The organism is Azohydromonas australica DSM 1124 (assembly GCF_000430725.1).
Taxonomy (GTDB): domain Bacteria; phylum Pseudomonadota; class Gammaproteobacteria; order Burkholderiales; family Burkholderiaceae_C; genus Azohydromonas; species Azohydromonas australica.
Map to the genome: position 1 here is coordinate 117,689 of NZ_KE387210.1, position 54,216 is coordinate 171,904.

At 70.2% G+C, this 54,216-nt stretch carries 51 protein-coding genes and 1 pseudogene; 27 read left to right on the forward strand and 25 right to left on the reverse strand.

Annotation, left to right across the window (positions count from 1 at the left end):
• From H537_RS46705 to H537_RS0132005, 4 genes and pseudogenes are all read left to right on the forward strand, one after another.
• Positions 1-498, forward strand: a pseudogene (locus tag H537_RS46705) (aromatic ring-hydroxylating dioxygenase subunit alpha); the annotation flags it as partial.
• On the forward strand, positions 499-942 hold the full coding sequence (gene ligA / locus H537_RS0131995) for a protocatechuate 4,5-dioxygenase subunit alpha (protein ID WP_029001138.1): 444 nt from the start codon (positions 499-501) through the stop codon (positions 940-942).
• 1 nt (position 943) lies between these two features.
• A complete protein-coding gene (locus H537_RS0132000) occupies positions 944-1,798 on the forward strand; it encodes a class III extradiol dioxygenase subunit beta (RefSeq protein WP_029001139.1) in 855 nt (284 codons plus the stop codon).
• Between the two features lie 40 nt (positions 1,799-1,838).
• Complete coding sequence (locus H537_RS0132005; RefSeq protein WP_029001140.1) at positions 1,839-2,549, forward strand: alpha/beta fold hydrolase; 711 nt, start codon at positions 1,839-1,841, stop codon at positions 2,547-2,549.
• A 16-nt stretch (positions 2,550-2,565) separates the two neighbouring features.
• Here H537_RS0132005 and H537_RS0132010 read toward each other — a convergent pair whose 3' ends face one another.
• From H537_RS0132010 to H537_RS0132025, 4 genes are all read right to left on the reverse strand, one after another.
• Positions 2,566-3,420, reverse strand: coding sequence for an amidohydrolase family protein (locus H537_RS0132010; protein ID WP_029001141.1), 855 nt, complete (start codon positions 3,418-3,420; stop codon positions 2,566-2,568).
• 1 nt (position 3,421) lies between these two features.
• Entirely contained in the window at positions 3,422-4,564 is a 1,143-nt protein-coding gene (ssuD, locus tag H537_RS0132015; RefSeq protein ID WP_029001142.1) for an FMNH2-dependent alkanesulfonate monooxygenase, read from the reverse strand.
• Positions 4,565-4,677: 113 nt separating this feature from the next.
• Positions 4,678-5,889 (reverse strand): acyl-CoA dehydrogenase family protein, encoded by a 1,212-nt coding sequence (locus H537_RS0132020; protein ID WP_043460965.1) that lies wholly within the window; start codon positions 5,887-5,889, stop codon positions 4,678-4,680.
• A gap of 384 nt (positions 5,890-6,273) precedes the next feature.
• Positions 6,274-7,341 carry a class I SAM-dependent methyltransferase gene (locus H537_RS0132025; protein ID WP_029001144.1) on the reverse strand — a complete coding sequence of 356 codons (1,068 nt, stop codon included), beginning with the start codon at positions 7,339-7,341 and terminating at the stop codon, positions 6,274-6,276.
• Between the two features lie 148 nt (positions 7,342-7,489).
• Between H537_RS0132025 and H537_RS0132030 the strand changes: the two genes are divergently transcribed.
• Positions 7,490-8,521, forward strand: coding sequence for a GlxA family transcriptional regulator (locus H537_RS0132030; protein ID WP_029001145.1), 1,032 nt, complete (start codon positions 7,490-7,492; stop codon positions 8,519-8,521).
• Here H537_RS0132030 and H537_RS46710 read toward each other — a convergent pair.
• On the reverse strand, positions 8,493-9,449 hold the full coding sequence (locus tag H537_RS46710) for a 4-hydroxy-tetrahydrodipicolinate synthase family protein (protein ID WP_051243895.1): 957 nt from the start codon (positions 9,447-9,449) through the stop codon (positions 8,493-8,495). The two genes, H537_RS0132030 and H537_RS46710, sit on opposite strands and share 29 nt — an antisense overlap.
• 228 nt (positions 9,450-9,677) lie before the next feature.
• On the reverse strand, positions 9,678-11,195 hold the full coding sequence (locus H537_RS0132040; protein WP_029001146.1) for a protein adenylyltransferase SelO: 1,518 nt from the start codon (positions 11,193-11,195) through the stop codon (positions 9,678-9,680).
• A 207-nt stretch (positions 11,196-11,402) separates the two neighbouring features.
• Here H537_RS0132040 and H537_RS46715 point away from each other — a divergent pair, with 207 nt between their 5' ends.
• Positions 11,403-13,301, forward strand: coding sequence for a PAS domain-containing hybrid sensor histidine kinase/response regulator (locus H537_RS46715; protein WP_043460967.1), 1,899 nt, complete (start codon positions 11,403-11,405; stop codon positions 13,299-13,301).
• A gap of 126 nt (positions 13,302-13,427) precedes the next feature.
• Here the strand turns inward: H537_RS46715 and H537_RS0132050 are convergent, their stop codons facing one another.
• From H537_RS0132050 to H537_RS0132075, 6 genes are all read right to left on the reverse strand, one after another.
• Positions 13,428-14,081, reverse strand: a complete 654-nt coding sequence (locus H537_RS0132050) for a methionine ABC transporter permease (RefSeq protein WP_029001147.1) — start codon at positions 14,079-14,081, stop codon at positions 13,428-13,430.
• Positions 14,062-15,231 (reverse strand): methionine ABC transporter ATP-binding protein, encoded by a 1,170-nt coding sequence (locus H537_RS0132055; protein ID WP_029001148.1) that lies wholly within the window; start codon positions 15,229-15,231, stop codon positions 14,062-14,064. Before H537_RS0132055 ends, H537_RS0132050 begins: the two co-directional genes overlap by 20 nt.
• 8 nt (positions 15,232-15,239) lie before the next feature.
• On the reverse strand, positions 15,240-16,049 hold the full coding sequence (locus H537_RS0132060; RefSeq protein WP_043460969.1) for a MetQ/NlpA family ABC transporter substrate-binding protein: 810 nt from the start codon (positions 16,047-16,049) through the stop codon (positions 15,240-15,242).
• 38 nt (positions 16,050-16,087) lie between these two features.
• Positions 16,088-17,446, reverse strand: coding sequence for an LLM class flavin-dependent oxidoreductase (locus H537_RS0132065; protein ID WP_029001150.1), 1,359 nt, complete (start codon positions 17,444-17,446; stop codon positions 16,088-16,090).
• Positions 17,447-17,479: 33 nt separating this feature from the next.
• The gene (locus H537_RS0132070; protein ID WP_029001151.1) at positions 17,480-18,763 is read right to left on the reverse strand and encodes an acyl-CoA dehydrogenase family protein; all 1,284 of its coding nucleotides are present in this window, start codon (positions 18,761-18,763) and stop codon (positions 17,480-17,482) included.
• Positions 18,764-18,836: 73 nt separating this feature from the next.
• The gene (locus tag H537_RS0132075; RefSeq protein ID WP_029001152.1) at positions 18,837-20,063 is read right to left on the reverse strand and encodes an acyl-CoA dehydrogenase family protein; all 1,227 of its coding nucleotides are present in this window, start codon (positions 20,061-20,063) and stop codon (positions 18,837-18,839) included.
• Between the two features lie 315 nt (positions 20,064-20,378).
• Here H537_RS0132075 and H537_RS46720 point away from each other — a divergent pair, with 315 nt between their 5' ends.
• The 4 genes from H537_RS46720 (at position 20,379) to H537_RS0132095 (ending at position 24,559) form a co-directional block, all read left to right on the forward strand.
• On the forward strand, positions 20,379-20,963 hold the full coding sequence (locus H537_RS46720) for a YidB family protein (protein WP_169517133.1): 585 nt from the start codon (positions 20,379-20,381) through the stop codon (positions 20,961-20,963).
• A gap of 158 nt (positions 20,964-21,121) precedes the next feature.
• Positions 21,122-22,951 carry a sialidase family protein gene (locus tag H537_RS0132085; RefSeq protein ID WP_029001153.1) on the forward strand — a complete coding sequence of 610 codons (1,830 nt, stop codon included), beginning with the start codon at positions 21,122-21,124 and terminating at the stop codon, positions 22,949-22,951.
• On the forward strand, positions 22,948-23,937 hold the full coding sequence (locus tag H537_RS56620; RefSeq protein WP_029001154.1) for an alpha/beta fold hydrolase: 990 nt from the start codon (positions 22,948-22,950) through the stop codon (positions 23,935-23,937). Before H537_RS0132085 ends, H537_RS56620 begins: the two co-directional genes overlap by 4 nt.
• Positions 23,924-24,559 (forward strand): hypothetical protein, encoded by a 636-nt coding sequence (locus H537_RS0132095; protein ID WP_029001155.1) that lies wholly within the window; start codon positions 23,924-23,926, stop codon positions 24,557-24,559. Before H537_RS56620 ends, H537_RS0132095 begins: the two co-directional genes overlap by 14 nt.
• Before the next feature lie 33 nt (positions 24,560-24,592).
• Here H537_RS0132095 and H537_RS0132100 read toward each other — a convergent pair whose 3' ends face one another.
• Positions 24,593-25,489, reverse strand: coding sequence for a LysR family transcriptional regulator (locus H537_RS0132100; protein ID WP_029001156.1), 897 nt, complete (start codon positions 25,487-25,489; stop codon positions 24,593-24,595).
• Positions 25,490-25,625: 136 nt separating this feature from the next.
• Here H537_RS0132100 and H537_RS0132105 point away from each other — a divergent pair, with 136 nt between their 5' ends.
• A complete protein-coding gene (locus H537_RS0132105; protein WP_029001157.1) occupies positions 25,626-26,078 on the forward strand; it encodes a DMT family transporter in 453 nt (150 codons plus the stop codon).
• A 135-nt stretch (positions 26,079-26,213) separates the two neighbouring features.
• On the opposite strand, the gene H537_RS0132110 is transcribed toward H537_RS0132105, so the two are convergent.
• From H537_RS0132110 to H537_RS0132120, 3 genes are all read right to left on the reverse strand, one after another.
• On the reverse strand, positions 26,214-27,689 hold the full coding sequence (locus H537_RS0132110) for an aldehyde dehydrogenase (NADP(+)) (protein ID WP_043460974.1): 1,476 nt from the start codon (positions 27,687-27,689) through the stop codon (positions 26,214-26,216).
• A gap of 157 nt (positions 27,690-27,846) precedes the next feature.
• Positions 27,847-28,380: a hypothetical protein gene (locus H537_RS0132115; protein WP_029001159.1), complete on the reverse strand. Its 534-nt coding sequence runs from the start codon at positions 28,378-28,380 to the stop codon at positions 27,847-27,849.
• A 155-nt stretch (positions 28,381-28,535) separates the two neighbouring features.
• Positions 28,536-29,153, reverse strand: a complete 618-nt coding sequence (locus H537_RS0132120) for a hypothetical protein (protein WP_029001160.1) — start codon at positions 29,151-29,153, stop codon at positions 28,536-28,538.
• Positions 29,154-29,570: 417 nt separating this feature from the next.
• On the opposite strand from H537_RS0132120, the gene H537_RS0132130 reads away from it, so the two are divergent.
• Genes H537_RS0132130 through H537_RS0132140 form a run of 3 tightly spaced genes read left to right on the forward strand, consistent with a single transcriptional unit; the run spans position 29,571 to position 31,995 of the window.
• The gene (locus tag H537_RS0132130) at positions 29,571-30,062 is read left to right on the forward strand and encodes a hypothetical protein (RefSeq protein WP_211235121.1); all 492 of its coding nucleotides are present in this window, start codon (positions 29,571-29,573) and stop codon (positions 30,060-30,062) included.
• Positions 30,059-31,000, forward strand: a complete 942-nt coding sequence (locus tag H537_RS0132135; RefSeq protein ID WP_029001162.1) for a thiamine pyrophosphate-dependent dehydrogenase E1 component subunit alpha — start codon at positions 30,059-30,061, stop codon at positions 30,998-31,000. Before H537_RS0132130 ends, H537_RS0132135 begins: the two co-directional genes overlap by 4 nt.
• Positions 31,001-31,011: 11 nt before the next feature.
• Positions 31,012-31,995 (forward strand): alpha-ketoacid dehydrogenase subunit beta, encoded by a 984-nt coding sequence (locus tag H537_RS0132140; RefSeq protein ID WP_029001163.1) that lies wholly within the window; start codon positions 31,012-31,014, stop codon positions 31,993-31,995.
• An 11-nt stretch (positions 31,996-32,006) separates the two neighbouring features.
• Here the strand turns inward: H537_RS0132140 and H537_RS0132145 are convergent, their stop codons facing one another.
• The 3 genes from H537_RS0132145 to H537_RS0132155 are packed head-to-tail and all read right to left on the reverse strand — an operon-like array spanning position 32,007 to position 34,613.
• On the reverse strand, positions 32,007-33,437 hold the full coding sequence (locus H537_RS0132145) for a GAF domain-containing protein (RefSeq protein WP_029001164.1): 1,431 nt from the start codon (positions 33,435-33,437) through the stop codon (positions 32,007-32,009).
• A complete protein-coding gene (locus H537_RS0132150; protein ID WP_029001165.1) occupies positions 33,434-33,925 on the reverse strand; it encodes a hypothetical protein in 492 nt (163 codons plus the stop codon). Before H537_RS0132150 ends, H537_RS0132145 begins: the two co-directional genes overlap by 4 nt.
• Positions 33,926-33,953: 28 nt before the next feature.
• A complete protein-coding gene (locus tag H537_RS0132155) occupies positions 33,954-34,613 on the reverse strand; it encodes a hypothetical protein (RefSeq protein ID WP_156902067.1) in 660 nt (219 codons plus the stop codon).
• A 292-nt stretch (positions 34,614-34,905) separates the two neighbouring features.
• Here H537_RS0132155 and H537_RS46730 point away from each other — a divergent pair, with 292 nt between their 5' ends.
• Entirely contained in the window at positions 34,906-35,658 is a 753-nt protein-coding gene (locus H537_RS46730; protein ID WP_051243901.1) for a phosphatase PAP2 family protein, read from the forward strand.
• A 108-nt stretch (positions 35,659-35,766) separates the two neighbouring features.
• Positions 35,767-36,630 carry an ester cyclase gene (locus tag H537_RS49910; protein ID WP_051243905.1) on the forward strand — a complete coding sequence of 288 codons (864 nt, stop codon included), beginning with the start codon at positions 35,767-35,769 and terminating at the stop codon, positions 36,628-36,630.
• Between the two features lie 23 nt (positions 36,631-36,653).
• Here H537_RS49910 and H537_RS46740 read toward each other — a convergent pair whose 3' ends face one another.
• Positions 36,654-37,583, reverse strand: coding sequence for a cation diffusion facilitator family transporter (locus H537_RS46740; protein WP_051243908.1), 930 nt, complete (start codon positions 37,581-37,583; stop codon positions 36,654-36,656).
• 264 nt (positions 37,584-37,847) lie between these two features.
• Here H537_RS46740 and H537_RS0132175 point away from each other — a divergent pair, with 264 nt between their 5' ends.
• The 6 genes from H537_RS0132175 to H537_RS0132200 all read left to right on the forward strand — a co-directional run bounded on the left by H537_RS0132175 (position 37,848) and on the right by H537_RS0132200 (position 45,915).
• Positions 37,848-39,224 (forward strand): OmpP1/FadL family transporter, encoded by a 1,377-nt coding sequence (locus H537_RS0132175; protein WP_051243911.1) that lies wholly within the window; start codon positions 37,848-37,850, stop codon positions 39,222-39,224.
• Between the two features lie 74 nt (positions 39,225-39,298).
• Positions 39,299-39,964, forward strand: a complete 666-nt coding sequence (locus H537_RS0132180; RefSeq protein ID WP_029001168.1) for a TetR/AcrR family transcriptional regulator — start codon at positions 39,299-39,301, stop codon at positions 39,962-39,964.
• 32 nt (positions 39,965-39,996) lie between these two features.
• Positions 39,997-41,781: an acyl-CoA dehydrogenase C-terminal domain-containing protein gene (locus H537_RS0132185; RefSeq protein WP_029001169.1), complete on the forward strand. Its 1,785-nt coding sequence runs from the start codon at positions 39,997-39,999 to the stop codon at positions 41,779-41,781.
• 8 nt (positions 41,782-41,789) lie between these two features.
• The gene (locus H537_RS0132190) at positions 41,790-42,233 is read left to right on the forward strand and encodes a DUF2147 domain-containing protein (protein ID WP_029001170.1); all 444 of its coding nucleotides are present in this window, start codon (positions 41,790-41,792) and stop codon (positions 42,231-42,233) included.
• A gap of 68 nt (positions 42,234-42,301) precedes the next feature.
• Complete coding sequence (locus tag H537_RS0132195; protein WP_029001171.1) at positions 42,302-44,692, forward strand: 3-hydroxyacyl-CoA dehydrogenase/enoyl-CoA hydratase family protein; 2,391 nt, start codon at positions 42,302-42,304, stop codon at positions 44,690-44,692.
• Between the two features lie 20 nt (positions 44,693-44,712).
• Entirely contained in the window at positions 44,713-45,915 is a 1,203-nt protein-coding gene (locus tag H537_RS0132200) for an acetyl-CoA C-acyltransferase (protein ID WP_029001172.1), read from the forward strand.
• A 39-nt stretch (positions 45,916-45,954) separates the two neighbouring features.
• Here the strand turns inward: H537_RS0132200 and H537_RS54660 are convergent, their stop codons facing one another.
• Both H537_RS54660 and H537_RS0132210 read right to left on the reverse strand, forming a co-directional pair.
• A complete protein-coding gene (locus H537_RS54660) occupies positions 45,955-46,119 on the reverse strand; it encodes a hypothetical protein (RefSeq protein ID WP_169517134.1) in 165 nt (54 codons plus the stop codon).
• Between the two features lie 82 nt (positions 46,120-46,201).
• The gene (locus H537_RS0132210; RefSeq protein WP_051243913.1) at positions 46,202-47,140 is read right to left on the reverse strand and encodes a LysR family transcriptional regulator; all 939 of its coding nucleotides are present in this window, start codon (positions 47,138-47,140) and stop codon (positions 46,202-46,204) included.
• A gap of 84 nt (positions 47,141-47,224) precedes the next feature.
• On the opposite strand from H537_RS0132210, the gene H537_RS0132215 reads away from it, so the two are divergent.
• The gene (locus H537_RS0132215) at positions 47,225-47,965 is read left to right on the forward strand and encodes a TSUP family transporter (protein ID WP_029001174.1); all 741 of its coding nucleotides are present in this window, start codon (positions 47,225-47,227) and stop codon (positions 47,963-47,965) included.
• Here the strand turns inward: H537_RS0132215 and H537_RS46745 are convergent.
• Entirely contained in the window at positions 47,933-48,730 is a 798-nt protein-coding gene (locus tag H537_RS46745) for a fatty acid desaturase (RefSeq protein WP_051243916.1), read from the reverse strand. The two genes, H537_RS0132215 and H537_RS46745, sit on opposite strands and share 33 nt — an antisense overlap.
• An 84-nt stretch (positions 48,731-48,814) precedes the next feature.
• On the opposite strand from H537_RS46745, the gene H537_RS0132225 reads away from it, so the two are divergent.
• Positions 48,815-50,134: a glycosyltransferase gene (locus H537_RS0132225; protein WP_029001175.1), complete on the forward strand. Its 1,320-nt coding sequence runs from the start codon at positions 48,815-48,817 to the stop codon at positions 50,132-50,134.
• A 55-nt stretch (positions 50,135-50,189) separates the two neighbouring features.
• On the opposite strand, the gene H537_RS49915 is transcribed toward H537_RS0132225, so the two are convergent.
• Positions 50,190-50,810, reverse strand: a complete 621-nt coding sequence (locus H537_RS49915; RefSeq protein ID WP_156902068.1) for a hypothetical protein — start codon at positions 50,808-50,810, stop codon at positions 50,190-50,192.
• Between H537_RS49915 and H537_RS0132235 the strand changes: the two genes are divergently transcribed.
• The 3 genes from H537_RS0132235 (at position 50,781) to H537_RS0132240 (ending at position 53,495) form a co-directional block, all read left to right on the forward strand.
• Positions 50,781-51,338 (forward strand): DedA family protein, encoded by a 558-nt coding sequence (locus H537_RS0132235; protein ID WP_029001176.1) that lies wholly within the window; start codon positions 50,781-50,783, stop codon positions 51,336-51,338. The genes H537_RS49915 and H537_RS0132235 overlap by 30 nt on opposite strands.
• Before the next feature lie 239 nt (positions 51,339-51,577).
• Positions 51,578-51,859, forward strand: coding sequence for a hypothetical protein (locus tag H537_RS53665; RefSeq protein ID WP_156902069.1), 282 nt, complete (start codon positions 51,578-51,580; stop codon positions 51,857-51,859).
• A gap of 208 nt (positions 51,860-52,067) precedes the next feature.
• Positions 52,068-53,495: a cobyric acid synthase gene (locus H537_RS0132240; RefSeq protein WP_043460980.1), complete on the forward strand. Its 1,428-nt coding sequence runs from the start codon at positions 52,068-52,070 to the stop codon at positions 53,493-53,495.
• A 79-nt stretch (positions 53,496-53,574) separates the two neighbouring features.
• Here the strand turns inward: H537_RS0132240 and H537_RS53670 are convergent, their stop codons facing one another.
• Positions 53,575-54,111, reverse strand: coding sequence for a hypothetical protein (locus H537_RS53670; protein WP_156902070.1), 537 nt, complete (start codon positions 54,109-54,111; stop codon positions 53,575-53,577).
• Positions 54,112-54,216: the final 105 nt, after the last annotated feature.

Consider the following 54,216-nt stretch of genomic DNA (forward strand, 5'->3'; position numbering starts at 1 on the left):
GAGGCGCCGCCGTTCTGGAAGATGGCGCTGCGCGGCCATGGCCTGCCCGATGACCAGCGCGTGGACCGCTGGCAGGTGTGCCACTTCACGCCGCCCACGCACGTGATGATCGAAGTCGGGGTGGCGCTGGCGGGGCAGGGCGGCAAGGACGCGCCGGCGGACAAGAAGGTCTACGCCATCGTGGTGGACTTCATCACGCCGGAAACCGAAACCTCGCACCACTACTTCTGGGGCATGGCACGTCACTTCAGGCCGCAAGACCCGGCGCTCACCCTTTCCATCCGCGAAGGGCAGAGCAAGGTGTTCGGGGAGGACCTGCAGATGCTGGAGCGCCAGCAGGCCAACATCTCGCTGTGGCCCGATCGCAAGCTGCTGATGCTCAACATCGATGCCGGCGGCATGCAGTCGCGCCGCGTCATCGAGCGTTTGCTGGCGCAGCAGACGGCGGCCAAGGCCGATGCCGGCAGCGCCGCCAGCGTGGGGGAGGCGGCGAAGTAAATGGCACTCGACAAGCCCTACAAGGACGTGCCCGGCACGACGATGTTCGATGCCGAGCAGTCGCGCAAAGGCTACTGGCTCAACCAGTTCTGCATGTCGCTGATGAAGGCCGGGAACCGCGAGAAGTTCAAGGCCGACGAGCGCGCCTACCTGGACCAGTGGCCGATGACGGAAGAGCAGAAGCAGGCCGTGCTGGCCCGCGACCTGAACCGCTGCATCGAGCTGGGCGGCAACATCTACTTCCTGGTCAAGATCGGCGCCACCGATGGCATCAGCGTGCAGAAGATGGTGGGCAGCATGACCGGCATGACGGAACAGGCCTACGCCCAGATGATGCTCTCCGGCGGCCGTTCGCCGGAAGGCAACCGCTACCTGCACGAGCAGCCGTCCCCGCAGCCCCAGCAACCCCAGCCGCCATCGCGGCAACCCGGGAAGGAGGGCTGACATGGCCCGCATCACCGCATCCGTCTACACCTCGCACGTCCCGGCCGTCGGTGCCGCGCTGGACCTGGGCAAGACCCAGGAGCCCTACTGGCAGCCGGTGTTCCACGGCTACGACTTCGCCAAGCAGTGGGAGAAGGAGAACCCTCCCGACGTGGTCTTCCTGGTCTACAACGACCACGCCACAGCTTTCAGCCTGGACATGATCCCGACCTTTGCCATCGGCACGGGCGCGGAGTTCATGCCCGCCGACGAGGGCTGGGGCCCGCGCCCGGTGCCCAAGGTCATCGGCCATCCGGAGCTGGCCGCGCACATCGCGCAGTCCGTGATCCAGGACGACTTCGACCTGACCATCGTCAACAGGATGGACGTGGACCATGGCCTGACGGTCCCGCTGTCGCTGATGTTCGGCCAGCCCGAGGCCTGGCCGTGCCCGGTGATCCCCTTCGCGGTCAACGTGGTGCAGTACCCGGTGCCCAGCGGCCGGCGCTGCTTCAACCTGGGCAAGGCCATCCGCAAGGCCGTGGAGAGCTATGACGAGCCGCTGAACGTGCAAATTTGGGGGACGGGCGGCATGAGCCACCAGCTGCAGGGGCAGCGCGCGGGGCTGATCAACCGCGAGTGGGACAACGCCTTCCTGGACAAGCTGATCGACGATCCGGAGGCCGCTGCCAGCATCCCGCACATCGACTACGTGCGCGAGGCCGGCAGCGAGGGCATCGAGCTGGTGATGTGGCTGATCGCGCGCGGTGCCATGAGCGACATCGGCGGCGGCCCGAAGCCGACGCTCAGGCACCGCTTCTATCACGTGCCCGCCTCGAACACGGCCGTGGGTCACCTGATTCTTGAGAACCACTGAAGAGGGAAACCGGGCGTGCGAGCGCCCAGGAGAGAAGAACATGACGCGACCGTGTGTGCTGTTGCTGCCGGGCCTGATGTGCGATGCCGCCGTGTGGACCGCGCAGTGCGAAGCGCTGAGCTTCGCGGACTGCGTGGTGCCGTCCTATGGCGAGCTGTCGTCCATCACCGGCATGGCACGCCATGTCCTGGAAATCGCGCCGGCGCAGCGCTTCTCGCTGGCCGGGCACTCGATGGGGGGCCGCGTGGCGCTCGAAGTGGTGCGCCTGGCGCCCGAGCGCGTGGAGCGGCTGGCACTGCTCGACACCGGCATGGACCCGCTGGCCGAGGGCAGTGCCGGCGAGCAGGAGCGCGCCAAGCGCATGGCGCTGCTGCAGCTGGCGCGGGAGAAGGGCATGCGCGAGATGGGCCGCGTGTGGGCGCGGGGCATGGTGCATCCGTCGCGCCTGGACTCGCCGCTGTTCGGGCAGATCCTGGACATGATCGAGCGCCAGACGCCGGCGATCTTCGAGGCCCAGATCAACGCGCTGCTGGGCCGGCCCGACGCGCGCGAGGTGCTGCGCGACCTGCGTTGCCCCACGCTGCTGGCCTGTGGACGCGAGGACGCCTGGAGCCCGCTGTCGCGGCATGAGCAGATGCACGCCATGGTGCCGCAGTCCCGCCTCGTGGTGATCGAGGACAGCGGCCACATGAGCACGATGGAGCAGCCCTTCGCCGTGTCCCGGGCGCTGGTGGAGTGGATGCACTGGTGACCTGGCGTGGCTGGCGTCAGCCGTCCAGCCCCAGCACCCGCCTCGCGTTGTCGTGGAAGAACTTCTCCAGCACGCCGTCCTTGAAACCCAGGCGCTGCGCGTCCTCGATGCTCTGGCGGATGGGACGGAAGGTGTAGGAGGAGCCGAACAGCACCTGGTCGGCCAGGAAACCATTTGCGGCCTGCACGACGACCTCGCTGCCCGGCAGGAACAGGTACATGTCGGGCACCAGGAACACGTTCTCGTACCTGAAGGCCACGCCCACGAGCTGCTGCGTGTTGGGCCAGTAGCCGTGGTAGGCCACGATGCGCAGCTTCGGGAAGGCCGCGGCCACGCGCGCCAGCGGGGCGGGGTCGTTGTAGCGCTGGTCCGGCGTGGTCGGGCCCGACATCAGGAACACCGGCACGCCAAGCGCCGAGAGCTGCTCGTAGATGGGGAAGTACACCGGGTCGTCCGGATGCCGTGCCGGCGTGCCGAAGCCCGGCTCCAGGTTGATGCCGGCCAGGCCGAGCTGCTTGATCGCGCGGTCGATCTCGCCCGGCGTGGCGGCGCCCAGCAGGTCCGGGTCCACCGAGCCGATGCCGACCAGCCGCGGGTCCGAGCGCACGATCGCGTGGATCTGGTCATTGGGCAGGTGCTGGCTGGGCGTGTGGCGTCCCACCACCACGGCCTTGCTCAGTCCCGCGTCCGTGATCTCGGCGAGAAAGCCCTCGTGCGTGCGAGAGCGCGCGTAGTGCTCCAGGTTGCCGCGCGTGCCCACGCGCTGGTTGAGCCAGCGCGCCACGTCGTTGGACGGGGTGTCGGGCGTGGCGCCGAAGAAGTCGTGCAGGTACGCCGGCCTGCAGCGCATGTCGATGACTTGCCGACTCATGTCAGGCCGCCTTCTTCTGCACCGCCTGCGTGGCGCGCACGTCGAAGGCGCCGCCGGTGAGCGCTTGGTCGCGCAGCGTCACAGGCTTCTTGCCCGGCAGCAGCGGGAACACCAGCTCGGCGAAGCGGATGGCTTCTTCCAGGTGCGGATAGCCCGAGAGCACGAAGCTGTCCACGCCCAGGTCCGCGTACTCCTTGAGCCGGGCGGCGACGGTTTCGGGGTCACCCACCAGCGCCGTGCCGGCGCCGCCGCGCACCAGGCCCACGCCGGCCCAGAGGTTGGGGCTGATCTCCAGCTTGTCGCGACGCCCGCCGTGCAGCGAGGTGATGCGCTGCTGGCCCACCGAGTCCATCCTGGCGAAGTTGGCCTGCGCAGCGCGGATGTCCTCGTCCGTGAGCTTGCTGATCAGGCTGTCGGCCGCGGCCCAGGCCTCGGCGTTGGTTTCGCGCACGATGATCTGCAGCCGCACGCCGAAGCGCACGCTGCGCCCGTGCTTGGCGGCACGCGCGCGCACGTCGGCGATCTTCTCTGCCACGGCCGCGGGCGGCTCGCCCCAGGTGAGGTAGGCGTCCACGTGCTTGGCTGCCAGCTCGTGCGCCGCCGGCGACGACCCGCCGAAGTACAGCGGCGGGTAGGGCTTGCTCTCGGGCTCGAAGTTGTTTTTCGCACCTTCGATCCTGAGGTGCTTGCCCTCGAAGTCCACCTTGTCCCCTTGCAGCAGCCGCTTCCAGACGGTGAGGAACTCGTCGGCCACCTCGTAGCGCTCGTCGTGCTTGAGGTACACGCCCTCGGCCGCCAGCTCGGCGGCGTCGCCGCCGGGCACCACGTTGAGCAGCAGACGGCCATGCAGCGCCTGGTCCAGCGACGCGGCTTGGCGCGCGCTGGCGGTGGGGCCGCTGATGGAGGTGCGCAGCGCCACCAGCAGCTTGATGCGCTGCGTCACCGGCACGAGGCTGGAGGCCACCACCCACGGGTCCAGGCAGGACGCGCCAGTGGGAATGAGCAGCCCGTCGTAGCCCAGCTGCTCGGCCGTGACGGCGATCTGCCGCATGTACTCGTTGCTCGCGGGACGGCCGAAGTCGGACTTGCCCAGGTAGCGCGTATCGCCCGAGGTGGGCAGGAACCAGAAGATGTCGAGGCTCATGGCGTTGTTCTCTTTCGTTATGGATGGGGCTGGAAACTCCCGTTCGGGCTGAGTCCTTCGACAGGGCTCTCCTGAGCTTGTCGAAGGGCTCAGGGCGAACGGAGCAAAGAAGCTCAGGAATAGGACGTGGGCTCGGGATAGCGGCCCAGCAGTGCATGGCGGCCGAGGTCGCGCAGCTTGTAGTCGAGCGGGTCGTGCAGCGTGTGCACGCGGGCGTTGCGCCAGAAACGGTCCAGCCCCAGGCGCGAGGCCGTCGCGCCCGCCCCCGTGAGCTCGAAGACCTGTGTGCTGACGTCGATGGCGGCGCGGTGCGCCACGGCCTTGGCCTGCGCCACCGCCACGGCCAGCTCGCCGCGGTCCGAGGCAGTGACGTCCTCGCCCAGTGCCAGCGCCTGGTCGAGCTTGTGCGCCGCCAGATCGGCCAGCACCTCGGCCGGCCGCACCAGCACCGACAGCTCGCCGTAGCGGTGCTGCACGTAGGGGTCGTCCACGGCGCGGGCCAGGCCCGAGGCGAAGAAGGGGCGCGAGGAGTCGCGCGTGTAGCGCAGACCCTGTGACAGCGCGCCCTGCGCGATGCCGGCGTAGAGGTTCACCAGCACCAGCTGTGCAATCTGCGAGCGCAGCGTGGCCCGCGGGCGCGGCACGGTGCCCGGGCGCACCAGCACCTGATGCGCTTGCACGCGCACCTGGTTGAAGGTGACGGTGCCGCTGTCGGTCTGCTTCTGGCCGAAGGCGTCCCAGTCGCCCTGGATGCTGATGCCCGGGTGGCGGCTGGGCAGCGCGGCGATGAGCAGGCTTTGCGAAGCCTCATGCCATGCCGAGAAGGTGAGCTGGTCCGAGCCCACCGAGCCGGAGCAGTAGCTCTTGGGACCGTGGACGATGAAGCCGTCGCCGTCATCGTGCGCCAGCGTGCGCTTGTCGTTGGGATTCAGCGCGTTGCCCCAGAACAGGCGTTCGCCCACCGTGGGACGCAGGAAGAACTCATGCTGCTCCGGCGTACCGTACAGCAGCACGGTGGCGACCTGCAGGTGATGGAAGGCGTACACGTGCGCCAGCGCGCTGTCCACCTGCGCCAAACGCCGCAAGCCCTGGAAGAAGAGCTGCCAGGAGTGGCCCCAGCCGCCGAAGGCGTGGGGGGTGGTCATGTCGAGCAGGCCGCTGCCGCGGATGAGCTCGCGCTCTTCATGGGCGTGGCCGCCGCGCTGGTCGCGTGCGACGGCGCTTTCCTCCAGCGCCCGGGCCAGCGCTTCGGTTGCAAGCTCGACTTCCGCCGGATCGGCCAGGCCGGCCGTTGCCGGGCCTGTAGGGGTGCGGTGCAGGGGCATGTTCCTCTGTTCTCATTCGACTGAATTCAGTCTAGGAGGGGCTCCTTGGCCGCGGCAACGACGCATTCCGAGCGTGCTTATGCGCGGAGGATCGATGGCACCGGCAGTTGAGTTGCGCATCCCGATAGCCGGAGCGCCGCGCTTTTTACTTCGTCATCCCCGCGCAGGCGGGGATCCAGACGGTCCTACGGCAGAGCGAAGCACAAGTGCGGCGAACTGAAGTACGAGAGCTGGCTGTGCGCTGCCTGATCGGCTTGCGGCTGACTTGGGGGCCGCCTGGATTCCCGCCTTCGCGGGAATGACGAAGCAAAGAGGAGGCCGTCTGTGCTTCGTCCTTCGTTGTTCAGCAGCTTTGCCAGCCAAGCGCCGACCAATTCCAAGCTCTCACCGCCTCACCTCAAGAATCAGGTTGAACGGCGTCTGCGCCGCGCGCCTGAAATGCGTGAAGCCGGCCTTGCGGAACACCTCGCGCAGCCGTGCCTCGCCGGCCTGCGCGCCCAGCACCAGCTTGCCGCCCTCGGAGATGGCGTGCGCGCAGCACAGGGTGGTCGAGGCCGAGTAGTAGAGCCGCGCCACGGTGTCGGGCTGGCCGTCGAAGCGGTCGGGGGCGAAGGGCTCCACCAGCAGCACCGTGCCGCCGGGCGCCAGTACCTCCGAGGCATATTGCGCCGCGGCCACCGGGTCGCCCATGTCGTGCAGGCAGTCGAAGAAGCACACCAGCCCGTAGTGCCGGTTCGGGTAGCCCACGGCCGACGCCACCTCGAAGCTCACGCGATCGGCCACGCCGGCCGTGGCCGCATTGCGCCGGGCCTCGGCAATCGAGCCCGCATGCACGTCGAAGCCGTGGACGCGCGAGTTGGGAAAGGCCTGCCCCATCAGAACTGCCGAGTGCCCGTGGCCGCAGCCCACGTCGGCCACGCTGATGCCGGCTTCGAGCTTCTCCACCACGCCTTCCAGCGCCGGCAGCCACTGCGGCACCAGGCAGGCCTTGTAGCCGTTGCGGTAGAAGGCCGCCACGCCGCAGTGCAGCCGCGCGTCGTGCTCGCCCCAAGACAAGCCCTTGCCGGTGCGGAAGGTTTCCAGCGTCTTGTCCTCGTCGAACCACATCGACGCCGGCACCTGCCAGGCGTTGGGGATGAACACCGGGCTGTCCTCGTCGGCCAGCACCAGCGCCTGCTCGGCCGCGAGCTCGAAGGTGCCGCTGGCGGCGTGGCAGTCCACGTAGCCGCCCGCGGCCTGCGCGTTGAGCCATTCGCGCACGTAGCGCTCGGCGCAGCCACTGCGAGCGGCCAGTTCCGCGGCACTGATCGGCCCGGCGCCGGCCATGGCCTTGTACAGCCCAAGGCGGTGGCCCAGGCTCACCATCACGCCGCCATAGGCGGAGGCGATGTCGCCGATGGCGCGCATGACGAAGGCGTCCAGCCGGGCTTGGTCGATCGTGGCCGTGCTCATGGGATGTTCTCCTTTGCTCTCGGTGCCCGACGCGGGCGCCGTGGCAGCCATGGTGGCGACGGCGCCACTTCGGACGAAGAGCCGAAATCGCCCAAAATCGGTCCGTTCGTGCCACGCCGGCGCTGCGGCGCCGAAGGAGATCGAGGCCATGACCGCAGCGGACACCCCTGTTGGAGCGGCACCGCGCCACGTCAGCTTGCTGGCGCTGCCCGAGGTTGCGGCCTCCACGCTGTTCGGCCTCTACGACGTCATGAACGCCTTCGCGCTGATGGGCCTCGCGGCGCCGGGCACGCCGGCGCCCTTCGTGGCCGAGATCGTGGGCGAAGCCGCCGGCCCGCTGACGCTGGCCAGCGGCGTGCCGGTGCAGGTGCAGCGCCGCTTCGACGACATTACCGGCACCGACATCGTGATCGTCCCTTCCGTCGTGCTGCAGCTGCAGGACTGGCGGCCGGGCCGCTATCCGCGCCTGCTGGAGTGGGTGCGCGCGATGCACGCGCGCGGCGCCCTGTTGTGCTCGGCCTGCTCGGGCGTCTTCCTGCTGGCCGAAACCGGGCTCTTCGACGGCCGCGACGTCACGGTGCACTTCGGCTACGCCCCTGCCTTCCGGGCGCTGTACCCGGCGGTGCCGGTGCATCCGGAGCAGGTGCTGGTGATCTCCGGGCTGCGCGAGGAGCTGATCACCTCGGGCGCCTCGAACACCTGGCACGACCTGGTGCTGTACCTGATCGCGCGCCACGCCGGCGCCACGACCGCGCAGGCCGTGGCGCGCAGCTTCGCGCTGCAGTGGCACCAGGACGGGCTGACACCCTTCATGGTGTTCGAGGGCCGCAGCGACCACGGGGACGCCGAGGTGCGGCAGGCGCAGCAGTGGTTGAGCACGCACTTTTCCGTGGCCAACCCGGTGGAGGAGGCGGTCAAGCGCTCGCGCCTGGCCGAGCGCACCTTCAAGCGCCGCTTTGCTGCCGCCACCGGGCTCACGCCCATCGCCTACGTGCAGCGGCTGCGCATCGAGGACGCCAAGCGCAGGCTGGAGCGCACCGATGCGTCGGTGGACGAGATCAGCTGGCGCGTGGGCTACGAGGACGCCGCCTTCTTTCGCCGCCTGTTCAAGCGCACCACCGGCATGGCGCCGGGCGCGTACCGGCGGCGCTTCAGCATTCCGGCGTTCGCGCGGACGTAGCGGCGGGCTGGTCTGACGGTGCCGCTTGCAGTGCCGGCACGGCGTCGAACAGCGCGCCCAGCCGCTGCTGCAGGGCGGCCGAGATGCCCGTCATCGGCGCGCGCACCTCGGCGCGGATCAGGCCCTGGCGCGCCAGCATCGCCTTGACCGGGCCGGGGTTGGGCTCGGCGAACAGCAGCTCGATCAGCGGCACCAGCGGCTGCCACTGCGCCCGGGCCGCTTCCAGGTCGGCGCGCGCCAGCGCCTTCAGGACCGCCACGAAGCGCTCGGTGTGCAAGTGCGCGCTGGCGGCGATGGCGCCCGCGCCGCCCTGTGCCACGTTGCCGAAGATCTGGATGTCCTCGCCGGCCAGCACGGCCAGCCGGCCGTCCGCGATCAGCGCCTGCGTCTTGCCGGCGTCGCCGCCGCAGTCCTTGACGGCGCGGATGTTGGGATGCGCCGCCAGCGCCAGCAGCGTCTCGCGTGCCAGCACGGCGCCGGTGCGGTAGGGAATGTCGTAGACGATGAGCGGCAGGCTGCTGGCGTCGGCCAGCGTCTCGAACCACAGCCGCAGGCCGGCCTGCGACGGGCGCACGTAGTGCGGTGCGGGCACCAGCAGGCCGCGCAGGCTGGGCACCCGTGCCGTGCCCAGTGCCGAGAGCCGCTCGACCCAGGCGCGCGTGTCGCCCAGGTGGTAGCCGCTCAGGCCCATCACCAGCGGCAAGCCTTGAGCGTTGCGGGCCACGGTGTCCAGGCAGGTAAGTTGTTCCTCCTCGCCGAGCGCGGGCGCCTCGCCGGTGGTGCCGCAGACCACGAAGCCGGCGATGCCGGTTGGCGCCAGGGCACGGGTCAGGGTTGCAAGGGCCTCGTGGTCCACGGCCTGGTCGCGGAAGGGCGTGACCAGGGGCACCCAGAGGCCGGAGAAAGCAGGGGGAGTTGGCGATGTCATGGCAGTCCTTTGAAGTTGACCGAGGGATCAACCGTCGAAGGACAGGCGAAGGGCGAGGCCAGTACCAGGGCTGTGGCGGTCCCGTCGCTCATCCGACGACGGAACCGCAGCTCCGGTCAGATGAGCTGGGCTTTCTCTTTTTTGGACGCGCATGCACCGACCCGCGGGTCGGAGAAGGCGAGGGCGTCCAGGCAAGGCATCGGGCCAGTATAGCCGGCCGCCCGCGGCTCAAGTCCCGCAGAAGGTCCGGTAGCCCGCCGTCACTTCGGTCGGCGCCGGCTCGGCATGGCGGGCGTTTTCCGCCGTCTCCTCGAAGGGATTGCGCAGCGCCTCCAGCATGCGGTTGAGCGGCCCCAGGTCGGCGTGGTCCGAAGCCGCGGCCAGCGCCTCCTCCACGAGGTGGTTGCGCGGGATGACGATCGGGTTGACGCGGCGCATGCGCTGCGCGCGTTGCGCGCCGGCCTCGTCCGCGCCGGCGTCCTCCGCGGCGCAGCGCTCGCGCCAGCGTGTGAGCCAGTCGTCGAGCTTGCGCGCCTGGCCGAAAAGCGCGCGCAGCGGCGCTTCGTTGCCTTCGGCTGCGTCGGCCAGGCGGCGCCAGGCGAGCGTGAAGTCCACGCTCAGGCCGTGCATCAGGTGCAGCAGGTCCTCGGCCAGCGCCGAGTCGGCCTCGTCCTCGCCGGCCTCGGCGCGCTGCAGGCCCAGCTTGGCGCGCTGGCCCTGCAGCAGTGCTGCCGCGTAGACGGCCGGGAAGTCGTCGATCACGGCCGTCGCCTGCTTCACGGCCTCGGCGGTGGCGGGCTCGGACTCGTCCGCAGCGATCAGCGGCAGCAGCGTCTCGCCCAGCCGCGCGAGGTTCCAGCGCGCGATCAGCGGCTGGTTCGAGTAGGCGTAGCGGCCATGGTGGTCGATGGAGCTGAACACCGCGGCCGGGTCGTAGGCCTCCATGAAGGCGCACGGGCCGTAGTCGATGGTTTCGCCGGAGATGGTCATGTTGTCGGTGTTCATCACGCCGTGGATGAAGCCCACGTTCATCCAGCGCGCCACCAGCGCCGCCTGCCGCTCGGCCACGCGGCGCAGCAGCGCCAGGTAGCGGTCGGGGGTGCCGGCCAGGTCCGGATCGTGGCGCGTGATGGCGTAGTCGGCGAGCTGGCGCAGCTTGTCCAGATCGCCGCGCGCCGCGAAGAACTGGAAGGTGCCCACGCGCAGGTGGCTCAGCGCCACGCGCGTGAGCACGGCACCGGGCAGCACGCGCTCGCGGAACACCGAGTCGCCCGTGGCCGCCACGGCCAGCGCGCGCGTGGTCGGGATGCCCAGCGCGTGCACGCCTTCGCCCACCAGCACCTCGCGCAGCATCGGCCCGATGGCGGCCTTGCCGTCGCCGCCGCGCGAGAAGGGCGTGCGCCCCGAGCCCTTGAAGGCGATGTCGCGGCGCCTGCCGTTGTGATCGATCACTTCGCCCAGCAGCAGCGCGCGCCCGTCGCCGAGCTGCGGCGAGAAGCCGCCGAACTGGTGCCCGGCGTAGGCCTGCGCCAGCGGTTCCGCGCCCTCGGGCACTTGGTTGCCGGCAAACAGCGCCGCGCCCTCCTCGCTGTCCAGCGCGGCGGCGTCCAGGCCCAGTTCCCCGGCCAGCTCGCGGTTGAGGAACAGCAGGCGCGGCGCCGTCACGGTGGCGGGCTTCCAGGGCACGTAGAAGCCCGGCAGGTCGCGGGCATAGGTGTTGTCGAAACGGAAGTTGAAGGCAGTCATGGGGAAGGCTGGCGCTCAAAACGCCAGTGTGACGGCCGCCACGATTCCGGGCTGGGCCAAGGTCTAGCGGCTCGTGGGCCGCCGCGCCTGCCAGCAGGCAGAACCCATGCCCCGGGCCGTGCCCGGGGTTGCCTGGGCATCCAACGCCAGGCGCGCGGCTTGCTGCTGCGCTTGATTGTTCCAAGCTGCGCAGCCCGCCGTTTTCCTGTGTCTTCCCAGCCTTTCTCCCGGTCGGATGACCGGTTCCGCCTGCTCGTTGACAGCGTGCAGGACTACGCCATCTTCATGCTCGACACCGCGGGTTGCGTGCAGACGTGGAACGCGGGCGCGCAGCGGCTCAAGGGCTACGAGGCCGACGAGATCATCGGCCGTTCCTTCGAGACCTTCTATCCCGCCGAGGCAGTCGAGCGCGGCTGGCCGCAGGAGGAGCTGCGGCGGGCCACGGCGCTGGGCCGCTTCGAGGACGAAGGCTGGCGCGTGCGAAAGGACGGCAGCACCTTCTGGGCCAGCGTCGTCATCACGGCGCTGCGCGACGCGCGCGGGCGGCTCGTGGGCTTCGGCAAGGTCACGCGCGACCTCACCGAGCGCAAGCGCCATGATGAGGCGCTGCGCCACAGCGAGGAGCAGTTCCGGCTGCTGATGGAGGCGGTCAAGGACTACGCCATCTTCATGCTCGACCCCGAGGGCCGCGTGCTGACCTGGAACGCGGGTGCGCGGGCCATCAAGGGCTACACGGCCGGCGAGGTGGTGGGGCGGCACTTCTCGATGTTCTTCACGGCGCAGGACGTGGCCGCGGGCGCACCCCAGCGCGAGCTGGACGGCGCCCGGTGCACCGGCGGGCTGGAAGCCGAGGGCTGGCGCGTGCGCAAGGACGGCACGCTGTTCTGGGCCAACGTCGTCATCACTCCCGTGCATGACGACGCCGGCGTGCTGCGCGGCTTCGCCAAGGTCACGCGCGACCTCACCGAGCAGCGGCGCATGCAGGAGCTGGAGCACTCCAGCCGCCGCATGCACGAGTTCCTGGCCATGCTCGCGCACGAGCTGCGCAACCCGCTGGCGCCCATCCGCAACGCCAACGAGATCATGCAGCGCATGCCCGAGCTGCCCGCGCCGCTGGTGCGGGTGCGCCAGATCATTGACCGCCAGCTGCGCCACCTCACGCGGCTGATCGACGACCTGCTGGACGTGGCCCGCATCGTCAACGGCAAGATCGTGCTCAAGACCGAGCCGCTCGACTACCGCGAGGTCGTCAACGCCAGCCTGGACGCGATCCGACCGGTGGTCGTCTCGCGCAACCAGCGGCTGGAGGTGGCGCTGCCGGACGCGCCGCTGGCGATGCGCGCCGATGCCACGCGCATCTCGCAGTCGCTGCAGAACCTGCTGAACAACGCCTCGCGCTACACGCCCGCGGGCGGCGCGATCCGCGTGGCCGTGCGCGTGGAGGGCAGCATGTGCGTGACCACGGTGGAGGACACCGGGCAAGGCATCGCGGCCGCTGCGCTGGAGCGCATCTTCGGCCTGTTCGAGCAGGAGGGCCCGCCGCATGGGCACGGCGACGGCGGGCTGGGCATCGGGCTGTCGCTGGCGCGCAAGCTCGTGGAGCTGCATGGCGGCGCGCTGTCCGCCTTCAGCGAGGGGCTGGGCCACGGCAGCCGGTTCACGATGCTGTTGTCGCTGGAAGTGTCCGCTCACCTGCCGAGGCCCCAGGCACTGGCTGAAGCCGCCGCCCCGGCCGCGAGCCGGCGCGTGCTGGTGGTGGACGACAACCGCGACTCGGCCGACTCCATGGTGGCGCTGCTGCAGCTGCTGGGCCACGAGGCGCATGCGGTGTACGGAGCGCGGGCCGCGGCCGAGGCGGCCCGGGGCTTCCGGCCCCAGGTGGTGCTGCTCGACCTCAACATGCCCGATGGCGACGGCTTCTCGGTGCTGCGGCAACTGCGAGAGGTCATGCCGGGGCCGCTGTTCGTGGCGGCCATGACCGGCTACGGCCTGGAGACGGACCGGCGCCGCACCGCGCTGGCGGGCTTCCAGGCCCATCTCACCAAGCCCGTGGGCATGGAGGAACTGGAGCGGGTACTGACGGAGGCCGCCGGCTTGTCGGCGTGAACCCCGCAATTTTTCTTGCAATGCGCGCCGGCTACGGGCGCCCGCGAGAAGCTGACCCGCCCAACGGGCCTACCGCTGCAGCAGCCTCGGCAAGCGCAGCGCCGAGTGCGGCGGGGGCAGCGGAGCTCAGCGCGCCTTCAGCCGTCGCACCCAGAAGTCGCCCGTGAACTGCACCAGGCTCACCAGCGCCACCAGCACGACGATGACGACGGCCATCACCGTGGTGTCGAAGCGCTGGTAGCCGTAGCGGATGGCGAGGTCGCCCAGGCCGCCGGCACCCACTGCGCCGGCCATGGCCGAGGCGCCGATCATCGACACCACCGTGATCGTGAAGCCGCCCACGATGCCCGGCAGCGCCTCGGGCAGCAGCACGTGCCACACGATGTGCCGGCGCCGGCAGCCCATGGCCTGGGCCGCCTCGATCAGCCCGGCGTCCACCTCGCGCAGGCTCACCTCGGCGATGCGCGCGAAGAAGGGCGTGGCGCTGATGGACAGCGGCACCACCGCAGCCCAGAGCCCGATGGTCGTGCCCGTGATCAGCCGCGTCAGCGGGATCAGCGCCACCAGCAGCACGATGAAGGGCGTGGCACGGAAGGCGTTGACCACCGAGCCGGCCACGCGGTTGAAGCGCGGCCACGGCAGCACGCCGCCCGGGGCCGTGAGCACCAGCAGCACCGCCAGCGGAATGCCGGCCAGCAGCGCGATCAGCGCCGAGGTGCCCACCATCAGCACCGTGTCCAGCAGCGCCTCGACGAGGCGGTCAATCATGATCGGCGACATGGCCCAGCTCCCTGGCGTGATGGCACAGCCGCAGCGTCTCCAGCGCCGCGGCAAGGGGTTGTCCATTGGCGGCGGCGACCACCAGCCGGCCGTGGCTGTGGCCCTGGATGCGGTCCACGCCGCCGTGCAGCAGCTGCACTGGCCCGCCCAGCGCGGCGGCCAGCCGCACCAGGTCGGGCTCGATGCCGCCTTCGCCCGTGTAGACCAGTTCCAGCACGCGCCGTGACGGCCGGTCCGCCGGCGGCTGCGCCAGCAGCCGCTGCTGCAGCTCCCGCGGCAGCGACTGCTCCAGCGGGCGCAGCAGCGCGCGCGTGGCGTCGTGCGCCGGCGCGCCGAACACCTTCCACACCAGCCCGGCCTCGGCGACGCGGCCTTTCTCCAGCACCAGCACCTCGTCGCAGACCTCGCGGATCACGCCCATCTCGTGCGTGATCAGCACGATGGTCAGGCCCAGCTGGCGGTTGATGTCGCGCAGCAGCGCCAGGATCGACTGCGTGGTCTCCGGGTCCAGCGCCGACGTGGCCTCGTCGCACAGCAGGATCTCCGGGTGGTGCACCAGCGCGCGCGCAATGCCCACGCGCTGCTTCTGCCCGCCCGAGAGCCGGCCGGGATACGCGTCGTGCTTGCCTTGCAAGCCCACCAGCGCCAGCAGCTCCGTCACCCGCCGGCGGATGTGCTCCGGCTTCGCCCCGGCCACGCGCAGCGGCAGGGCGACGTTCTCGAACACGGTCTTGGCCGAGAGCAGATTGAAGTGCTGGAAGATCATCCCGACCCGGCGGCGCAGTTGCACCAGGCCGTCCTCGTCCAGCGCGGCGAGGTCCTGGCCGTCCACCAGCACGCGCCCGCTGCTGGGCTGCTCCAGCCGGTTGACGGTGCGCAGCAGGCTGGACTTGCCCGCGCCGCTGCGGCCGATGATCCCGAAGATGCTGCCGGCGCGGATGTCCAGGCTGATGCCCTCCAGCGCCTGCACCGGCCCGGCGCTGGAGCGGTAGGTCTTGCCCACCTGCTCGAAGCGCACCGAGCCGGCTGCCGGGCGCCGCGGCGTATCCGTGGAGGCATCGGGGCAGGCGGAGGGCGCCTGCGATGGGCCCGGCGCTTGCGCCGGCACGAAAGAGCTTCTGGGCGCCAGGGCCCACGGGGTGGCTGACATGGCGCGGCTCACTGGTTCAGCCAGGGCAGGGAGTAGAGCTTGGCCTCGCCGCCGAAGAGCTTGTGCACCTCGTCGCGCACGGCCTTGGACTCCTGGAAGATCTTCACGAACTTCCTGACGCGCGGGTCGTTCACGTTGTCCTGCCGGGTCACGAAGCGGATGGCGAAGTACACGTCCGACACGCCGGTGTAGAGCAGCCCGGCGGTGGCCATCTGCGGCTTGCCGGCGCTGACGAAGTGCGCGGGGATGCCCTGCGCCAGGTCCACGTCGTCGATGGCGCGCACGAGCTGCGGGCCTTCCACCTCGGCGAACTTGAGCTTCTTCGGGTTGGACACGATGTCGTTGACGGTGCCGCGCACGCCCACGCCGTCCTTGAGCTTGATGAGCCCGGCCTTCTCCAGCAGCGCCAGGCCGCGGCCCTGGTTCACCGGGTCGCTGGCGACGGCCACCTTGGCGCCGTCCTTGAGTTCCTCGAATTTCTTGATGCGGTAGGAAAAGAGGCCGATGTTGGGCAGCACGCCGATGCCGGCCACGGCGAACTTGTAGCCGCGCTCCCTGATGGCGTTGTCCAGGAAGGCCTGGTGCTGGAAGTAGTTGATGTCCAGGTCGCCGGCCTGCAGCGCGGTGTTGGGCGTGGTCCAGTCGGTGAACTCAATCACCTTCACGTCCAGGCCCTGCTTGCGCGCCTCGCGCGCCGCGGCCTCCATGGTGTCGGCATGCACGCCGGCCGAGGCGCCGACCTTGAGCGTCTGCGCCTGCGCGGCGCTCCAGACGAGGAAGCTGGCGAGGAAGGTGGTGAGCAGTCGGGTGGTTTTCATGGTGATGCGTGTGTTTTCTGTGGGAAGCGGGGAAGGGGTCAGCGCAGCCGCCGGAACTGCGCCGCCACGTGGCGTTCAGGCAGGCGGTCGCCCTCGCCGAAGAGCTTGTGGCGCAGGCTGCCCGGCGTGTAGGCGCTCTTGTGCAGGCCGCGGTTCTGCAGCTCGGGCACCACGAGGTCCACGAAGTCCTCGAAGCTCTCGGGCACCACGGTGCGGGTGAGGTTGAAGCCGTCGATGCCGGTTTCCTCCACCCAGCTCTGCAGCTCGTCGGCCACCTGCGCCGCGTCTCCCACGATGGCCGGGTAGCGGCCGCCGAGCTTGAAGTGCTCCAGCAGCTTGCGCCGCGTGCCGCCGAGCTGCTGGATCGCCTTCGCGGCGGACTGGATGGCGTTGGTGGTGTCGAGCTGGATCGGGTCGTCCAGCCCGTAGCGCGCCAGGTCCACGCCCACGCTGGAAGCAAAGTGCGCCAGGCCCGCCTCGGGGTTGGCGTAACGCACGTACTCCGCGTGCTTGTCGCGCGCCTCGGCGGCGGTGGCGCCGGGCACCACGCTCACGCCCAGCACGATCTTCAGGTCCTCCGGCCGCCGCCCGGCCAGCGCCGCCGCCGTGCGCAGCGACTGCACCGTCTCGCGCACGGCCGGCTTGTGGATGCCGCCGACGAAGACGGCTTCCGCGTGCCGTGCCGCGAAGCGCTGCCCGCGTCCCGAGGTGCCGGCCTGGTACAGCACCGGCGTGCGCTGCGGTGAGGGCTCGCTCAGGTGCACGCCCTCCACGTCGTAGAAGCGGCCGTGGTGGCGCACCGCGTGCACGCGCGCCGGGTCGGCGAAGACGCGGTGCTCCCGGTCGCGGCGCACCGCGCCGTCCTCCCAGCTGCCTTCCAGCAGCTTGTAGAGCACCTCCAGGCACTCGTCGGCGCGCTCGTAGCGCTCGTCGTGCAGCAGCTGGTCGTCCTGCCCGATGGCGCGTGCGGCGCTGTCCAGGTAGCCGGTGACGACGTTCCAGCCGAAGCGCCCGCGCGTGAGGTGGTCCAGCGTGGAGAAGCGCCGCGCCAGCAGGTACGGGTGCTCCGACAGCGCGTTGACCGTGACGCCGAAGCCCAGGTGCGAGGTGGCCGCCGCCATGGCCGACACCAGCAGCGTCGGGTCGTTGATGGGCAACTGCACCGCCTCGCGCAGCGTCAGGTCCAGCCCGCCGTTGTAGACGTCGTAGACGCCCAGGATGTCGGCAATGAACAGCCCGTCGAACAGGCCGCGCTCCAGCGTGCAGGCCAGGCCGGTCCAGTATTCGAGGGTGTTGTAGTCGGTGCTGCGGTCGCGCGGGTGCGTCCACAGGCCGTGGTTGATGTGCCCCACGCAGTTTTCATTGAACGCGTTGAGGACGATGTGCTTGCGGGCCATGGCGATCCGTGGGTGGAAAAGGAAAATCGAAATTCAGGACACGGCGGCTTCCGCCACGCGTGCCGGCTGGGAAATTTCAGTTGCGGGCGTTGGAGGGACGGCACTTTCGGCCGGGCGTGGCGAATATCCAGCCTCGCGCCGCCCGCGCTGCGCCTGGATGGCCGATTGCGCCAGCGTGGAAATCACCATGTCGTTCTGCGGCGGGTTGTGGAGGCCGCACAGCACGTCGCGGAAATGGCGCTCCAGCGGCAAATCGCGCGACAAGCCATGCCCACCGGCAATGCCCATGGCCAGCTCCACCACGCGCACCGCGTTGCTGGTCACGGTGTATTTGGTGGCCCACACCTCGTTGTGCAGCCGGTGTTTCAAATCGTCGTGGCGCTCCCAGTGCGCGGCCAGGCCATACAGCTGGGTCTTGGCCGAGGCCAGCAGCAGCTCGATTTCGCCGATCTTCTGCTGCACCTGCGGCGCTTCCAGGATGCTGCCGCCCAGGCTGGCGCTGTACTGCCGGTCCGCAAAATCGAGAATGAAATTCCGGGCCGACACCGCGATACCCAGGTAGACCGCCGCGACCTGCAGCCCGAATACCCGGCTGCCGGTGGTGAAGCTGCTGGGCTGCCCCTTCACCACGTCGCTCAATCGGGCTTCGTGCGGCACCAGCACCGCGTCGAATTCCATGTCGTCGCTGCCGGTGCTGCGCATGCCCAAGCTGTTCCAGTGGCGGATCACGCGCACCCGGTCCGAACTCGGCACCAGGAATTCCGCCATGCGGTCTTCCTCCTCGATCCAGGCGTAAACGATCATTTGATTGAGCGCCGGCGCTGCCGAGCAGAACGCCTTGCGGCCGTTGATCACGTAGCCCTGTGCCGTGCGGCGCGCGATAGTGGACGCCTGGCCGCCGCGCAGCAGGTTGCCGGCGTCGCGCTCGGTGATCAATATGTTCACTAGGTCGCCGTCCTGCACCACGCCACGGCACAGTTTTTCAAAAGCTGGGCGCGGCCATTGCAAGTCGAAACTCAAATACGCAAACGCCATCAGGTGCCAGCCCAGCGACAGCGCGGTGGACGCGCTGCCCTGGGCCAGCCGCTCCTGGAACAGCAGCAATTCATACAGCGACAAGCCGCGGCCGCCCAATTCCTTGGGAATGGTGAGTTTCAGGGCGCCGCGCTCGCGCAGCAAATCAAAATGTTCGGAAGGAAAATCGCCGGCGTCGTCATAGAAACGCGCGGTCTTGGCGATTTCCGCGGCCAATTCAGCGGCGTAGGCGGCAAGGGCCTCGTCCGAGGAGTGGCGCAGCGTCACGTCGGCATGGGGCATGGTGGTGTGTGCGGTGCGGATAAAAGAAGCGCCGCCGCGCGCGGCGCTGCGCGGCTGGGGTGGCGCTGGGAAATCAGAACAACCCGGACAGCGGCGGCGGCGTGCCCTTGAGGTGCCAGGCGCCCACGACGGCGGCCTTCCAGTGCCGCGGGTTGTGGTTGGCCACCGTGCGGGCGTTGCGCCAGTGGCGGTCGAGGTTGTGTTTGCGGGCCGTGGTGGAGGCGCCGCCCACGTCGAATATCAATTCGGCGGCCTTCAACGCCGCCGCGGCGGCCACATATTGGGCTTGCGCGACTTCGATAGCCGCAGCGGCGATGGATTCCTCATTCAAGCCATCGGCCCAGGCTGCATCGATGCGCTCTGCCGCCCGCAGCACCACGGCCTCGGCCGCATAAGCCTGGGCTGAAATCTCGCCCACGCTGAATTCCACGTAAGGATCGTCCACCGAGCGGCTGGCAGGGCTGTGCTTGATGGGCCGTGCATGGTGGCGCGCGAAATTCACCGCGTCCGCCAGCGCATTGCGCGCTACCCCGGCTTCCACCGCGGCCAGGAAAAGCTGGGCGAAGGGCGTGACGATGCTGCGCCGGCTCTGGCCTTCGAGTTGCAGCGGCGAGGGAATGATTTCCTCGGGCAATACCTCCACGTCCACCAGGTTGGTGGTGCCGCTGGCCGTGAGGCGCTGGCCCATGGCGTCGAAGTCGTCCACCAGTTCCAGGCCCCTGCGGTGCACGGGCAGCATGAATCTCATCTCGTGCCCGTTCTCATCCAGTGCCGCGGCGCTGATCCAGTCCGCATACAGGCTGCCGGTGCTGTAGTACTTGCTGCCGGTGGCACGGTAACGCTCGCCGTCGCGCACGATGCGCGAGCTGATGGCGCCATTGGCCCCGCCGATTTCCCAGCCGGCATTGCCGAAAATATCGCCACGCAAACAGCGCGGCAGCCAGCGCCGGCGCAGCGTTTCGTCCCCATTGGCCAGCAGCCCTTCGACGAAAAGAAAGCTCGGCCGCAGTGCCTGGGCGATGTTGGAATCCACGGCCGCCACGTCGATGACGAATTGCACCGTGTCGCGCACCGATGCGCCCGGGCCGCCGTAAAGCCGGGGAATGCGCCAGGTCAGCAGCCGCTCGCTGCCGATGCGGCGAATGGGCTCATGCGGCAGCTGGCGCCGCAATTCCCTTTCTTCCGCGCCCTGGCGCAATCCGGGCAGCAGCGCGGCGGCGCGGCTTTTCAATTCGGCCACGCCAGGAATAGATTCCTCGCGTGCAGCGGCTTTGGGGTGGGCTATGGTCAGTTCGCTCATGTTGATAGGCAGCACGGCGGCGGGTTCGGAATTGGCCCTGGAGCTCGATGATGACGCTCCAGGGTTTTCCGATTCCGGCCGGGCGGTTCCCCTCCTGGAAATTGGATGGGGTGATCCTAGGCAGGCCGAGGGGTTTCCCGAACGAAGGGATTTGCATACGGGTATGAGCGTAATCAGGCCCGTTTCTTGTTCGATTTTCAGGCTTGGAAATTCGTGCCAAGCATGATTGAAGCCGGGCACGGCACCGCGTGCCGTGGCGAGCGGCACAAGGGTTGCCGGCTTCAGGCTTCATCAATGCAACACAGGAGCACGACCATGGGCTTGCTGGACCAGATCCTGGGAGGACTCGCCGGACGGGGCGGCGTCGGCGGCGGACTCGGTGGACCGGGCGGAATGGGCCAAGGGGGCGGCGTGCCCATGGGGCGGGCCCCGGGCGGGCGCGTCAATACGCAGGTGCTGATGGCGCTGCTGCCCATCGTGCTGAACCTGCTGGCCAACCGGCGCCGCGGTGGCTCGATGCCCGGCATGGGCGGCGGTATGGGTGGTCTTGGCGGGGTGCTGGGTGGGCTGGGCGGGAGAGGCGCCTCGGCCGGTGGCCTGGGCGGCTTGGCCGGGCTGCTGGGCCAGCTGGGGCAGCACGGCTATGGCCAGCAGGCGCAGTCCTGGGTCGGCACGGGCGAGAACGAGCCGCTGCCGCCCGAGGCGCTGTCGCACGTCTTCGACCAACAGCAGCTGTCCGAGATTGCCAGCGAGGCAGGCGTGAGCGAGGACGAGGCGCGGCTGGGGCTGTCGGAATTGCTGCCCGAAGTGGTGGACCGCTTCACGCCGCAAGGGCAGTTGCTGGGCGAGGACGAGCTGAACAACAGCATCGACGACTTCGTGCGGCAGCTGGGGGGCTGAACGACGCCAGCATCTGCGCCACGTCAACATCACCGCTGCTCTGAAAGAAAGGGGCGCAGGCGCCCCTTACAATGCCGGCTCTTTACAAAATGAAACGTGCCGGCGAATAGTTGGAAAAGGCAGGGAGCCTTGGCCCGTCGGGACTGAGGGAGCCTGTTTTGTTCACGAGCAAGCGTATTTTGGTGGTGGCTCTGTCGGCCGCTTTGGCCGCCTGCGGCGGCGGCAAGGCGTCACAGGGCGAAGTGGATGCCCTGAGTGCCCAAGTGGCGGCGCAGCAGAAAACCATCGACGGCCTCAACGCGTCCTCGACGCAGCAGCTCAAGGAAATGCAGGACAAGTTGGCGGCGCAACAGGCGACGCTGGACGACCTGCTGGCCAAAATGGCGGCCAATGCGGAAACGCAGCAAAGCCAATGGCAGGAAATCCTGGCGCTGCGGGCCACGATCGACGAACAGCAGAAATACATCAGGCAATTGCAGGCCGGCGCTGAAAAGGTGGATATGGCCGGGCCGGTGCTGAAGAATTTCACGGTGTCTAAAAGCGATGTCGTGATGCCCGACACGCTGGTGTTGAGCGTCGAGGCCCAGGACTCGGGCGCGGGCATGCTCAAGGTGGAGTTCTACGAGGCGGGCAGCAACGTGCCGGTCGCCATTGCCGCCAAGTCTGCCTATAGCTATCCCTACCCGCTGGACGTGCCGGGCAGCAGCACCTATTCCACCTACAGCGTGATCCTTCCGCTCGGCGTGCAGGACAACGGCACCCACTCGTATTACGTGCGGGCCTACGACATGGCCGTGACTGCAGCGGGCACCCTGGCTTCGAACGTCACGTCCAATGCCGACGCAGCGGTGCCCGTGAAGGTGGCGATTCCGGACAATGGCGTGGAGTTCGCTGGCAGTCTCAAGAGCGAATTTGGCGTGGAGCCCGTTGCGATTGCGAGCTTGAAGCCCGATCCCCACCACGCCGGCGTCTTCATGGCCGTGACCAACGAATGGTCTGTCAGCAATTTGTTGAAAGTGGACTATGGCAACAAGACGGCCAGCAAGCTGGCGTCAGGCTCGGACTCGGTAATCGATATTGCTTTCCATCCCAAGCAGGCCGACACGCTGTTCAGAAGCCTGGGTTACGAAATCCAGTCGAGCACGAATGGTGGCTCCACCTGGAGCACGGTGGCCCGCCGGGATGGTTACTACAGTGGCGTCGGCTATACGAGCTATGCCGCACGCTTCCTTGCCTTCACGCCCAGCGGTAACCGACTTTTTGCCTTCAATTATGGCAACGGGGATTACGGTTATTACGCTTATGGAGACGCCCTCAGTTACAGCGTGAACGGAGGTTCGACCTGGAAGGCGGCCACCACCGCGGCCTACTATGGCGAACCGATAGGCTCGGTGATGGTTGGTGGCGGCGACGAGCGAATCGTGTATGCCAGCACCACATCGCGCGTGCTGCGCTCCAGCGATGGAGGCAACAGCTTCAGTTTCGTTGGCAACCTGCCGTCCACGTTGTCGTTGTCTTCCTCGCAGCTCATGCTGTCTGCGGATCCCTTTGATGCCAACGTGGTGCTGGCCCTGGTGCAGACCTACACCTTTGACCAGGGGCAGCGGTCCAAGCTGTACCGCTCCACGGACGGCGGTGCAACGTGGTCGGCTGTCCAGATGCCCACGACGCCACTGGGCCAACTTCTGTTCGATGGGCAGGCCGGTGGTACGGCGGTGATGAGCGTGGTGCACAACGCATACGTCAAGGGCCTGGTCTACATGCCGGCCTTCGTGGGCCAGAACAGCGCCGCGGTGCTGCGCAGCAAGGACGGTGGTGCGACCTGGGACCTGCTGCCGTACTTCGACCCGGCCAGCAAGGGCTATGACAGCCGCAATTCGGCGAGCTGGCTGGTCACCACCAAGCCCGATGCCGACGGTGCCGTGCAACTGTTCCTGCCCAGCAGCAAGGGCTTCAACCGCTACCTGGACCGCACCGCGCTGAAGTGACGCGACCACGCCGCCTGGCCTGCACCGCGGGCCTGCTGCTGGGACTGAGCCTGGGCTTGGGTGGCTGCACCACGCTGCAGCGCCTGGCCCACGCCCTGGGCGACCGCGCACCGCAGCCGCTGGAGTTTCGCCACGAGGACGGCGTCTCCAGCACCTATTACGAGTTCTCCCTCGGCGCGAGCGCGCAGCCGGACACGGTGCTGTTCTTCTACGGCGGCAGCGGCTGTCCGAGCTGGAAGTACGTGATGCCGGACTACGTGCGCGGTCTGCCGGTCGATGCGCGGGTTTTCGTGCTCAACAAGCGCTTCGTGGCCGATCGCTCCACGGGGCTCTTCGGCTGCGGGCGCGAGTTTCACCTCGCGAACCATCCGGCGCAGTGGGCCAGCGACTACGCCCGCTTCATCGATGTACGGCTGCGCGCGCTGGCGTGGCAGCCGCGCCGGGTGGTGCTGGTGGGCGTGTCCGAGGGCGCGCTGGTGGCGGCGCGGGTAGCGCGCAGCGAGCCGCGGGTGACGCACCTGGCGCTCATCGGCGCGGGCGGCTATTCGCTGCGGCGCTCGCTGGAGGTGCTGCGCGAGCAGGGTGCCATCGCGTTCGACGTGGCGGCGGGCACCCGCGACATCGCCGCCGACCCGCGCAGCCTGGACAAGACCTGGTACGGCCAGCCCTACCGCTGGTGGAGCGAGGTGCTGGACCTGCGCCTGGGCGACGACCTGCTGGCGCTGGACGTCCCGGTGCTGCTGGGCATGGGCGAGGCGGACCGCAGCGTGCCGGTGGCATCGGCCCGCTCCCTGGCCGCGGAGTTCCAGGCCGCCGGCAAGCGCAACCTGAGGCTGGAGGTCTACCCGGGCGCCGATCACCGGCTGAGCGCGCCGGGCGTCGAGTACCGGGACGCCTTCTTCGGCACCCTGGGCGAGCTGCTGCGCGGGCCGGCGGAAGCCGACGCCGCGGCGAGCGGGTGGCCCTTGTCCGGTGGCGGCTCCTGAGGCGCTGCCCCGCGCCGCCTGGGCCCTCGGTGTGGACGCCGGGCCGGCTCCCGCGCGCCGGCGCCCGCGGCTGCCGGCGCTGCTGCTGGCGCTGGGGATGGCGGCGCTGCTGCCCGTCCTGCTGAGCCGCCCGCCGCCAATGGCCTCCCGCGCGGCAGCGCCGGCGCCGGCCGGCCTGGTGCTGGCGCTGTTGCCGCCGGCACCCAAGGAAAGCTCGCCTGCTCAGCGTCCGCGCGAGACGCGCAAGGCCGCGGCGGAGCCGGCAGCGCCCGGGGTGCCGCGGGCGGTGGCCGTGCCCGCACTCACCCCGCCAGGCCCGCTGTCCGCGCCCGTGGTGCATCCGGAAGAAGCCCCGCATGTCCGGCCCCCGGCCGAGCCCGCCAGCGCACCGCTGCGGCTGGACATCCAGGTGCTGCGGCGCGCCGCGCGGGACAGCGCGGGCTTGGCCCGGGCCGCGCAGGCGGCGGCCGGGGAGGATCGCGCGGCGTCATCGCCGCAGCAGGCGCTGGGCCAGTCCATCGAGCGGGCCGGCCGCCCCGACTGCATCGGCCCCAATGCCCAGGGCTCACTGCTGTCGCTGCCCAAGCTGGCGCTGGACGCGGTGACGGGGAAGTGCAGGTAGGCCTGCGCCATTTGAATAAGCCGCTTGGCTTTTTCAGCGGGCTGGCCCGATTTCCTGGACGAGTATGTCGGCCAGGCTTTGGCTGAGCAGGTTGGGCTGCAGCGGAAGAATGAGGGCGCAGGATGATTTTGCGTCCTCGTCGCTGAGCGGCACGAAACTGATGCCATGCCCGCCCAATGCCGTCATCCGTTCCGGAATGATGGCGATGCCACGCCCGGCCGCCACGAGCGCCAGCATGGAGGTCTTGGGGGAAATGATGCGTGCCGGGCTGGGCACGAAACCGCGTTTCAGGCACAGATCCATCACCACCCGGGCCAGGCCGCCGCGTTCGCGATAGACGGCCGACACGAATTTCTCGTTCTGCAGGCTGGCGACGGTGGTGCTGGGCTGCTTCGCGGACGGGTGATTTTCCGGAAAGGCCACCCACAAGCGCTCGGCGGCCAGTTCGAAGAATCCGACCCGCGCGTCGCGGTGCAATACCGGCAGGCGGATGACGCCCATATCCGCATGGCCGCTGGCCACCTCCGAAACCTGCTGTTCGGACGAGGCCCGGTCCAGCTCGATGCGGGCCTTGGGGCATTTTTCAGCGAAGCGGTCCAGTGCCGGCATCAGGCCGGCGAGCGGAATGGTGCTGGAGTGAAGCAGCCGCAGCACGCCGGCCTCGCCGCGGGCCAGCTGCCGCCCATCCTCGGCGGCGCCTGCCAGCGTGTGCGCGATGGAGCTCACCCGCTCCTGGTAGAGCACGCCGGCGGGCGTCAGCCGCACGCCCCGCGCCTGCCGCTCGAACAGCAGGAAACCCAATTCTTCCTCCAGCTGCGAGATCTGCCGGCTCAGTGCGGACTGGGCAATGAACAGCGCGGCGGCCGCCTGCGTGAAGCCGCCCAGCTCCGCCACGGTCAGGAAATACTGGACTTGCCGCAGGGTAGGCATGCTGAAACGAGATGGCTGCAGAGCAAATTTGGAATTTGTAGTGTATCGCGCACGCTTCCAAAATCACGCCATTCCTTGCTCAGCAGCCGCCTTGAATTCTCATGGGCGGGTATCTGCACGCATCTTTGGAGTTTCCATGTCGCCTGGTTTCCAAGTCTTTTCCTGCCTGCTGGCCGTCCTGGCCGGGATGAGCGTAGCGCTTCAGCAGGTGCTCAATGCCAACCTTCGTGCCCATTTGGGCTCACCGTGGTGGGCCGGCTCCGTGAGCTACTTGGTGGGTTTGGTGGTGATGTTGTCGGTGGCCTGGCTGGCACCGGGGCCGCGCTTCAGTGAATCCTTTGCCGGCGGTGCGCCCTGGATTTCATGGATCGGCGGATTGTTCGGCGCCATTTTCATCGCCATTGCGATCCTGATGGTGCCGCGCCTGGGCGCCGCCACCACGCTGGCCTTGATCGTGGTGGGCCAGATGATCGGCTCCCTGGTATTCGATCATTTCGGCCTGTTTGGAATGCAGCAGCAGCCGGCCAATATGGTTCGGCTGGCTGGGGCTGGGTTCCTGATTTTCGGGGTGGTTTTGGTGCGGGCTTGATGGAGGAATGGGCGGGCCGAGTACCAACGCGAACCGCACCCTGCACCGTCATTCCCGTGAAGGCGGAAAAGAAGCGTTGAACCGCAGCGGCGCCCCGACCCAGCGGGACGCCGCCGCGGCTGTCCGTCCCTCAGCTCAGCAGATCCGCCCCTCGCGCTCCATCAGCCACTCCGGCGCGTCCTGCAGCGCGACCGGGCGCAGGAAGCGGTCCAGCGCGGCGTAGCCCACTGAGGTGGTGAAAGGCTGCGTCGAGGACGGCCACGGGCCGCCGTGGTGCTGCGCCGCCGTCACCGCCACGCCCGTGGGCACGCCGGAGAACAGCACCCGGCCCGCCACCTGCATCGCCGCGCGCACGATGCGCTGCGCCTCCTCGCCTGCAGTCTCCGCGCCCCACACCGTCACCGTCAGGCTGCCGCCCACGGCCTTGAGCACCTGCACCGCCTCGTCGGCCGACTTCACCTGCACCACCACCGCGGCCGGGCCGAACACCTCCTCGCGCAGCGCGTGGCTGCCGATGAAGGTCTCGGCGCTCGTCTCCACCAGCAGCGGCGTCGGGGCGATGGTCGTGGAGGCGTGGTCCACCGCCACCAGCGTCTTCACGCCCTCGTGGCCGGCCAGCCGCGCCACGCCGGCGTCGAAGGCCTTGCGCATGCCGGGCGTGAGCATCGCGTGCGGCGTCTGCGTTGCCAGCGCCTCGGCAAAGGCCTTCACGAAACCCTGCGAGGCCGCGTCCTGTTGCACCACGATCACGCCCGGGCTGGTGCAGAACTGCCCGCAGCCCATGGCGATCGAGCCCGCCAGCGTCTTGGCCAGCTCCGCGCCCTTGTCCGCCAGCGCGGAGGGCAGGGCCACCACCGGGTTGATCGAGCCCAGCTCGCCGTAGAAAGGGATCGGCTGCGCCCGCGCGTTGCACTCGGCCTGCAGCGCGGCGCCGCCGCGGAAGGACCCGGTGAAGGCCACGGCCTGGATCAACGGATGCCGCACCAGCGCTACGCCCAGCTCGATCGAGCCGCCCTGCACCATCTGCAGCACGCCGGCGTCGAGCCCCTGCGCCGCGACCACGCCGCGCGCCAGCTCGAACACCTCGCGCGAGAGCTGCGGATGCGCCGGGTGCGCCTTCACCACCACCGGGCAGCCGGCGGCCAGCGCCGAGGCGGTGTCACCGCCCAGCACGGAGAAGGCGAAGGGGAAGTTGCTGGCGGAGAACATCGCCACCGGGCCCACCGGCACGCGCACGCGCGTCAGGCGCGGACGGCCCGCGGGCGGGGCACCGGCCACGGCCGGGTCGTCGGTGAAGGTGTAGGGCGCGCCGGCCTCCGCCTGGCTGGCGAAGCCGCGCAACTGGAACGCGGTGCGGTCGAGCTCGCCGTTGAGGCGCACGGGGCCCAGGCCCGTCTCGCGGTCGGCCAGCGTGACCAGCGCCTCGCGCCGGCCTTCCAGCGCATCGGCCAGGCCGCGCAGCAGCGCGGCGCGGGTGGCGGCGTCCGAGGCGGCCCAGCCGTCGGCGGCAGCGGCCGCGGCGGCCACGGCCGGGTTCATCGCTTCGACGGTGGTCTCGGCCAGCGGCTCGCCGAAGGCTTCGTGGGTGCGGGCGTCGATGGATTGCAGCATGCGGGGCTCCTCGTGATCGTGAATCCGTGGTCCGAAATGGCATCGGCCCGGACAGGCCGGGCCGTGCAAGGGAGAACCCGCCAGCTTAGCCCCCGGTCGCCAGGGCGGCAGGGACGCTGTTCCGCATGCTGGGCTGCAGAGGGGTCAAGGGCCGGGCTCAGCGCCAGACCACGAGCGAGGTGTCGCCGAGCCAGCCGCTGCCGCCGAAGACGGTGCTGGCCCAGACCTGGATGCGGTACGTGCCGGCGGGCAGTTGCACGCCGTTGGCATTGACGGTGTTCGTGCTCCAGCCGTCGTAGCCGGCCGTGCCGTTGGAGCTGCAGAAGGCATCGCTGCCGCCGGACGCGCCCGTCGGCGACAGCACCCGCACGGCGCCGGTGTTGACGTTGATGGCGCGGATCTCCAGCGACACCCAGCTTTCATAGCCGGCGGCGTCGTTGGCGCACTCGGCGCTGTAGCTGACGATGAAACGCCCGCCGGCGGGCACGTTGAAGGTGGGCGTCAGGGTGGTTCCGTTCGGCGTCAGCGGCACCGCCGTGCCGGCGGCACCGAAGCCGAAGAAGTTGCCCTGGCGCGACATGGTCACCAGGATCTCGGCCTGCGCGGGTACTACCGCGGCCAGGGCGGCCGCGCCGATCAGGCCGGCCAGCAGGGAACGGGTGGCGGCAGGGAAGCGGGTGAGCTTGGACATGAGAGTCTCCTTGGCCGGGCAGGGGAGGACAGCCGCCGCGCGCATGCCCGGCCGGGCGCGGTGCTGCGGAAAAAGGAAGGGACAGCCCGGCCCGCGCCGCGCGCGTCATGCGCGGCGGCGGGTCGGTTCAGGTCGGGTCGAGGAGCGGGGCGCCGCTACCGCTGGTGCTGCTGCGGGTCCAGCGCGGCGTTCTGCTGGTAGAGCTGCTCGATGCCGTCGAGCTGCTCGCGCGCCTTGGCTTGCAGCGCGGTGTAGGGGATGCGCAGCACGGCCTGCAGCCCGGTGCGCAGCGCGTCGAGGTCGCCCGATTGCGCCTCGATGTAGTTCTCGAAGGCCAGCAAGCGCACGCGCTCGGAGGGGTCCTGCGCCATGAGCTGCATCAGCTGGGTATCGGGCAGCGGCGCGCCCTCGGAGCGGGCCTGCACCAGCGCGTCGTAGCGCTGCTGCTCGCTGCCGGTGCGCAGCGCGCGCGCCAGGCGCTCGGCCGGCGCTTCGTCCCGTGGGGGCTGCGCCGGTGCCGCGATGGTGGCGGCAGCGGCGTCCTTGCCGGCACAGCCGGCCTGCCCGGCGCGCACGGGCCGCGCCGCCGCGGCAGGCTCCTCGGCCGGCTGCGGCCAGGACAGCACCGACAGGCGCGATGAAGACGCCTCGGCCGGCGCGGCGGCAGTGGTGGCGGCGGGCTCGGGCGGCGCATCCGGTTCATGCAGCATCCAGCCCACGCCGCCCGATACCAGCGCCAGTGTCAGCGCGCCCAGTCCATGTACAGCGTTCATGCCGTCTCCTTGCTGCGGTTGCTGCCCGCGCGCCGGGCGGCGGGGCCTGGCGCATCGTCATTGCGTCACTGGGTTGCAGCCACCGGCGCAGCGGTTCAAGAGAATTCGCGCCGTGCCGCGCGGCCCGCGTGGCGCGCATGAATCCAAGGTAGGCGAGCGCCCGCAGCGCCGCCACCTCCATGCGGTGCAGCTCCTCGCCCCCTCTGCCGAGGCGGGGGCCTGGCGCCTTTGGGGCGGCGTGCTCGTCCGGCGGAGGGAGCCGCGGCCGTCCGGCGATACCCCCCGTGGAGGGGTTAAGAAATCTTGAGGATTTGTTGAGCCAGCATTTAAGAAACGGCCCCGGCGCGCCTTCCTACAGTCCGCTCCGTCGTGAACCCGCCCGCTGTCCGGGCAGCCGATGTGAGAAGGAGAAAGACGATGTCGATCGCCACGCCCGCCGCGCGTCCCGCCGTTCCCATGGACGTCCACGCGCCCCCTTCGCCGGCCGCAGTGCCGGCGCGCCGCTGGTCGGCACTGAGCCTGGACGAGCGCCTGCTGCGCCTGGCCGTCCTCTACGCGCTGCTGGGCATCGGCATGGGCCTGGCCATGGCCATGTCGCACGACTTCACCAACAAGGGCGTGCACGTGCACGTGAACATGCTGGGCTGGGTATCGATGGCGCTCATGTCCATGGGCTACCGGCAGTTCCCGCGCATGGCGCGCAGCCCGCTGGCACGGGCTCACTTCTGGCTGCACGCCCTGGGCCTGCCGGTGATGGCGGCGGGCATCTGGATGGTGCTGCACCAGCTGCCCAACGCCGAGCCGGTGGTCGGCAGCGGCTCGCTGGCGGTGGCCGCGGCCTTCGCCTGTTTCGCGCTCAACGTCTGGATCAACGCCGTCAACCCCGTGACCGCCAAGGAGTCCGCATGAACGCCGTCGAACTGCTGGAGCGGATGCTGCTCATCCGCGCCTACGAGGAGCGGGTGGCCGAGCTGCAGAAGCAGGGGCCCTTTCCCTCGACCTGCTCCTCGCAGGGCCAGGAGGCCAGCGCGGTGGGCCTGATGGCGGCATTGCGCCCGCAGGACCGCATCCTCACCAACCACCGCAGCACGGGCCACCTGCTGGCGCGCGGCGCCGACCCCGGGCGCGTCCTCGCCGAGGTGATGGGCAAGGCCGCGGGCTACTGCCAGGGCAAGAGCGGCTCGCTGCACATCTCGGCCAGGGAGCTGGGCGTGGTGCTGACATCCACCATCGTGGGCGGCGAGCTGTCCATGGCGCCCGGCGTGGCGCTGGCGATGAAGATGCGCCGCGAACCCGGCGTGGTGGCCTGCATCTTCGGCGACGGCGCGGCCTGCGAGGGCATCTTCCACGAGGCGCTGAACCTGGCTTCGGTGTGGCAGCTGCCCATCCTGTTCGTGTGCGAGAACAACCAGTGGCAGGCCTTCGTGCGCCGCAAGGAGACCATGCGGACCGAGCACGTCAGCGACTGGGCCAAGGGCTACCCCATGCCCGCGCGCACGGTGGACGGCAACGACGTGGGCGCGGTGCTGGACGCGGCGCAGGCCGCCGTGGCGAGCATCGAGGCCGGCGAGGGCCCCTACCTGCTGGAAACCTGGACCTGGCGCCAGCGCGGCCACTACTCGGGCGACGACGAGGCCCACATCACGGCCGAGGAGCGCGCGCCCTGGCTGGAGCGCGACCCGATCCAGCGCCTGCGCCAGCACCTGCTGCACGAGGGCCTGCTGGACGCGGCCGGCGCCGACGCGCTGCAGGCCCGGGCCCGCGCGCGCATCGACGCGGCCGTGGCCTTCGCGCAGGAAGCGCCGTACCCGCGGCCCGAAGCGCTGCTCACCGACGTCTACGCCTGAAGGAGAGGCCCATGAAAAGCTTGACCGCACAGCAGGCGCTGCACGAGGCGCTGCGCGAGGAGATGGCACGCGACGACGGCGTGCTGCTGATGGGCGAGGGCATGGCGACGCTGCGCCCGGACCTGGTGGAAGCCTTCGGCGCGGAGCGCGTGCGCAACACGCCGCTGTCGGAAGCCGCCATCGCCGGCTGCGCCGTGGGCGCCGCGGCCATGGGGCTGCGCCCGGTGATCGACCTCCTCTACGCGCCCTTCTTCACCTACGCCATGGACGCGCTGGTCAACAGCGCGGGCAAGCTGCGCTACATGTCCGGCGGGCAGTTCAACTTTCCGCTGGTGGCGCTGGCGCAGACCGGCGCGGGCTGGGGCGTGGGCGCGCAGCACAGCCACAACCTGGAAGCGTGGTTCGTGCACAGCCCGGGGCTGAAGGTGGTGATGCCTTCCACGCCGGGGGACGTGAAGGGGCTGCTCAAGAGCGCCATCCGCGACGACAACCCGGTGGTGTTCCTGCTCGACATGACGCTGGGCTTCACGCCCGGCGAGGTGGCCGAGGAGCCGGAAGCCGCGCTGGTGCCGCTGGGCCTGGCCGCCGTGCGCCGCGCGGGGTGTGACGTGACGCTGGTGTCCTACTCCAAGAGCGTGGGCACCTGCCTGCAGGCGGCCGAGACGCTGGCGGGCGAGGGCGTGGAGGCCGAGGTGATCGACCTGCGCACGCTCAAGCCGCTGGACATGGACACGGTGCTGCGCTCCGTGCGCCGCACCGGCCGTTTGGTGGTGGTGCACGAGGCCGGACCGCTGTGCGGCGTGGGCGCCGAGGTGGCCTGCGCGGTGGCGGAACAGGCTTTCCAAGCGCTGAAGGCCCCCGTGCGGCGCGTCACCAGCGCCGACGTGCCAACGCCGGCGAGCTTCGCGCTGGAGCAGGCGTTCGTGCCGCAGGCGGGGCAGGTGGCGGCGGTGGTGCGGGAGCTGATGGGTACGGCGGCGCTGGCGGCGGCTTGAGGCCGGTGGCCTCACTCCACCAGCACCAGCCGCAGCGGCCGCTCCACCTCCAGCGCGAAGCGGCCGCGCCCGGTCTTGCGCATGCGCATGCAGTCGCTGCGCTCGGCCAGGCGGCGCTGCAGCAGCACCAGGCGCGCCTCCAGGTTGTCCGCGACCTCAGCCAATGCCAGTTGCGGGTCCAGCCGCAGCTCGCGGTTGCTGAACTGGTCGCGCCCCTCGCGCTGCAGCGCCTGCACCAGCCGCCACAGGATCGCGCCGGCCAGGCCCTTGATGAGGTAGTCCTCGTCCAGGAACACGCTGTGGTCCGCCCGGAAATACCGCACCTGCAGCGGCCGGGCCGCGGCGGGCGTGGGTGCAGCCATCCCGGCCTCGGCCGCAGCGGGCCGTTCCGGGGCCGAAGCGGCTTCGGCCACAGGCGCCGAAGCGGCGGGTGGCAGCGCTGCCGCCGCCTCCGCGCCCGGCTCGCACACCGCCTCTGCCGCGAAGCTGCGTGCCATCCAGCCGAACTGCTGCGCCAGCACCTGCAGCAGGTCCTCGTCGTCGTAGCTGAAGCGCAGGTCCAGCGGGCTTTCGACGTAGAGCACGCCGTAGAGCGCCTGCCCGGCCAGGATCGGCACCGCCATCTGGCTGCGGCATTCGGCCAGGCCGGGCATGGGGATGGCGGTCTCCAGCTGGTGGTGCAGCCCCTGCGCGGCGGCGCTGTCGCGCACGGCCTTGCCGTAGGCGTACTCGCTGGTCATGTGCGAGATGCGGATGGGCGTGCGCTCGCGCGCGGCCACGCCGATCACGCCATGCCCCATCGGGATCTCCGAGCCCACGCCCGAGGTCGCGTAGCCGCGGCTGGCCACGGTGAAGAGGCGCTCGCCGCACTCGTCGAGCTTGAGGATCATCTGGTGCTCGATGCCGCACTCGGCTTGCAGCGCGGTGAGCGTGTTGTCCAGCAGCTCGTCGAGGTCGCGGCTGGCGTCGAGCAGCGCGCAGGCGCGGCGCAGCCGCGGCAGGTGGTCCGCGGACGCGGGCACCGGCGCGGGCACCGGGCTGGGCACGGCGTCCACCTGCAGCACCTCGTAGACGTCCGCGCCCAGCAGTCTGAACACCTCGGCCATGCCGGTGTGCGAGGCGATGCCCGCGAGCTTGGCCTTCATGCTCTCGAACAGGGCGCCGCTGGTCTCGGTGCGCAGGTAGCGCACGCGCAGCCGCCAGGAGTGGCCGCTGAAGGGATCGGCCACCTTCAGCACGGCCCAGGGGTTGGCCAGGATGTTGCGGCGGGTCTTGTTGAAGAACTGGAAGGTCAGCGCCACGTGGCGCTCGTCCACGTACTGCACCTGCGAGAGGTACGTGACGTTGGGCACGCCGTCGGGCGAGCAGGTGGCAAGCACGCTGGGCACGGCGCCTTCGAAGCAGTTGCGCAGCGGAGTGAGGCACACGGCGGCGTCCTTCATGCGGCCGACTCCTCCTTGTGCCGCCCGGCCTGCGGCCCGGGCGTCTGGTCGAACACCGCTTCGACCGTGAAGCTGAGCGCCACCATCTGTGCCGGGTCGATCGCCATGTAGGCCTCGGCGAACGCGCGCTCGAAGCCCAGCCGCGTGACGCCCTCGACGAAGCTCGCGCAGTACGTGCGCACCTGGGCGATCTCCTCGGCCGTCGCCGCCGCGATGCCGACGTGGCGGCCCTTGACCTGGATCGACACCTCGGTCTCGGGCAGGCAGAACACCACCGCGAGCTGGTCCATCGCCACCACGTCCTGCAGCAGCGGCAAGGCCTCGGGGCGGCGCACGAAGATGGTCAGCCGCTGCCGGTCCGGCCCCACGCGGCACGCGAAGCCGCGGCAGGTGCTGGGACGCTGCTGCGCGTCGCACGCGCCCAGGTCGATGGCGACCTCGCGCTCGATGAAGGCGACGGTGGCGTCGCCAAGCTGGACGGGGGTCATGCGCGCTTTTCCTTCCTCACCACCGCCATCACTGCGGCACCGCCCCATTGTTGCGGTACGCGGCCTCCAGCTCGTCGAGCTGCTCGCGCGCCCGTGTCTGCAGCATCGCGTCGGGGATGCGCAGCACGGCCTGCAGCGCGGTGCGCATCTCGGCCGTGGTGCCGGAATGCCGCTCGATGTAGCTGTCGAAGGCTTCCATGCGCACCTGCACCGACGGGTCCGAGGCCATCAGCGCCTGCAGCGTGCTTTCGGGCAGCATCTGCCCTTCGTCGCGGGCCTGCATCAGCGCCAGCAGCCGGGCCTGCTCGTCCGGGCTCTTCAGGCGGCTGAGCGTCTGCGCCGCGCCGGAGGTGGGTGCCGCCGCGACGGGCGCGGTGCCGGATCCGCAGCCCGCCAGCCCGCGCGCACCCTGGCGGCACAGCTCGGCCAGCACCCAGGACGGCGCCCGCTGGCGCACCTGGATGCTCGCGCTGCCGTCGGGATGCAGCTCCACCCGGTCGGCGTCGGCATCGGCGTTCGGTGCCGCGGGGAAGGCCAGCAGCGAGGCGCGCGCCGCCAGGTCGGCCGGCACCGGTGCCGGCACGGCGGCCGGCGGCGCCGCCGGCTGCATCAACCCGTGCAGCATCCAGCCGGCCGTGCCCGACAGCGCGACCAGCGCCAGTGTTCCCATTCGAGTTGCCCAGCCCATGTCCCTCGCTCCTTCCGCCGCGGCTTCTCCCGCCGCGGTGAAGGCTTAGCCCCGGCGCCGGCCCCTGTCCAGCGCCGCCGCCGTTGCCATTGGCACAGGAGGTAACGCCGCCGCGGCAGTGGCCCGGTGCCGGCCCGGCGCATGCCGGGGAACGGCCGCGCGGCCGAGGAGTCATCTTCCTGGCGCCGTGCGCGGGCCGGCCGTGGAGCGCGGGCACGATGCACGCCAGGTGTGCGCGTTGCAGGGCCCCACCCGTGCCGCGCACCGCAACCCCTCATGCACTGGGAGAGCAATGAACCTGAGACAACTTTGGCAGCGGCGTCCCGTGCCGCACGTGCTGGCGGCGCTGATCGCGGCGGCGGCCGGGCTGTGGGCCTTCATCGCGCTGAGCGACGAGGTCCGCGAGGGCGGGCTGCACACGCTGGACCGGACGATCCTGCTGGCCATGCGCAACCCGGCCGACCCCAGCGACCCGCTGGGCCCGCGCTGGTTCGAGGAGTTCATGCGCGATCTCACCGGCCTCGGCGGCCATGGCGTGCTGGGGCTGCTGCTGCTGGCGGTGGCGAGCTTCCTGGTGCTGGCCGGGCTGCGGCGCACGGCGGGCTCGGTGCTGGCGGCCTGCCTCAGCGGCGCGGTGCTGTCCGCTCTGCTCAAGGACCTCTTCGCGCGTCCGCGCCCGGACCTGGTGCCGCATGGCGCCTACGTGCTCTCGCCCAGCTTTCCCAGCGGCCACGCGCTGCTGTCGGCGCTGGTGTACCTGACGCTGGCGGCGCTCGTGTCCAGGCATCTCGGGCAGCGGCGGCTGAAGCTGCACGTCATCACGGTGGCGGTGCTGCTGACGATGCTGGTGGGCATCAGCCGCGTGTACCTGGGCGTGCACTGGCCCAGCGACGTGTTGGCCGGCTGGGCCATCGGCGCGGCCTGGGCGCTGGGCTGGTGGGGCATCGCGCAGATGCTGGCGACGCGGCCCGGGGCGCGGCCGGCGGAGACGGAAGCGGCGGCGGAAGAAGCCCTCGGTCCGCGCAGCCCCGGCCAGCGAGGCTGAGCGCCGGGCGCGTGGCAGCGCCGTCACCGCGCTTGCACCTGCTCACCCCGGGGCGGCACGGGCGCGCTATGCCTGCCTGGCGGGCTGGTCCCGCCAGGAGGATGGACGATGGATGCGATCGCGCTGTGCCACCGCTATTTCGAAGCCTGGATGCGCCGCGATGCCGGCGCGGTGCTGGAGACGCTGGCCCCCGGCGGCAGCTACCAGGACCCGACCACGCCGGGCCCGCTCGGCGGCGAGGCCTTCCGCGGCTACATGCAGTCCCTGTGGGCGGCTTTCCCCGACCTCGGCTTCGAGCTCGGACCGGTGCATCAGGTGGCCGAGGGGCAGGTGCACGGGCAGTGGACCATGGTGGGCACCAACACCGGCTCGATGCACGGGCTGCCGCCCACCGGGCGCGCGGTGCGCCTGCCGGGCATCGACGTGATCGACTGCGGCGGGGACGGCATCCGCCGCGTCGTGGGCTACTTCGACTCGGCGCTGGTGCCGCGCCAGCTCGGCCTGGACGTGATCGTGCAGCCTCGGGAGATCGGCCCCTTCGCCTTCGGCACCGGGGTGGCGGTGCGCACGGGGCGCCCGGTGGAGCCGGTAGCCATCGGCGTGACCGAGCTGCTCGCGCGCGACGACACGACCGTGCAGGAGGTGCGGGAGCTGTCGCGCCAAGTCGTTGCGGAAGACCTGGAGCAGCCGGGCTTCCTGCAGTTCACCGGCCTGATCGCCGGGCGGCGCGCGACGACGGTGTCGATGTGGGATTCGCCGGCGTCGCTGCACGCGGCCATGGCGCAGGGCGTGCACCGCGAGGCCGTGCGCCGCTTCGCGGAGCTGGCGGATGCCGGCGTCACCAGTGTCTGGACGCGCGCGCCGGGCGGCGTGTTCCTGCAGCGTTGCGCCGCCTGCGGGCGCATGAACCGGAACAAGGAACGCGTCGGGCACTGCGCCGGGTGCGGGGCGGGGCTGGTGAATCCGCTGTAGGGCGCTTGCGGCTGCCGGCCCGCTCAGCCCGGCGCCGCCGTTTGGGCCGCGTCCACCGTCTCCACCGGCTGCACGCTCATGCGCCGGATCACCGGGTAGCGCTCGCGCACCTCGCGCTCCAGCGCCTGGATGCGCTGCGCCGCGGCGTCCACCGGCAGCCCCGGCTCGAAATCCACCTCCAGCGTCAGCAGCACCTCGTCGCGGCCGATGTACATCGACAGCGGCCAGCCCACGCCGCGCACGCCCGGCTGCGCCAACGCCAGCGCGCGGATGTCGCGCGCGGTGCTCTCGCGGATGCCCTCGCCGATGAGCAGCCCGCGCGCCTCGCGCACCAGCAGCACCGCCACGCCGGCCAGCAGCAGCCCGATGACGATGGAGGCCGCGCCGTCCAGCGCCGGCGCGTCGAGCGCGTGGCCGGCCACGATGCCCGTCGCCGCCACCACCAGCCCCAGCAGCGCGGCGGCGTCCTCGGCCATCACGGTGTAGGTGGTGGGGTCCTTGCTGGAGCGCAGCGCCTGCCAGAAGGGCCGGCCGGCGCTCTCGCGCCGGAACTGGCGCAGCGCGATCGTGAAGCTCGCGCCCTCGAACAGCATCGCCGCGCCCAGCACGATCAGGTTCCAGTGGATGTCCACCTGCGGCACCGGCTGGCGGATGTGCGCCACGCCCTCGTAGAAGGACACGCCGCCGCCGATGCCGAAGATCAGCACCGCCACGATCAGGCTCCAGAAGTACAGCTCCTTGCCGTGGCCGAAAGGGTGCTGCGGGCTGGGCGGGCGCTCGCTGAGCTTCGTGCCCACCAGCAGCAGCACGCCGTTGCCCGTATCCACGGCAGAGTGAATGCCCTCGGAGAGCATGGCCGAGCTGCCGGTGATGCCCGCGACCACGAACTTCGTGACGGCGATGGCCACGTTGGCGGCGATGGCGCCGTAGATCGCTGCCCGGCTCTCGGCCATGGAAGTCCTTTCGCTGCCCGGCTCCCATGCCGGCACGGCCGGCTTCGGCAAGGCCCGTTCCGTGCCCTGACCCGGCCCGCACGGGCCCGGGATCCGCCCGGGCGATGCACGCTCCAACCGCCGTTGTCCCGGCGCCACAAGCTGGCGTTGTTACGGACTGAAACCTGGACGCTTCAGGATCATCCTGGGCTCGTTGCCGGCGAAACCGGCCGCTCGCGCGGCCCGCTGCCGGCGGCCTCCCTTTTTGTTCTGAGGAGACAACGCATGACAAGCCTTCCCGCCGCAACGCAGATCCGTGTTCTCCGTCTCCAGCCGCGGTTGCGAACCCTGCCCGCGGCGCTGCTGGGCCTGCTGGGCTGCTCGCTGGCCCAGGCTGCGGGCTTCCAGCTGCTGGAGCAGAACGCCAGCGGCATCGGCAACGCCTACGCCGGCTCTGCCGCCGTCGCCGACAACGCCAGCACCATCTTCTTCAACCCCGCGGGCATGACCGAGCTGCGCGACCGCGAGATCTCGCTGGGCGGCTCGCTGGTGGACCTGAGCGCTGACTTCACGAACCGGGGATCCTCGACCCAGACCCTGTCAGGCGCCGGCAACGGCGGCGACGCCGGCTCGCGCGCCCTGGTGCCCAACACCTACCTCAGCTGGAAGCTGGGCGAGCGGCTGTGGGGCGGACTGGGCATCAGCGTGCCTTTCGGGCTGCGCACCGAGTACGACAACCCGTGGGTCGGCAGCGCGCACGCGCTGCACTTCGACGTCCGCACCATCAACATCAACCCGTCGCTGGCCTTCAAGGTCAACGAGACGCTGTCGCTGGGTGCGGGTCTCAACTACCAGAAGCTGCGCGCCGACTACCTGCGCACCATCTCCACGGTGCCCGTGGCGGGCCTGCCGCTGAACGCCTCCACGGTGCTGTTCAAGGCCGACGACTGGTCCTGGGGCTGGAACGTGGGCGCGCTGTACAAGCCCACGCCCGACACCCGGCTGGGCATCTCCTACCGCTCCGCCATCAAGCACACGGTCAGCGGCAACCTGAGCACCAGCGCGCCCACCGGCGCCGGGCCCACCGTGGCCGCCATCGCCAACAGCGATGCGTACACGCGCATCAAGCTGCCCGAGACGCTGATCATCTCCGCAGCGCAGCGCGTGAATCCGCAGTGGGAAGCGCTGGCGGACCTGTCTTGGACCCGCTGGAGCAGCATCCAGGACGTGAACATCGTGCGCAGCACGCCCACGGCCGCCGCTGCCGCCGGCTCGCCGCTGGCGGGAGCCACCGGCCAGGCCGGCGCCACGGCGCAGACGCTGGAGGCCCGGTTCCGCAACTCCTGGCGTGTCGCCCTGGGCGCCAACTTCCGCTGGAACGACGCCTGGACCTTCAAGGGCGGCCTGGCCTACGACCGCACCCCCGTGCGCGGCCCGGCCACCACGCTGGTGTCGCTGCCCGACGCCGACCGCACCTGGCTCACGCTGGGCGCGCAGTGGCGCCCCACCAATGACGACCGCATCGACTTCGGCCTGGCGCGCATCTTCATCAAGGACGCGGACATCGACAACGACCAGACCGCCGCCGGCCGCGGCCGCGTCACCGGCACCTACGAAAGCAAGCTCTGGCTCCTCGGCGTGCAGTACTCGCGCGCCTTCTGAGGTGAAACCCCCGGTTGATCCGGGGGATGAAGGCTTCCTAAAATAGAACGAACGTTCGTTTCCAGTGAGCCTTCATGACGCCGACGCCCAGGACGCCCGATGACGCTGCCACCCGGCCTTCCCCCAAGGGCCGGGTGACGCGGGCGGCGATCCTGGACGTGGCGCTGACGCAGGCGCTGCACTGCGGGCTGGAGGGCCTGTCCATCGGGCTGCTGGCCGAGCAGGCGCACATGAGCAAGTCGGGCGTGTTCGCCCACTTCGGCTCGCGCGAGGAGTTGCAGATCGCCGTCATCCGCGAGTACCACCGCCGCTTCTCGGCCGAGGTGTTCGGTCCTGCGCTGCGCCAGCCGCGCGGGCTGCCGCGGCTGCGCGCGCTGTTCGAGAACTGGCTGCAGCGCGTGTCGGCGGAGCTGGCCTCGGGCTGCATCTACATCAGCGGCGCGGTGGAGTTCGACGACCGGCCCGGCGCGGTGCGCGACGCGCTGGTGGCGATGGTGGACGACTGGCACGCGGCGCTGGAGCGCGCCATCGGCCTGGCCGTGAGCGAGGGCCACCTGCGTGCCGACGCCGACCCGGCGCAGCTGCGCTTCGAGATCCACGGGCTGATCCTGGCCGTGCACCACGACGCGCGGCTGCTGCGCCGCGGCGACGCGCCGCGGCGCGCGCGCACCGGTTTCAACTGCATCGTCGAGCGCTGGGCCACCGCGGCCCCGGCCGACCCCGCCGCTGCTCGCGGCTGAACGACTTCACCCAAAACCCCCAAGGAGTAGCCATGCCCCAGTACACGCCCCCGCTGCGCGACATGCAGTTCGTGCTGCACGAGATGCTCCAGGTCAGCGAGGTGTTCAAGGCCATGCCGCGGCACGCGGAGGTGGACGTGGACACCATCAACGCCGTGCTGGAGGAGGCCGGCAAGTTCGCCGCCGGGGTGGTGGCGCCGCTCAACCCCGTGGGCGACCGCGAAGGTTGCAAGCTCGACAAGGACACGCACGAGGTGCGCACGCCCACGGGCTTCAAGGCGGCGTATGAGCAGTTCGTGGCGGGCGGCTGGGGCGCGCTGTCCTGCGACCCCGAGCATGGCGGCCAGGGCCTGCCCATCGTGCTCAACCAGTGCCTGTACGAGATGCTGAACTCGGCCAGCCAGGCCTGGACCATGTACCCCGGCCTCTCGCATGGCGCCTACGAGTGCCTGCACGCGCACGGCACCGAGGAGCAGAAGGCGCTGTACCTGCCCAAGCTCACCAGCGGCGAGTGGAGCGGCACCATGTGCCTGACCGAGCCGCACTGCGGCACCGACCTGGGCCTGCTGCGCACCAAGGCCGAGCCGCAGCCCGATGGCAGCTACCGGCTCACCGGCCAGAAGATCTTCATCTCCGCCGGCGAGCACGACCTGGCCGGGAACATCGTGCACCTGGTGCTGGCACGGCTGCCCGATGCGCCGCCGGGCAGCAAGGGCATCTCGCTGTTCGTGGTGCCCAAGTTCCTGCCCCAGGCCGACGGCGGCCTGGGTGAGCGCAACGGCATCTTCTGCTCGGGGCTGGAGCACAAGATGGGCATCCACGGCAACGCCACGGCGCAGATGGTGCTCGAAGGCGCGCATGGCACCCTGGTGGGCGAGCCCAACCAGGGCCTGCAGGCGATGTTCGTGATGATGAACGCGGCGCGGCTGGGCGTCGGGATGCAGTCGCTGGGCCTGACCGAGGTGGCCTACCAGAACGCCGTGGCCTATGCGAAGGACCGGCTGCAGATGCGCTCGCTCTCCGGCCCCAAGGCGCCGGACAAGCCGGCCGATCCGATCATCGTGCACCCCGACGTGCGCCGCATGCTGCTGACCGCGCGCGCCTACGCCGAGGGCGGCCGGGCGCTGGCCATGTACAGCGCGCTGCTGCTGGACCAGGCGCACGCCTCGGAGGACGAGGAGGAGCGCCAGGAAGCCGCCGAGCTGCTGGCGCTGCTCACGCCCATCGTGAAGGCCTTCCTCACGGATAACGGCTGGATCGCCACCTCCGAGTGCCTAGGCGTGTTCGGCGGCCACGGCTACATCGCCGAGTGGGGTATGGAGCAGTTCGTGCGCGACGCGCGCATCAACATGATCTACGAGGGCACCAACACCATCCAGGCGCTGGACCTGCTGGGGCGCAAGGTGCTGGGCGACAACGGCGCGCGCATGAAGCGCTTCGGCGCCAAGGTGCGCGAGCTGATCGAGGACGAAGGCGTCAACGAGCCGATGCAGGAGTTCGTCAACCCGCTGGCGGACCTGGGCGACAAGGTGGTCAAGCTCACCACGGAGCTGGGCTTCAAAGCCTTCCAGAACCGCGACGAGGTGGGCGCCGCCGCCGTGGACTACCTGCGCGTGTGCGGGCACCTAGTGTTCGCCTACCTGTTCACGCTGCAGGCGCGCATCGCGCTGAAGAAGCAGGACGACGCCTTCTACCGCGCCAAGCTCGCCACCATCCGCTTCTACTTCGCCAAGCTGCTGCCGGAGACGGCCATGCTCATCCGGCGTGCGCGCAGCGGCGCGCAGCCGCTGATGGCCATGGACGAGGCGCTGTTCTGAGCCGGCGCATGAACCCGCGATCGCTCCTCGTGGCCGCGGCGCTGCTGGCCGGCGCGTTGCCCGCGGCCTGGGCCCAGGCCTCGCCGGTGGGCCTGTGGCGCACCATCGACGACGCCACCGGGCAAGCGAAATCGCTGGTGCGCATCACCGAGTCCGGCGGCGTGCTCTCGGGCCGGGTGGAGCAGGTGCTCGACCCGGCCAAGGCCGACATGCGCTGTGAGGCCTGCACCGACGAGCGCAAGGACCAGCCGGTGCTGGGCATGACCGTCCTGCGCAACGTGCGCCAGGAGGAGCCGGGCCAGTGGGGCGGCGGGGACATCCTCGACCCGGCCCGGGGCAAGCTCTACAAGGTGCGGCTGCGCCCCGAGGAGGGCGGCAGCCGCCTGGTGGTGCGCGGCTACATCGGGCTGCCGGCGCTGGGGCGTAACCAGACCTGGCAACGCGTCGAATAGGCCAATGAACTGAAGGCACGGGCCCACACGGTCCCTGCAGATCACTTTTCCCTCAAGGAGATCGGACCATGAGTCGATTCCAGGTGCGCAAGGCCGCCGTGCTCGGCGCCGGCGTGATGGGCGCGCAGATCGCGGCCAACTTCATCAACGTCCGCGTGCCGGTGGTGCTGTTCGACCTCCCGGCCAAGGAAGGGCCGAAGAACGCCATCGTCACCAAGGCGGTGGACAACCTGAAGAAGCTCAAGCCCGCGCCGCTGGGGCTGGCGGAGGAGGCGGGGCTGATCCGCCAGGCCAACTATGAGCAGGACCTGGCGCTGCTGGCCGAGTGCGACCTCGTCATCGAGGCCATCGCCGAACGCATGGACTGGAAGCAGCAGCTCTACGCGCAGATCGCGCCGCACGTGGCGCCGCATGCCATCGTCGCCTCCAACACCTCGGGGCTGTCGATCACGCAACTGTCGCAGGCATTGCCGGAGGAACTGCGCCCGCGCTTCTGCGGCATCCACTTCTTCAACCCGCCGCGCTACATGCAGCTGGTGGAGCTGATCCCCGCGCCGCAGACGGCGCCGGAGATCCTGGACCAGCTCGAAACCTTCGTCACCACGGGCCTGGGCAAGGGCGTGGTGCGCGCCAAGGACACGCCCAACTTCGTCGCCAACCGCGTGGGCGTGATGAACATGCTCGCCACCATGGTCGAGGCCGAGCGCTTCAAGCTCTCCTATGACGTGGTGGACGACCTCACCGGCAAGAAGCTCGGCCGCGCGAGCTCCGGCACCTTCCGCACTGCGGACGTGGTGGGCCTGGACACGCTGGCGCACGTGGTGCGCACCATGCAGGAGCAGCTGCCGGACGACCCGTTCAAGGCGCACTTCGCCACGCCGCCGGTGCTGGCGGGGCTCATCGCGCAGGGCGCGCTGGGGCAGAAGGCCGGCGCGGGCTTCTACCGCAAGGTGGGCAAGGACATCCTGCGGCTCGACCCCGAGAAGCGCGACTACGTGCCCTCGGGCGCCAAGGCCGACGAGATCGTCGGCCGCATGCTCAAGAAGCCGCCCGCCGAGCGGCTGAAGCTGCTGCGCGAATCCTCCAACCCGCAGGCGCAGTTCCTGTGGGCCATCCTGCGCGACGGCTTCCACTATGCCGCGGTGCACCTGGCCGACATTGCCGACTCCGCGCGCGAGGTGGACCTGGCCCTGCGCTGGGGCTTCGGCATGGCGCAGGGGCCCTTCGAGCTGTGGCAGTCCGCGGGCTGGACGCAGGTGGCGCAGTGGATCAAGGAGGATATCGACGCCGGCAAGGCCCTGAGCAGCGCGCCGCTGCCGGCCTGGGTGTTCGAAGGCCCGGTGGCCGAGCGCGGCGGCGTGCACACGGCCGAGGGCTCGTGGAGCGCGGCGCAAGGCAGCTTCGTTCCCCCGCGCGAGCTGCCGGTGTACGAAAGGCAACTCTTCCCCGAGAGCGTGGCCGGCCTGGGCCGCGACGCGCTGAAGTCCGGCACCGAGCTGTTCAAGGGCCCGGAGCTGCGCGTGTGGACGCTCGATGGCGAGGTGCTGATCGCCAGCATCACCTCCAAGCTGCACCTCATCAGCCCGGACGTGACCGCCGGGCTGACCAAGGCGGTGGAGCTGGCCGAGCAGCAGTTCAAGGCGCTGGTGATCTGGTCGCCCGACGAGATGTTCTCCGCCGGCGCGAACCTGGAGGCGCTGATGCCGGTGTTCATGGCCAAGGGCCCGGCCGGCATCGGGCCCGAGGAACAGAAGATGCAGCAGCTGATGCTGCGCGTGCGCTACGCGGGCGTGCCGGTGGTGGCCGCCATGCGCGGCATCGCGCTGGGCGGCGGCTGCGAGCTGGCGGTGCACTGCGCCCGGCGCGTGGCGGCGATGGAGACCTACGTCGGCCTGGTGGAGGTCGGCGTGGGCCTGCTGCCCGGCGCCGGCGGCCTGACCTACATCGCTCGCCGCGCCGCGGAGAAGGGTGCCGCTGCACCCAACACGGACCTGCTGGCCTTCCTCAAGGACGGCTACATGGCTGCCGCCACGGCCACCGTGGGCACCAGCGCGCTGGAGTCGCGCAAGCTCGGCTACCTGCTGGAGAGCGACGTGATCGTGCCGCACAAGGACGAGCTGCTCTACGTCGCGCTCAACGAGGCGAAGGCCCTGGCGGACTCGGGCTACCGGCCGCCGCTCAAGCGCAGCTTCCCGGTGGCCGGGCGCTCCGGCATCGCCACCATCGAGGCGCAGCTGGTGGGCATGCGCGACGGCGGCTTCATCAGCGCGCACGACTACCGCATCGGCCGGCTGATCGCCGAGGTGGTGTGCGGCGGCGAGTTGGACGCCGGCACGCTGGTGACGGAGGAGTACCTGATGGCGCTGGAGCGCAAGCACTTCTGCGGCCTGCTGGGCCATCCCAAGACCCAGGAACGCATCATGGGCATGCTGCAGACCGGCAAGCCCGTGCGCAACTGAACCCGTTTCGAGGACATCACATGAGCACGGTGCAAGTTCAGGACGCCTACATCGTCGCGGCCACGCGCACGCCCATCGGCAAGTCCGGGCGCGGCGTCTTCCGCAACACCCGGCCCGACGACCTGCTGGTGGCCGCCCTGCGCGGCGCCTTGAAGCAGGTGCCCACGCTGGACCCGGCGGCCATCGAGGACGCCATCGTCGGCTGCTCCTTCCCGGAAGGCGAGCAGGGCATGAACGTGGCGCGCATGGCGGTGCTGCTGGCCGGGCTGCCGCCCTCGGTGGGCGGCGCCACGGTCAACCGCTTCTGCGCCTCGGGGCTGACGGCGCTGGCGATGGCGGCGGACCGCATCCGCGTCGGCGAGGCCGACGTGCTGATCGCCGGCGGCGTCGAATCCATGAGCCTGGTGCCCATGGGCGGCAACAAGCCGTCCTTCAACCCGGAGATGTTCACGCGTGACGAGAACGTGGGCATCGCCTACGGCATGGGCCTGACGGCGGAGAAGGTGGCGGCGCAGTGGAAGGTGAGCCGCCAGGCGCAGGACGAGTTCGCGCTGGCCTCGCACCAGAAGGCCGTGGCGGCCATCCAGAGCGGCGAGTTCAGGGACGAGATCACGCCGGTGGAGGTCATCGAGCGCCGCCCGGACCTGGAGACCGGTGAAGTCGTCAAGACCCCGCGCGTGGTCGACACCGACGAAGGCCCCCGCCCCGAAACCACCCTGGAGGCGCTGGCCAAGCTGAAACCCGTGTTCGCCGCCAAGGGCAGCGTGACGGCGGGCAACAGCTCGCAGACCAGCGACGGCGCCGGGGCGCTGATCGTCGCCAGCGAGGCGGCCGTCAAGCGCTTCAACCTGCAGCCGCTGGCGCGCTTCGTGAGCTTTTCCGTGAAGGGCGTGCCGCCGGAGATCATGGGCATCGGGCCGATCGATGCCATTCCCGCGGCGCTCAAGCGCGCCGGCATCCAGCTGTCGGACCTGGACTGGATCGAGCTGAACGAAGCCTTCGCGGCGCAGGCGCTGGCGGTGGTGGACAGCGTGGGCATCGACCGCGCGAAGCTGAACCCGCTGGGCGGCGCCATCGCGCTGGGCCACCCGCTGGGCGCCACCGGGGCGCTGCGCGCGGCCACCGTGGTGCACGGCCTGCGCCGCCGCGGCGGGCGCTACGGGATGCTCACCATGTGCGTGGGCACGGGGCAGGGCGCGGCGGGGATCTTCGAGCGGGTGTGAACGGGAGGCGGCGGCCCGGCCGGGCCGCCGGCCCCGCCGTCAGCAGCGGCCCTTCTTGGCCTGTCCGGGCGGGCAGAAGCCGCCGCCACCGCCGCCCTGGCTGCCGGCGCTGCCCGGATCGACGACGACCGAGCCCGAGGGCGTGTAGACGGCACAGCCATACAGGCTCGACAGGACCAGGCTCAGGGCAAGCAGGAGTCGCATAGGGGAACAACGCAGTCGGATGAAAGGGCGCGCATCGTAGTACGGCGCCGCACCGTCTCCGGGCGCGGCTGAGGCCGGTGCTTCAGCGCCCGCCGTCCTCTTCAGGCGCGTTTCCTGACTCCATCAGCGCATCCCGCAGCAAGCGGACCGCGGGCATGTCCTCGGCCATCGCGCCGGTGCAGATGAGCAATCGCCGCCGCGCCCAGGCGTCGGCCAGCGGCACGATGCGCACGCCGGCGTCCTGCCGGCGCCGGGCGGCGCTCAGCGGCATCACGGCCACGCCGACGCCGGCCGCCACGATGGGCAGCATCGCGTCGAAGTTGCCCACGCGCACGCGGTGCTGCGGCACCCGCCCGGCGCGGCTGGCCTGCTGCAGCAGGAAGCGGCTGAGCCCGCTGTCCCGCGGCAGGCCGACGAAAGGTTGCTCCAGCAACTCGACGTAGCGCACGGCCGCGACCGGCTGCTCCCCAAGGCGAGCCGGCATCAGCGCCACCAGCTGGTCGGCCAGCCAGGGCCGCGCGTCCAGGCCGGCGGGGTCCACGTGGTCCGCGGCGATGCCCAGGTCCGCCACCCCGCGCCGCAGCGCGTCCAGCACGGCGTCGCTGGAGGCCTCCTGCAGCTCGATGTCGATGTCCGGGTGCGCGGCGAGGAAGCGCCCCAGCCGCGGCGGCAGCGCTTCCGACAGGGCCGCGGTGTTGCACAGCACTCGCACGGTGCCGCGCAGGCCGCCGGCAAAGCCGGCCATCTCCACGTGCAGCGACTCCAGCTCCACCAGCACACGCTGCGCGTGCCGCGCCAGCGCCCGGCCCGCCGCGGTGGGGACCGCGCCGCTCTTGGAGCGCTCCAGCAGCCGCGTGCCGACCAGCGTCTCCAGCGCCTTGAGCCGCACGCTGGCCGCGGCCAGCGACAGGCTCATGGCCTCGGCGGCGGCGGTGATGGTGCCGAGCTCCAGCACGGCGGCGAAGAGGCGCAGGTCGAACGGTTCGATGCGGTAGTCCGACACGCGGCGTGCTGCGGGCATGGGTGCTTCCTTCGGCGATGCCGAAGGATATGCGGCGCATTCACAGATGGACGCCGCACGGCCCGCGCCGCGAGCATGCCGGGCATGGATGGCATCGATCTCTCCCAAGTGTTGGCCGTGGGCCTGGTGTTCGTGGTGGCCGGCGCGGTCAAGGGCATCACCGGCATGGGGCTGCCCACGGTGGCGGTGAGCCTGCTGGGGCTGTGGATGGCGCCCGGCGAGGCGGCCGCGCTGCTCGTAGTGCCGGCGCTGGCGACCAACGTCGCGCAATGCCGCGGGCCCTACCTGCGCCGCCTGGCCGCGAGGCTGTGGCCGGCCTGGGCAGCGCTGGCGCTGGTGACGGTCGCGATGCCCGTGCCCGCCGCCGGCCCGGCGGGGCTGAATGCGCATGCGCTGCTGGGCGGCGCGCTGGTGCTCTATGGCCTGTGGGGGCTGTGGCGTCCGAGCCTGCCGGAACTGCCGCCCCGGGCGCACTGGCTGGCGCCGGTGGCGGGTGCGGCCACCGGCGCGGTGACCGCCGCCACGGCGGTATTCGTCATTCCGCTGGTGCCCTGGCTGCAGTGCCTGCGGCTGGGCAAGGAGGAGATGGTGCAGGCGCTGGGACTGTCCTTCACCGTGGCCACGCTGGCGCTGGCCGTGCGCCTGGGCGCGTCCGGCGGCGGCAGCCTGTGGTCCACCGAGGTGGCGCTGGCGCTGCTGGCCGCCTTCGCCGGCCTGGGGCTGGGCGCCCGGGTACGCACGCGCATCAGCGGCGCGGCGTTCCAGCGGGCGCTGTTCCTGGTGTTCGTGGGTTTAGGAGTCGCCAACCTGCTGCGCGGCGCCTGATTCGGGCCAGCGCGCCTTCGCCGCCGGCAGCCGCCACCACGGCAGTTGCGGCCACAGGTGGTGCTCGTGGTGGCGCCCGAAGTGGTAGCAGGCCAGCAGCGACAGCAGCCACGGCCAGTGCAGCGAGCGCGTGCGGTGGCGGTCGGCAAAGGCGTTGGCGCCATGGCGGTGTGGCAGCCAGGTGCCCACGGTGAAGAGCTGCAGCGCGGACAGGATCGCCGGCAGGCCCCAGAAGGCGATCAGGTTCGAGGCCCGCGCGCCCAGCGCCAGGTACAGCGCCAGCACGGCGGTGACGGTGGCGAACTCGGCCCAGCCGAAATGGCGCAGGAAGAAGGCGCGCAGCCAGGCGGCGAAAGCGCGCGGGGCGGCGGCGTGGAAGTCCGGGTCCTCCGCCGTGCCGGGCGCGTCGTGGTGGCGCTGGTGCGAGGCCGCCAGCCGCCGGAAGCGGAAGCCCGCATACAGGCCCACGCACAGTTGCCCGATGGCCGCGTTGAGCCGGGGCCGGTGCGGCGCCAGCGAGCCGTGGATGGCGTCGTGCGCCACGATGAAGAGCCCCGTGGACAGCCACGTCTGCAGCGCGATGAGGAGCGGCACCCGCACCCAGTCGATGGCGCTCCAGCGGTGGAAGAACACGCCCCACAGGTGCAGCGCGAGCCAGCCGCCGATGATCAAGGTCGCCAGCGCGACGCCCACCAGGCGCTGGCGCGCGGGCGGGATGGAGGCGGCCGGCAAGGCCGGCGTGTGCAGGGGCTGGGACGAAGGCATGGCGGCCGAGTTTGCGGCAGCCGGCGTGCCGCGGCCGGGCCAGGGCCAAGCCGCTCCTGCCCGCCGCTGGCAGACTCCCCCGCCATGGCCCGCCTCCTCGTCGCTACCGTTCCCATGACCGGCCACGTGCGGCCGATGGCCGCATTGGTGCGCGCCCTGGCGCAGCGGGGCCACGCCATCGCCTGGCAAACGGGACGCAAGTTCGAGCCGCTGGTGCGGGACAGCGGCGCGGCCTTCAGGCCCATGGCGCCGGACACCGACTGGGACGACGCCGACATCGAGGCGGCATTTCCGGGGCTGCGCCGCCGGCGCGGCATCGCCCGCCTCAAGGCACAGCTCGACGCCGCCTTCATCGCCCCGGCGCCGCGCCAGATGCGCGACCTGGAAGCCGCCTGCGACGCCTTCGCGCCCGACGCTGTGCTCGCCGACCAGGCGCACCTGGGCGCGGCGCTGCTGCACGAGAGGCACGGCGTGCCCTGGGCCGGACTGGGCGTGAGCGCGCTGGGCGTGCCCAGCGTGGACACGGCGCCCTTCGGGTCGGCGCTGCCGCCGGCACGCAACGACGGCGACCGCTCGCGCAACCGGCTGCTCAATGCGCTGATCCTGCGCGGGCTATTTGCCGGCACCAACCGGGCTTGGCGGCGCGCCCGGGCGGCGGCGGGGCTGCCGCCGGGCGAGGGCACGTATTTCGACGTGCTCTCGCCGCAGCTCTACCTGCAGCCCACCGTGCCGGGCTTCGAGTACGTGCGCAGCGACCTGCCGCCGCAAGTGCACTTCATCGGCCCGCTGTGGCTGCGCGAAGGGCCCCGGCCGCCGGCGCTGCCTGCCTGGTGGGCCGAGGTCGAGGGGGCGCACCGTGCCGGCCGGCCGCTGGTGCTGGTGACGCAGGGCACGCTCGCCACCGACGTGCGCGAGCTGATCGTCCCAGCCCTGCGCGCGCTGGCGCGGGAGGACATGCTGGTTGTCGCCACCGCGGCGCCCGAAGCCGTGGCGGCGGCGCTGGACGGCGCGCCGCCGGCCAATGCCCGGCTGGCGCCCTTCGTGCCGTACCCCGCGCTGCTGCCGTTGCTGTCGGCGGTGGTGACCAACGGCGGCTACGGTGGCGTGCAGCAGGCGCTGGCCCACGGGCTGCCGCTGGTGGTGGCCGGCGGCAGCGAGGAGAAGCCGGAGATCGCCGCGCGCGTGGCCTGGAGCGGCGCCGGCCTGGACCTGCGTACCGGCCGCCCCTCGCCACGCGCGCTGCTCCAGGCCGTGCGCCGCGTGCTGGACGAGCCCGCCTTCAAAACCCGGGCCCGGGCGCTGGCGGCCGAGATGGCAGCCTTCGACGCACCGGCGCTGGGCGCCGCCCTGGTGGAGCGGCTGGCGGCCACGCGGGCACCGGTGTTGCGTTCGGCTGGAGGTTAAGCGCGGCGAATGGCAGCCGAACCTTCAAAATGCCAAGCTCGAACATCTTTTGAATCTATTTCCTGGAGCTTGCCGGTCGGGCATCCGATGTCTGTGATTCTTGCTGATTCAATTCCGTCAGGAGATCGTTCCAGGCTTTCTTGTCCGATGCCTTGAGATCCTTCAACTGCTCCAGCAGCTGTTCCCGGCACTGCTGCTGGCTCTCCGCCTTTATCTTTTCGACGTCTTCGAACAATTTTCTGAATTTGGCGGTCGTGTCGTTGGCGATGCCGGCATGGTCCAGCAGCAGCTTCACCACGTCCATGAGCTGCCCGATCTGGCGTCCATAACTGTTCTTGCCCAGTATCGCCTGTTCCACACCGGGTGCGGTCGAATTGTTGTGGTTGACGATGTAGTTGCCGAAACTCCAGCCGGGATTGATGGCCTGCCGTAGGTTGTCGGGCGAGAGCTGGAGGGTGACGAGCGGTCCAAACGGCCAGAAGGCTTGGGAATGTCTTTCAGATGAAATGCTGTTTGACATAATCGTTCCTGTGGTTCCGGTGTTGGAAAGAAACGTTTCCGCAAGTGAAGGCGCTGCGTGGGCGCATTTGCCGCGGCGCGTGCTTTGCTCCGGGGCTGATGGCCGTCGAAGCCTACGACGAAAAGCATGGACCTGATCGCGCTCATCGAAACCCATGGCTACTGGATGCTGGCCCTGGGCTGCCTGCTCGAAGGCGAAAGCCTGCTGGTGCTGGCCGGCTTCGCCGCGCACGAGGGGCATCTGAGCCCCGCCGGCGTGCTGGCAGTGGCCACCGTGATGGCGATGGTGGGCGACCAGATCTATTTCTGGATCGGCCGCTGGCGCGGGCCGCAGCTGCTGGCGCGCCATCCCAAGCTGGCGGCCAAGGCCGAGCGGGTGCACCGGCTGCTCGACCGCTGGCACGCGCCGCTGATCATCGGGTTGCGCTTCGCCTACGGGCTGCGCATCGCAGGGCCGATCTTCATCGGTGCCTCGCCGCTGCCGGCGTGGCGCTTCGCGCTCTACAACGGCATCGGCGCCGTGATCTGGGCGGTGCTGGTGGGCGGCATCGGCTGGGCCTTCGGCGCGGCGGCGCAGGCACTGCTGGGCGAGCTGCAGCGCTACCAGATGGGCCTGATGGGCGCGCTGCTCGGGGCGGCGCTGCTGGTGTGGATGTGGCGCCGGCTGCGGCGGCCGCAGCGCTGAACACGGGCCGGCGTGAAATATTGAAGCCGTGCGGGGAAGCGTCAGGCGCGAACCGGCTGCCCGCCGGAAACCGTGCCGGTGTGCAGTTGTCTTGAAAAGAAGGTTGTTCAAAGACTGGGCGCTGCAACTATTTTAAGTATATGACGCAGCAATAGGGGGTTCAGGGAAATGTTGAATGGCCCGATCTCGTCAGAATATTTTGGCCTGGGGGTGATGGAGCAAATCTAGGAGGATGCGAAGTGGCCGCCCGGTTCCCCGGCGTTCCGGCTGCTGCGGATGCCAAGGCGACGCCGCCCGGTGCTGACATGGAGGTTGGAGACACGGCTGCCTTGGCTGAGCCACCGGTGGGTTTTAAAGCTCCGGGTGGCTGTCGGTCTGTTCAATTTTGTTATTCATTCTCCTGGGAATGGTTTGGTTCGTTTGGCTGGAAAACGCTTTTCCTTGGCGTTGACCTCGACCCCGGCGCCCCGGAAATTTGGCTTGCTATCGTGGGCGACGACGGCAGCAAGGAATGGCGGTGATTCCTAAAGCCGTGGAACTCGCAGATGCGTCATCGACGACATCCGGAATTTCGACAATGCCGTCTGGAGTCTTGCCCAAATCAAGCCGGCCGCGCAGCCCGACGACTTCGTGTCCTGAGTCCCCGGGCCGGTACGACGGCGCGGCGCGCCGGCTCGTGTCCAATCGCGGCTTCCACACACGGGAGGACGAACATTGGGACAAGCCGTGATGGTGCTGGGCACCACCAGCGGGGCGGGCAAGAGCTGGCTCGCCACCGCGTTGTGCCGCTGGTATGCGCGCCGAGGGCTGAAAGTCGCGCCCTTCAAGGCGCAGAACATGAGCAACAACGCCCGCGTGGTGCCGGGCCCGGGTGGCGGCGTGGGTGAGATCGGCAGCGCGCAGTACTTCCAGGCCCTGGCCGCGGGCGTGGTGCCCGACGTGCGCATGAATCCCGTGCTGCTGAAGCCCGAGCGCGACACGGCCAGCCAGGTGATCGTGCTGGGCCAAGTGCGGCCGGACCTGATGGCCGTGCCCTGGCGCTCGCGCAGCGAGCAGCTGTGGCCGCCGGCGCGCCAGGCGCTCCACGAGCTGCTGGACAGTCACGACGTGGTAGTGATCGAGGGCGCGGGCTCGCCGGCCGAGATCAACCTGCACGCCAGCGACTACGTGAACATGCGCACCGCGCTGGCAGCGCGCGCCGCGTGCCTGCTGGTCACGGACATCGACCGCGGCGGCGCCTTCGCCCACCTCTACGGCACGCATGCGCTGCTGCCGGCCGAGGAGCGGGCGCTGATCCGCGGCTTCGTGCTCAACCGCTTCCGCGGCGACGCCGCGCTGCTGGCGCCGGGCCCGCAGCAGCTGCAGGCGCTCACCGGCGTGCCCACGGTGGCGGTGCTGCCGATGTGGCGCGAGCACGGCCTGCCGGAGGAAGACGGGCTGTACGACGAGGCGCCCCGCGGCGAGGGCATCCACGTGGCGGTGGTGGCCTACCCGCGCATCTCCAACCTGGACGAATTCCAGCCGCTGCGCCGCCTGCCCGGCGTGCGCCTCAGTTGGGCGCGCACGCCGGCGCAGCTCGCGGGCGCGGACTGGATCGTGCTGCCCGGCTCCAAGCACACCAGCGGCGACCTGGCGTGGCTGCGCTCGCAGGGGCTGGACGAGCCGATCCGCCGCCACGCCGCGCTAGGCCGGCCGCTGCTGGGCGTGTGCGGCGGCCTGCAGCTGCTGGGGCGCGCGCTGCACGACCCGCACGGCGTGGACGGCAGCGGCCCCGGGCTGGACCTGCTGCCGCTGGAAACCACCTTCGACACCGAGAAGCTGCTGCGCCCGGGCCGGGTGCGATTCGAGGGGCTGGCGGCGCCGTGGGCGACGCTGTCGGGCGTGGGCTGCGAGGGCTACGAGATTCGCCACGGCCGCACCTGCGCCGTGGGCGAAGCCGCCGTGGCGCTGCGCAACGCCGACGGCGAGGCCATCGGCTGGCAGCGCGGCCACGTGCTGGGCCTGTACGCGCACGGGCTGTTCGAGTCACCCGCGGTGCTGCAGGCGCTGTTCGGCGCGACGGTGCCGGCGCTGGATGCCGTGTTCGAGGGCATGGCGGATTTCGTGGAGCGGCATTTCGAGGCGGGGGTGCTGGAGGGGTTGCTGGAGGCGCACTGAGCCGGTGTTCCGGCGGCCTGCCGGGGTGTGGTGGGCCGTTTTCTCACGCTTTTTGCTGAATAAATAAATTAATTTGTGCTTAGTTTTGAGCAATCAACTTCGTTTTCTTGTTTTTTGGAGTTATTTTGTAGCACTTGCTTGGTAGGTACAGTTGTTGCTCGGGGTTGAGTCTATAAATTACCTCTGTGGTGTCGAAGCCAGGCGGCGGCGTATCAATGGATCGCGCGGTTGTTGGCACGTTTCTTGAAGGTTGTAGTTCGAAATCAACGCTGCTTGCGACTGGTGCAAATAATATCGCGCATGCCCGCTTTGTGCGCTTGTCTACGCTGAATAGCGTGCGTGTGTAGTTTTTGCTTGGCGTGGTGTCCATGGCCCAAACATAGTCCTTGGGCGATTTTGAATAATTCGTGGGTCTAAAGGTTGTTGTTTTGATGTTTTCATCGGAACTGTATTGCTTTCCAAAGATCATGCTCAAGTAGTATGGGATGGAGTCGAAGCATTTACCTGTTGGCGAAACCTCCCAAATTGTGCCGCTGGAGTCACGGCCGGCGGCTGCATGTGCGGGAAGAGAAATAATGAAGCTTAATATGGGGAAGTTAAGGTGCTTGGCGATCATGGTGAACTGTCCCTGTTTGGGTTGGAAGTGTTTCTGTGGGTAAACTCCAGTAGACTTGCCGTTTATTAAACGGCAAGTAAGCTGATCTGTTTTGTGGTGTATTAG

Excerpts from the sequence above, each read along its gene's own strand:
- H537_RS0132020 (WP_043460965.1), bottom strand. The coding sequence starts at position 5,889 with ATGCCCCTGCACCGCACCCCTACAGGCCCGGCAACGGCCGGCCTGGCC.
- H537_RS0132110 (WP_043460974.1), bottom strand. The coding sequence starts at position 27,689 with ATGCTGCAATCCATCGACGCCCGCACCCACGAAGCCTTCGGCGAGCCG.
- H537_RS0132175 (WP_051243911.1), top strand. The coding sequence starts at position 37,848 with ATGACAAGCCTTCCCGCCGCAACGCAGATCCGTGTTCTCCGTCTCCAG.
- H537_RS0132195 (WP_029001171.1), top strand. The coding sequence starts at position 42,302 with ATGAGTCGATTCCAGGTGCGCAAGGCCGCCGTGCTCGGCGCCGGCGTG.
- H537_RS0132065 (WP_029001150.1), bottom strand. The coding sequence starts at position 17,446 with ATGGCCCGCAAGCACATCGTCCTCAACGCGTTCAATGAAAACTGCGTG.
- H537_RS0132040 (WP_029001146.1), bottom strand. The coding sequence starts at position 11,195 with ATGACTGCCTTCAACTTCCGTTTCGACAACACCTATGCCCGCGACCTG.
- H537_RS0132210 (WP_051243913.1), bottom strand. The coding sequence starts at position 47,140 with ATGCCCGCAGCACGCCGCGTGTCGGACTACCGCATCGAACCGTTCGAC.
- H537_RS0132240 (WP_043460980.1), top strand. The coding sequence starts at position 52,068 with ATGGTGCTGGGCACCACCAGCGGGGCGGGCAAGAGCTGGCTCGCCACC.
- H537_RS46745 (WP_051243916.1), bottom strand. The coding sequence starts at position 48,730 with ATGCCTTCGTCCCAGCCCCTGCACACGCCGGCCTTGCCGGCCGCCTCC.
- H537_RS0132150 (WP_029001165.1), bottom strand. The coding sequence starts at position 33,925 with ATGACCCCCGTCCAGCTTGGCGACGCCACCGTCGCCTTCATCGAGCGC.
- H537_RS0132105 (WP_029001157.1), top strand. The coding sequence starts at position 25,626 with ATGTCGCCTGGTTTCCAAGTCTTTTCCTGCCTGCTGGCCGTCCTGGCC.
- H537_RS54660 (WP_169517134.1), bottom strand. The coding sequence starts at position 46,119 with ATGCGACTCCTGCTTGCCCTGAGCCTGGTCCTGTCGAGCCTGTATGGC.
- H537_RS0132190 (WP_029001170.1), top strand. The coding sequence starts at position 41,790 with ATGAACCCGCGATCGCTCCTCGTGGCCGCGGCGCTGCTGGCCGGCGCG.
- H537_RS0132010 (WP_029001141.1), bottom strand. The coding sequence starts at position 3,420 with ATGAGTCGGCAAGTCATCGACATGCGCTGCAGGCCGGCGTACCTGCAC.
- H537_RS0132075 (WP_029001152.1), bottom strand. The coding sequence starts at position 20,063 with ATGAGCGAACTGACCATAGCCCACCCCAAAGCCGCTGCACGCGAGGAA.
- H537_RS0132120 (WP_029001160.1), bottom strand. The coding sequence starts at position 29,153 with ATGAACGCTGTACATGGACTGGGCGCGCTGACACTGGCGCTGGTATCG.
- H537_RS46730 (WP_051243901.1), top strand. The coding sequence starts at position 34,906 with ATGAACCTGAGACAACTTTGGCAGCGGCGTCCCGTGCCGCACGTGCTG.
- H537_RS0132140 (WP_029001163.1), top strand. The coding sequence starts at position 31,012 with ATGAAAAGCTTGACCGCACAGCAGGCGCTGCACGAGGCGCTGCGCGAG.
- H537_RS0132225 (WP_029001175.1), top strand. The coding sequence starts at position 48,815 with ATGGCCCGCCTCCTCGTCGCTACCGTTCCCATGACCGGCCACGTGCGG.
- H537_RS0132215 (WP_029001174.1), top strand. The coding sequence starts at position 47,225 with ATGGATGGCATCGATCTCTCCCAAGTGTTGGCCGTGGGCCTGGTGTTC.
- H537_RS0132030 (WP_029001145.1), top strand. The coding sequence starts at position 7,490 with ATGACCGCAGCGGACACCCCTGTTGGAGCGGCACCGCGCCACGTCAGC.
- ligA (WP_029001138.1), top strand. The coding sequence starts at position 499 with ATGGCACTCGACAAGCCCTACAAGGACGTGCCCGGCACGACGATGTTC.
- H537_RS49910 (WP_051243905.1), top strand. The coding sequence starts at position 35,767 with ATGGATGCGATCGCGCTGTGCCACCGCTATTTCGAAGCCTGGATGCGC.
- H537_RS0132145 (WP_029001164.1), bottom strand. The coding sequence starts at position 33,437 with ATGAAGGACGCCGCCGTGTGCCTCACTCCGCTGCGCAACTGCTTCGAA.
- ssuD (WP_029001142.1), bottom strand. The coding sequence starts at position 4,564 with ATGAGCCTCGACATCTTCTGGTTCCTGCCCACCTCGGGCGATACGCGC.
- H537_RS0132135 (WP_029001162.1), top strand. The coding sequence starts at position 30,059 with ATGAACGCCGTCGAACTGCTGGAGCGGATGCTGCTCATCCGCGCCTAC.
- H537_RS0132005 (WP_029001140.1), top strand. The coding sequence starts at position 1,839 with ATGACGCGACCGTGTGTGCTGTTGCTGCCGGGCCTGATGTGCGATGCC.
- H537_RS46740 (WP_051243908.1), bottom strand. The coding sequence starts at position 37,583 with ATGGCCGAGAGCCGGGCAGCGATCTACGGCGCCATCGCCGCCAACGTG.
- H537_RS0132000 (WP_029001139.1), top strand. The coding sequence starts at position 944 with ATGGCCCGCATCACCGCATCCGTCTACACCTCGCACGTCCCGGCCGTC.
- H537_RS0132235 (WP_029001176.1), top strand. The coding sequence starts at position 50,781 with ATGGACCTGATCGCGCTCATCGAAACCCATGGCTACTGGATGCTGGCC.
- H537_RS0132100 (WP_029001156.1), bottom strand. The coding sequence starts at position 25,489 with ATGCCTACCCTGCGGCAAGTCCAGTATTTCCTGACCGTGGCGGAGCTG.
- H537_RS0132155 (WP_156902067.1), bottom strand. The coding sequence starts at position 34,613 with ATGGGCTGGGCAACTCGAATGGGAACACTGGCGCTGGTCGCGCTGTCG.
- H537_RS0132060 (WP_043460969.1), bottom strand. The coding sequence starts at position 16,049 with ATGAAAACCACCCGACTGCTCACCACCTTCCTCGCCAGCTTCCTCGTC.
- H537_RS0132200 (WP_029001172.1), top strand. The coding sequence starts at position 44,713 with ATGAGCACGGTGCAAGTTCAGGACGCCTACATCGTCGCGGCCACGCGC.
- H537_RS0132180 (WP_029001168.1), top strand. The coding sequence starts at position 39,299 with ATGACGCCGACGCCCAGGACGCCCGATGACGCTGCCACCCGGCCTTCC.
- H537_RS0132070 (WP_029001151.1), bottom strand. The coding sequence starts at position 18,763 with ATGCCCCATGCCGACGTGACGCTGCGCCACTCCTCGGACGAGGCCCTT.
- H537_RS46720 (WP_169517133.1), top strand. The coding sequence starts at position 20,379 with ATGGGCTTGCTGGACCAGATCCTGGGAGGACTCGCCGGACGGGGCGGC.
- H537_RS0132115 (WP_029001159.1), bottom strand. The coding sequence starts at position 28,380 with ATGTCCAAGCTCACCCGCTTCCCTGCCGCCACCCGTTCCCTGCTGGCC.
- H537_RS0132130 (WP_211235121.1), top strand. The coding sequence starts at position 29,571 with ATGTCGATCGCCACGCCCGCCGCGCGTCCCGCCGTTCCCATGGACGTC.
- H537_RS49915 (WP_156902068.1), bottom strand. The coding sequence starts at position 50,810 with ATGGGTTTCGATGAGCGCGATCAGGTCCATGCTTTTCGTCGTAGGCTT.
- H537_RS0132050 (WP_029001147.1), bottom strand. The coding sequence starts at position 14,081 with ATGTCGCCGATCATGATTGACCGCCTCGTCGAGGCGCTGCTGGACACG.
- H537_RS53670 (WP_156902070.1), bottom strand. The coding sequence starts at position 54,111 with ATGATCGCCAAGCACCTTAACTTCCCCATATTAAGCTTCATTATTTCT.
- H537_RS46710 (WP_051243895.1), bottom strand. The coding sequence starts at position 9,449 with ATGACATCGCCAACTCCCCCTGCTTTCTCCGGCCTCTGGGTGCCCCTG.
- H537_RS0132185 (WP_029001169.1), top strand. The coding sequence starts at position 39,997 with ATGCCCCAGTACACGCCCCCGCTGCGCGACATGCAGTTCGTGCTGCAC.
- H537_RS0132055 (WP_029001148.1), bottom strand. The coding sequence starts at position 15,231 with ATGTCAGCCACCCCGTGGGCCCTGGCGCCCAGAAGCTCTTTCGTGCCG.
- H537_RS0132025 (WP_029001144.1), bottom strand. The coding sequence starts at position 7,341 with ATGAGCACGGCCACGATCGACCAAGCCCGGCTGGACGCCTTCGTCATG.